The sequence below is a fragment of the Palleronia pelagia genome, assembly GCF_900110115.1.
Classification (GTDB): domain Bacteria; phylum Pseudomonadota; class Alphaproteobacteria; order Rhodobacterales; family Rhodobacteraceae; genus Palleronia; species Palleronia pelagia.
The window spans coordinates 779,208-833,812 of record NZ_FOCM01000001.1; the positions used below are offsets into that span (position 1 = coordinate 779,208).

Annotated in this window: 58 protein-coding genes (2 of these 58 cut by a window edge); 21 read left to right on the forward strand and 37 right to left on the reverse strand. The window is 68.0% G+C overall.

The window, feature by feature from the left end; all coding sequences use genetic code 11:
* The 4 genes from BMX96_RS03755 to rplM all read right to left on the reverse strand — a co-directional run.
* Positions 1-290, reverse strand: partial view of a PQQ-dependent sugar dehydrogenase gene (locus BMX96_RS03755; RefSeq protein ID WP_091844287.1) — the beginning only. Its footprint begins 994 nt before the window's first position; the window shows 290 of its 1,284 coding nt (coding positions 1-290); its start codon is at positions 288-290; the stop codon falls past the left edge of the window.
* Positions 291-356: 66 nt separating this feature from the next.
* Positions 357-575: a tautomerase family protein gene (locus BMX96_RS03760; RefSeq protein WP_091844288.1), complete on the reverse strand. Its 219-nt coding sequence runs from the start codon at positions 573-575 to the stop codon at positions 357-359.
* A 99-nt stretch (positions 576-674) separates the two neighbouring features.
* Positions 675-1,163 carry a 30S ribosomal protein S9 gene (gene rpsI, locus BMX96_RS03765; RefSeq protein WP_073126034.1) on the reverse strand — a complete coding sequence of 163 codons (489 nt, stop codon included), beginning with the start codon at positions 1,161-1,163 and terminating at the stop codon, positions 675-677.
* Positions 1,163-1,627, reverse strand: a complete 465-nt coding sequence (gene rplM / locus BMX96_RS03770; protein ID WP_073126037.1) for a 50S ribosomal protein L13 — start codon at positions 1,625-1,627, stop codon at positions 1,163-1,165. Before rplM ends, rpsI begins: the two co-directional genes overlap by 1 nt.
* A 387-nt stretch (positions 1,628-2,014) precedes the next feature.
* On the opposite strand from rplM, the gene speD reads away from it, so the two are divergent.
* The 3 genes from speD (at position 2,015) to speE (ending at position 3,958) form a co-directional block, all read left to right on the forward strand.
* Positions 2,015-2,503 carry an adenosylmethionine decarboxylase gene (speD, locus tag BMX96_RS03775; protein ID WP_073126039.1) on the forward strand — a complete coding sequence of 163 codons (489 nt, stop codon included), beginning with the start codon at positions 2,015-2,017 and terminating at the stop codon, positions 2,501-2,503.
* Between the two features lie 100 nt (positions 2,504-2,603).
* Positions 2,604-3,110, forward strand: a complete 507-nt coding sequence (locus BMX96_RS03780) for a 2'-5' RNA ligase family protein (RefSeq protein WP_091844289.1) — start codon at positions 2,604-2,606, stop codon at positions 3,108-3,110.
* Complete coding sequence (gene speE, locus BMX96_RS03785) at positions 3,107-3,958, forward strand: polyamine aminopropyltransferase (RefSeq protein ID WP_091844290.1); 852 nt, start codon at positions 3,107-3,109, stop codon at positions 3,956-3,958. The genes BMX96_RS03780 and speE overlap by 4 nt, the downstream gene beginning before the upstream one ends.
* 7 nt (positions 3,959-3,965) lie before the next feature.
* On the opposite strand, the gene BMX96_RS03790 is transcribed toward speE, so the two are convergent.
* On the reverse strand, positions 3,966-4,229 hold the full coding sequence (locus BMX96_RS03790) for an usg protein (protein WP_091844291.1): 264 nt from the start codon (positions 4,227-4,229) through the stop codon (positions 3,966-3,968).
* 197 nt (positions 4,230-4,426) lie between these two features.
* On the opposite strand from BMX96_RS03790, the gene gyrA reads away from it, so the two are divergent.
* The gene (gene gyrA, locus BMX96_RS03795) at positions 4,427-7,204 is read left to right on the forward strand and encodes a DNA gyrase subunit A (protein ID WP_091844292.1); all 2,778 of its coding nucleotides are present in this window, start codon (positions 4,427-4,429) and stop codon (positions 7,202-7,204) included.
* On the opposite strand, the gene BMX96_RS03800 is transcribed toward gyrA, so the two are convergent.
* On the reverse strand, positions 7,144-7,653 hold the full coding sequence (locus BMX96_RS03800) for a BLUF domain-containing protein (RefSeq protein ID WP_175481643.1): 510 nt from the start codon (positions 7,651-7,653) through the stop codon (positions 7,144-7,146). The genes gyrA and BMX96_RS03800 overlap by 61 nt on opposite strands.
* A 197-nt stretch (positions 7,654-7,850) precedes the next feature.
* Here BMX96_RS03800 and BMX96_RS03805 point away from each other — a divergent pair, with 197 nt between their 5' ends.
* From BMX96_RS03805 to gluQRS, 3 genes are read left to right on the forward strand one after another with little or no spacing between them, the layout of a single operon-like run.
* Positions 7,851-8,387, forward strand: a complete 537-nt coding sequence (locus BMX96_RS03805) for a DoxX family protein (protein ID WP_091844294.1) — start codon at positions 7,851-7,853, stop codon at positions 8,385-8,387.
* A 47-nt stretch (positions 8,388-8,434) separates the two neighbouring features.
* A complete protein-coding gene (gene trmFO, locus BMX96_RS03810; protein ID WP_091844295.1) occupies positions 8,435-9,793 on the forward strand; it encodes a methylenetetrahydrofolate--tRNA-(uracil(54)-C(5))-methyltransferase (FADH(2)-oxidizing) TrmFO in 1,359 nt (452 codons plus the stop codon).
* On the forward strand, positions 9,759-10,646 hold the full coding sequence (gluQRS, locus tag BMX96_RS03815; RefSeq protein ID WP_236736944.1) for a tRNA glutamyl-Q(34) synthetase GluQRS: 888 nt from the start codon (positions 9,759-9,761) through the stop codon (positions 10,644-10,646). The genes trmFO and gluQRS overlap by 35 nt, the downstream gene beginning before the upstream one ends.
* Here gluQRS and hisI read toward each other — a convergent pair.
* The gene (hisI, locus tag BMX96_RS03820; RefSeq protein WP_091844296.1) at positions 10,627-10,986 is read right to left on the reverse strand and encodes a phosphoribosyl-AMP cyclohydrolase; all 360 of its coding nucleotides are present in this window, start codon (positions 10,984-10,986) and stop codon (positions 10,627-10,629) included. The two genes, gluQRS and hisI, sit on opposite strands and share 20 nt — an antisense overlap.
* Before the next feature lie 67 nt (positions 10,987-11,053).
* Between hisI and BMX96_RS03825 the strand changes: the two genes are divergently transcribed.
* Entirely contained in the window at positions 11,054-11,503 is a 450-nt protein-coding gene (locus BMX96_RS03825; protein ID WP_091844297.1) for an iron-sulfur cluster assembly scaffold protein, read from the forward strand.
* A 610-nt stretch (positions 11,504-12,113) separates the two neighbouring features.
* On the opposite strand, the gene recG is transcribed toward BMX96_RS03825, so the two are convergent.
* The 4 genes from recG to sciP form a co-directional block, all read right to left on the reverse strand.
* Positions 12,114-14,198, reverse strand: a complete 2,085-nt coding sequence (gene recG, locus BMX96_RS03830) for an ATP-dependent DNA helicase RecG (protein WP_091844298.1) — start codon at positions 14,196-14,198, stop codon at positions 12,114-12,116.
* Positions 14,195-16,501 carry an NAD-dependent DNA ligase LigA gene (gene ligA, locus BMX96_RS03835; RefSeq protein WP_091844299.1) on the reverse strand — a complete coding sequence of 769 codons (2,307 nt, stop codon included), beginning with the start codon at positions 16,499-16,501 and terminating at the stop codon, positions 14,195-14,197. Before ligA ends, recG begins: the two co-directional genes overlap by 4 nt.
* A gap of 82 nt (positions 16,502-16,583) precedes the next feature.
* On the reverse strand, positions 16,584-17,297 hold the full coding sequence (gene ctrA / locus BMX96_RS03840; protein ID WP_073126064.1) for a response regulator transcription factor CtrA: 714 nt from the start codon (positions 17,295-17,297) through the stop codon (positions 16,584-16,586).
* Between the two features lie 100 nt (positions 17,298-17,397).
* Complete coding sequence (gene sciP, locus BMX96_RS03845; protein ID WP_073126067.1) at positions 17,398-17,676, reverse strand: CtrA inhibitor SciP; 279 nt, start codon at positions 17,674-17,676, stop codon at positions 17,398-17,400.
* A 135-nt stretch (positions 17,677-17,811) separates the two neighbouring features.
* On the opposite strand from sciP, the gene mnmA reads away from it, so the two are divergent.
* Entirely contained in the window at positions 17,812-18,948 is a 1,137-nt protein-coding gene (mnmA, locus tag BMX96_RS03850; protein ID WP_091844300.1) for a tRNA 2-thiouridine(34) synthase MnmA, read from the forward strand.
* Positions 18,949-19,071: 123 nt separating this feature from the next.
* On the opposite strand, the gene lpxB is transcribed toward mnmA, so the two are convergent.
* The 12 genes from lpxB to pyrH form a co-directional block, all read right to left on the reverse strand.
* Positions 19,072-20,196, reverse strand: coding sequence for a lipid-A-disaccharide synthase (gene lpxB, locus BMX96_RS03855; protein WP_091844301.1), 1,125 nt, complete (start codon positions 20,194-20,196; stop codon positions 19,072-19,074).
* Positions 20,193-21,020 (reverse strand): LpxI family protein, encoded by an 828-nt coding sequence (locus tag BMX96_RS03860; protein ID WP_091844302.1) that lies wholly within the window; start codon positions 21,018-21,020, stop codon positions 20,193-20,195. The genes lpxB and BMX96_RS03860 overlap by 4 nt, the downstream gene beginning before the upstream one ends.
* A complete protein-coding gene (gene lpxA, locus BMX96_RS03865; RefSeq protein ID WP_091844303.1) occupies positions 21,017-21,814 on the reverse strand; it encodes an acyl-ACP--UDP-N-acetylglucosamine O-acyltransferase in 798 nt (265 codons plus the stop codon). The genes BMX96_RS03860 and lpxA overlap by 4 nt, the downstream gene beginning before the upstream one ends.
* Positions 21,811-22,257: a 3-hydroxyacyl-ACP dehydratase FabZ gene (gene fabZ, locus BMX96_RS03870; RefSeq protein ID WP_091844304.1), complete on the reverse strand. Its 447-nt coding sequence runs from the start codon at positions 22,255-22,257 to the stop codon at positions 21,811-21,813. The genes lpxA and fabZ overlap by 4 nt, the downstream gene beginning before the upstream one ends.
* A 77-nt stretch (positions 22,258-22,334) precedes the next feature.
* The gene (locus BMX96_RS03875) at positions 22,335-23,024 is read right to left on the reverse strand and encodes an OmpH/Skp family outer membrane protein (RefSeq protein WP_091844305.1); all 690 of its coding nucleotides are present in this window, start codon (positions 23,022-23,024) and stop codon (positions 22,335-22,337) included.
* Complete coding sequence (bamA, locus tag BMX96_RS03880) at positions 22,978-25,302, reverse strand: outer membrane protein assembly factor BamA (RefSeq protein ID WP_091844306.1); 2,325 nt, start codon at positions 25,300-25,302, stop codon at positions 22,978-22,980. The genes BMX96_RS03875 and bamA overlap by 47 nt, the downstream gene beginning before the upstream one ends.
* Positions 25,303-25,658: 356 nt before the next feature.
* The gene (rseP, locus tag BMX96_RS03885) at positions 25,659-27,011 is read right to left on the reverse strand and encodes an RIP metalloprotease RseP (RefSeq protein WP_091844307.1); all 1,353 of its coding nucleotides are present in this window, start codon (positions 27,009-27,011) and stop codon (positions 25,659-25,661) included.
* Positions 27,012-27,045: 34 nt separating this feature from the next.
* Positions 27,046-28,209: a 1-deoxy-D-xylulose-5-phosphate reductoisomerase gene (gene dxr, locus BMX96_RS03890; RefSeq protein WP_091844308.1), complete on the reverse strand. Its 1,164-nt coding sequence runs from the start codon at positions 28,207-28,209 to the stop codon at positions 27,046-27,048.
* Positions 28,209-29,003 (reverse strand): phosphatidate cytidylyltransferase, encoded by a 795-nt coding sequence (locus BMX96_RS03895; RefSeq protein ID WP_073126083.1) that lies wholly within the window; start codon positions 29,001-29,003, stop codon positions 28,209-28,211. Before BMX96_RS03895 ends, dxr begins: the two co-directional genes overlap by 1 nt.
* Entirely contained in the window at positions 29,000-29,734 is a 735-nt protein-coding gene (gene uppS / locus BMX96_RS03900) for a polyprenyl diphosphate synthase (protein ID WP_091844309.1), read from the reverse strand. The genes BMX96_RS03895 and uppS overlap by 4 nt, the downstream gene beginning before the upstream one ends.
* 30 nt (positions 29,735-29,764) lie before the next feature.
* On the reverse strand, positions 29,765-30,328 hold the full coding sequence (gene frr, locus BMX96_RS03905) for a ribosome recycling factor (protein ID WP_091844310.1): 564 nt from the start codon (positions 30,326-30,328) through the stop codon (positions 29,765-29,767).
* A gap of 95 nt (positions 30,329-30,423) precedes the next feature.
* Entirely contained in the window at positions 30,424-31,152 is a 729-nt protein-coding gene (pyrH, locus tag BMX96_RS03910) for a UMP kinase (protein WP_073126090.1), read from the reverse strand.
* A 78-nt stretch (positions 31,153-31,230) separates the two neighbouring features.
* On the opposite strand from pyrH, the gene miaA reads away from it, so the two are divergent.
* The 4 genes from miaA to BMX96_RS03930 all read left to right on the forward strand — a co-directional run bounded on the left by miaA (position 31,231) and on the right by BMX96_RS03930 (position 35,689).
* Positions 31,231-32,118 carry a tRNA (adenosine(37)-N6)-dimethylallyltransferase MiaA gene (gene miaA, locus BMX96_RS03915; RefSeq protein WP_091844311.1) on the forward strand — a complete coding sequence of 296 codons (888 nt, stop codon included), beginning with the start codon at positions 31,231-31,233 and terminating at the stop codon, positions 32,116-32,118.
* 87 nt (positions 32,119-32,205) lie between these two features.
* On the forward strand, positions 32,206-33,009 hold the full coding sequence (locus BMX96_RS03920) for a helix-turn-helix transcriptional regulator (RefSeq protein WP_091844312.1): 804 nt from the start codon (positions 32,206-32,208) through the stop codon (positions 33,007-33,009).
* A 115-nt stretch (positions 33,010-33,124) separates the two neighbouring features.
* Complete coding sequence (locus tag BMX96_RS03925; RefSeq protein WP_091844313.1) at positions 33,125-34,789, forward strand: ABC transporter substrate-binding protein; 1,665 nt, start codon at positions 33,125-33,127, stop codon at positions 34,787-34,789.
* Between the two features lie 60 nt (positions 34,790-34,849).
* Positions 34,850-35,689 (forward strand): DUF1206 domain-containing protein, encoded by an 840-nt coding sequence (locus BMX96_RS03930; RefSeq protein ID WP_091844314.1) that lies wholly within the window; start codon positions 34,850-34,852, stop codon positions 35,687-35,689.
* Here the strand turns inward: BMX96_RS03930 and BMX96_RS03935 are convergent.
* Positions 35,686-36,285 (reverse strand): lytic transglycosylase domain-containing protein, encoded by a 600-nt coding sequence (locus BMX96_RS03935; RefSeq protein WP_091844315.1) that lies wholly within the window; start codon positions 36,283-36,285, stop codon positions 35,686-35,688. The two genes, BMX96_RS03930 and BMX96_RS03935, sit on opposite strands and share 4 nt — an antisense overlap.
* Positions 36,286-36,443: 158 nt before the next feature.
* On the opposite strand from BMX96_RS03935, the gene ssb reads away from it, so the two are divergent.
* Both ssb and BMX96_RS03945 read left to right on the forward strand, forming a co-directional pair.
* Complete coding sequence (gene ssb / locus BMX96_RS03940) at positions 36,444-36,962, forward strand: single-stranded DNA-binding protein (RefSeq protein WP_091844316.1); 519 nt, start codon at positions 36,444-36,446, stop codon at positions 36,960-36,962.
* A 79-nt stretch (positions 36,963-37,041) separates the two neighbouring features.
* Positions 37,042-37,638, forward strand: coding sequence for a LysE family translocator (locus tag BMX96_RS03945; RefSeq protein WP_091844317.1), 597 nt, complete (start codon positions 37,042-37,044; stop codon positions 37,636-37,638).
* Here BMX96_RS03945 and aroB read toward each other — a convergent pair.
* The 3 genes from aroB to BMX96_RS19570 are packed head-to-tail and all read right to left on the reverse strand — an operon-like array spanning position 37,635 to position 39,537.
* A complete protein-coding gene (gene aroB, locus BMX96_RS03950) occupies positions 37,635-38,726 on the reverse strand; it encodes a 3-dehydroquinate synthase (protein WP_091844398.1) in 1,092 nt (363 codons plus the stop codon). The genes BMX96_RS03945 and aroB overlap by 4 nt on opposite strands.
* Positions 38,727-38,743: 17 nt before the next feature.
* Complete coding sequence (locus BMX96_RS03955) at positions 38,744-39,298, reverse strand: shikimate kinase (protein WP_175481644.1); 555 nt, start codon at positions 39,296-39,298, stop codon at positions 38,744-38,746.
* Positions 39,295-39,537, reverse strand: coding sequence for a hypothetical protein (locus BMX96_RS19570; RefSeq protein WP_175481645.1), 243 nt, complete (start codon positions 39,535-39,537; stop codon positions 39,295-39,297). Before BMX96_RS19570 ends, BMX96_RS03955 begins: the two co-directional genes overlap by 4 nt.
* A gap of 19 nt (positions 39,538-39,556) precedes the next feature.
* Between BMX96_RS19570 and BMX96_RS03965 the strand changes: the two genes are divergently transcribed.
* The 4 genes from BMX96_RS03965 to BMX96_RS03980 all read left to right on the forward strand — a co-directional run bounded on the left by BMX96_RS03965 (position 39,557) and on the right by BMX96_RS03980 (position 44,111).
* Positions 39,557-41,065: a hypothetical protein gene (locus tag BMX96_RS03965; RefSeq protein WP_139209941.1), complete on the forward strand. Its 1,509-nt coding sequence runs from the start codon at positions 39,557-39,559 to the stop codon at positions 41,063-41,065.
* Positions 41,062-41,988, forward strand: a complete 927-nt coding sequence (locus BMX96_RS03970) for a site-specific tyrosine recombinase XerD (RefSeq protein WP_091844320.1) — start codon at positions 41,062-41,064, stop codon at positions 41,986-41,988. The genes BMX96_RS03965 and BMX96_RS03970 overlap by 4 nt, the downstream gene beginning before the upstream one ends.
* Positions 41,989-42,060: 72 nt before the next feature.
* Complete coding sequence (locus tag BMX96_RS03975) at positions 42,061-43,353, forward strand: HlyC/CorC family transporter (protein WP_073126113.1); 1,293 nt, start codon at positions 42,061-42,063, stop codon at positions 43,351-43,353.
* Positions 43,350-44,111: a glycerophosphodiester phosphodiesterase family protein gene (locus BMX96_RS03980; RefSeq protein ID WP_091844321.1), complete on the forward strand. Its 762-nt coding sequence runs from the start codon at positions 43,350-43,352 to the stop codon at positions 44,109-44,111. Before BMX96_RS03975 ends, BMX96_RS03980 begins: the two co-directional genes overlap by 4 nt.
* Here the strand turns inward: BMX96_RS03980 and BMX96_RS03985 are convergent.
* From BMX96_RS03985 to BMX96_RS03995, 3 genes are read right to left on the reverse strand one after another with little or no spacing between them, the layout of a single operon-like run.
* A complete protein-coding gene (locus tag BMX96_RS03985; protein WP_091844322.1) occupies positions 44,099-45,568 on the reverse strand; it encodes a carboxypeptidase M32 in 1,470 nt (489 codons plus the stop codon). The two genes, BMX96_RS03980 and BMX96_RS03985, sit on opposite strands and share 13 nt — an antisense overlap.
* Positions 45,565-46,713 carry a heme A synthase gene (gene ctaA, locus BMX96_RS03990; RefSeq protein WP_091844323.1) on the reverse strand — a complete coding sequence of 383 codons (1,149 nt, stop codon included), beginning with the start codon at positions 46,711-46,713 and terminating at the stop codon, positions 45,565-45,567. Before ctaA ends, BMX96_RS03985 begins: the two co-directional genes overlap by 4 nt.
* A 56-nt stretch (positions 46,714-46,769) precedes the next feature.
* Positions 46,770-47,516, reverse strand: a complete 747-nt coding sequence (locus tag BMX96_RS03995; protein ID WP_091844400.1) for an RNA methyltransferase — start codon at positions 47,514-47,516, stop codon at positions 46,770-46,772.
* Between the two features lie 99 nt (positions 47,517-47,615).
* Between BMX96_RS03995 and BMX96_RS04000 the strand changes: the two genes are divergently transcribed.
* Positions 47,616-48,230, forward strand: coding sequence for a thiamine phosphate synthase (locus BMX96_RS04000; protein ID WP_091844324.1), 615 nt, complete (start codon positions 47,616-47,618; stop codon positions 48,228-48,230).
* Here BMX96_RS04000 and BMX96_RS04005 read toward each other — a convergent pair.
* From BMX96_RS04005 to BMX96_RS04015, 3 genes are all read right to left on the reverse strand, one after another.
* Entirely contained in the window at positions 48,222-49,040 is an 819-nt protein-coding gene (locus BMX96_RS04005) for a lyso-ornithine lipid O-acyltransferase (RefSeq protein WP_091844325.1), read from the reverse strand. The genes BMX96_RS04000 and BMX96_RS04005 overlap by 9 nt on opposite strands.
* Entirely contained in the window at positions 49,037-49,801 is a 765-nt protein-coding gene (locus BMX96_RS04010; protein ID WP_236736945.1) for an L-ornithine N(alpha)-acyltransferase, read from the reverse strand. The genes BMX96_RS04005 and BMX96_RS04010 overlap by 4 nt, the downstream gene beginning before the upstream one ends.
* A gap of 156 nt (positions 49,802-49,957) precedes the next feature.
* Positions 49,958-50,131 (reverse strand): DUF3553 domain-containing protein, encoded by a 174-nt coding sequence (locus BMX96_RS04015; RefSeq protein WP_373280044.1) that lies wholly within the window; start codon positions 50,129-50,131, stop codon positions 49,958-49,960.
* A 45-nt stretch (positions 50,132-50,176) separates the two neighbouring features.
* Here BMX96_RS04015 and BMX96_RS04020 point away from each other — a divergent pair, with 45 nt between their 5' ends.
* The gene (locus tag BMX96_RS04020; protein ID WP_091844326.1) at positions 50,177-50,773 is read left to right on the forward strand and encodes a histidine phosphotransferase family protein; all 597 of its coding nucleotides are present in this window, start codon (positions 50,177-50,179) and stop codon (positions 50,771-50,773) included.
* Between the two features lie 252 nt (positions 50,774-51,025).
* Here the strand turns inward: BMX96_RS04020 and BMX96_RS04025 are convergent, their stop codons facing one another.
* The 4 genes in view from BMX96_RS04025 to BMX96_RS04040 are tightly spaced (at most 13 nt apart) and all read right to left on the reverse strand, a layout consistent with a single transcriptional unit that may run on beyond the window.
* The gene (locus BMX96_RS04025) at positions 51,026-52,291 is read right to left on the reverse strand and encodes a glutamate-5-semialdehyde dehydrogenase (RefSeq protein WP_091844327.1); all 1,266 of its coding nucleotides are present in this window, start codon (positions 52,289-52,291) and stop codon (positions 51,026-51,028) included.
* Between the two features lie 13 nt (positions 52,292-52,304).
* Entirely contained in the window at positions 52,305-53,423 is a 1,119-nt protein-coding gene (gene proB / locus BMX96_RS04030) for a glutamate 5-kinase (protein ID WP_073126137.1), read from the reverse strand.
* Positions 53,411-54,448 carry a GTPase ObgE gene (gene obgE / locus BMX96_RS04035; RefSeq protein ID WP_091844328.1) on the reverse strand — a complete coding sequence of 346 codons (1,038 nt, stop codon included), beginning with the start codon at positions 54,446-54,448 and terminating at the stop codon, positions 53,411-53,413. Before obgE ends, proB begins: the two co-directional genes overlap by 13 nt.
* Positions 54,445-54,605: the end of a GNAT family N-acetyltransferase gene (locus BMX96_RS04040; RefSeq protein WP_175481646.1), read on the reverse strand. The gene runs 886 nt beyond the window's last position; only the last 161 of its 1,047 coding nucleotides appear in the window; its start codon lies off the right edge, out of view; it ends in the stop codon at positions 54,445-54,447. Before BMX96_RS04040 ends, obgE begins: the two co-directional genes overlap by 4 nt.

The window sequence follows — 54,605 nt, forward strand, 5'->3', positions numbered from 1 at the left end:
TTGTTCGTCTCGGCCACCAGCACGTCACCATTAGGCAGAACATGCATCCAGCGCGGGTGGTCGAGGCCGGTGTAAAAGGCGTTAACCTTCAGGCCCGCCGCGGCAACCGGGGTCTCGCCCGCGGGCCACCCCCGGGCGGGTGCGATGTTGACGGTCGGCAAAAGGCCCTGCCGCGGCGCGGGCAATTGCGGGTCCGGTCCCGTGACCGTGGACATCGGCGCGGGCGGGGGCGTACCGCAGCCCGCGAGGGCCAGCAAAAGGCCGGCGGCAAGAAAACGGGGCGCTGGCATCGGCAGACCTCCTTCGCGGTCAGAGCTTGACCGGAAGGGTGGTGCGCGACGCCGCGATGGCCAGTCTCAGCCCTCGGCCTTCAAGGCCAGCGCGCGCTCGGTCGTCCAGACGCCCTTGGTGCCGCCCCAGGCGCCGCTGCCCACCTCGTGGATGCGCACGGATGTGGCATCGGCCATGGCGGCGCCGGCAACGCGGCCGAAACCGGCCACCACCTCGGCGATCATGGCTTCCTTCTCGGCGGCGTCGAACACGCCTTCCATCACCTGAATATCGATCAGCGGCATGGGAGCCCTCCAGTCATGACACGAGGGCGACAGTATCAGAGCAGCACGCAAAAAGGGACCGCCGAGGCGGTCCCTTTCGTGTGTCCGGTTGGACGCGACTTAGCGCTTCGAGAACTGGAAGCTCCGGCGGGCTTTCGCGCGGCCGTACTTCTTGCGCTCGACCACGCGGCTGTCGCGGGTCAGGAAGCCGGCGGCCTTCAGCGCGCCGCGCAGGCTGGGATCATAAAGCTGAAGCGCCTTCGACACGCCGTGCTTGACCGCGCCGGCCTGGCCCGACAGGCCGCCGCCCTTGACGGTGGCCATGACGTCGAACTGGCCTTCGGTGTTCGACACGGTGAAGGGCTGCTTCAGGATCATCTGCAGCACGGGACGCGCGAAGTAGGCGTTCACGTCCTTGCCGTTCACGGTGACCTTCCCCGAGCCGGGCTTGATCCAGACGCGGGCGACCGCGTCCTTCCGCTTGCCAGTGGCGTAGGACCGGCCCAGCTCGTCGCGGACGGGCTCACGCGGGGCTTCGGACTCGACTTCGGCCGAGCTGCCCGAGACGGCCTGGTTCAGCTCTTCGAGCGAGGTGACTTCTTCAGCCATTACTTGACCTCCCGGGTGTTCTTGGAGTTCATCGCTTTCACGTCGATGATCTCGGGCTTCTGGGCCTCGTGGCCGTGCTCGGTGCCTGCATAGACGCGCAGGTTGGTCATCTGCTGACGGCTCAGCGGGCCGCCGGGCAGCATGCGCTTGACGGCTTGCATGACCACGCGCTCGGGGTGGGCGCCTTCCAGGATCTGGCCGGTGGTGCGGGACTTGATGCCGCCCGGGTAGCCGGTGTGCCAGTAGTTGGGCTTGTCACGCTTGCGACCGGTCAGCTGGACCTTGTCGGCGTTGATGACGATGATGTTGTCGCCCATGTCCATGCTGGGCGTGAACGACGGCTTGTGCTTGCCGCGCAGACGCATGGCGATGATCGAGGCAAGGCGGCCCAGAACGACGCCCTCGGCGTCGATCACGTACCACTTCTTCTCGATATCCGCCGGAGTAGCGGTAAAGGTTTTCATTGTCGGTCCTGTTCTCGGATGTCCGGGCGACGGGGCGCGAAGGCTCTGCCGCCTGTGGCGTTCGATGGCGGGGTTCTAAGACCGGGGACCACCCGCGTCAATGCGCACCTTTCTGTTTTAAATAAGCGCAAACAATGCCTTACAATTAAGGTATCATTTTACCCCATGTATTTGCACCAATAATCCGGCTCTTCGAGGGTGCGCCCGCCGCAACGGACCGCCAGCCGCGAGATTTTTCGGAAATTTTCTCTTGCGCGGTGGGGGCACCATCGTTAGGTGCGCCTCACGAGCGGGGACGATCCCAACTTCGGGCGACGTTATACGATACGACCTGGGGGGGCGCTAAGGACCCACGGATTCAATCTACTGGCTGAAAGGGGAGTTCCTATGGACGGAGCCAACCTCTTCCAACTGGGGATCGGTCTGGAGACAGGCGCCCAAGCGGAAGACATCACCGCACGCGATCTTTTTGACGAAGAGCGCGACGATCACTTCATTCGTGACGACGAAGGCCGCGTTTTCGCGGGCCGTCACCTGATTATCGAGGTCGTGAACGGCCACGGTCTGGATGACGAGGCCCGCATCCAGCAGGCGTTCCGCGACTGCGTGGATACCTGCGGCGCGACTCTGCTGCACATCCACACCCACAAGTTCAGCCCCCAGGGCGTGAGCGGCGTGGCCGTGCTGGCCGAAAGCCACATCAGCGTGCACACCTGGCCCGAGATCGGCTATGGCGCGTTCGACGTGTTCATGTGCGGCGACGCCAAGCCCTGGCTGGCGGTCGACGTGCTGAAGAAGGCCTTCGCCACGCCCGACGTACGGGTGAAGGAACTGCTGCGGGGCGATGGCCTGGTGACCGAAACCGTCGCCGCCTGAGCACCGCCTGACAGCGTTTTCCAGCGGGGGGCCAACGGCCCCCCGTTTTCGTTCCGGCCCCTCGATTGCCGGACGATGGTCCCGGAATACATCGCGCGCCATGGCCATGATCCTGACATTTGGCTTCGACGCCGCCAGCTTCGCCCGGCTCGAACCACTCCGGCAGCGCCATTTCCCGGCGGCGCGCAATTTCATCCCGGTTCACGTAACCCTGTTCCAGCAGTTGCCGCCCGATCACCTGCCGCGCATCCTGGTCGATCTCGCTGCCGAGGGGCGCGGGCCCGCCCTGCCCTTCACCGCCACAGGCATCCTCGATTTCGGCGGCGGCGCCGCGATCGACCTGGAATGTCCGCCCGCCAAGGCGCTCCAGCAGCGGTTGCGCAAAAGCTGGCAGGAGATCCTGAGCGACAGCGACGACCGGGGCCGCAAGCTGCACGTGACGGTGCAGAACAAGGTGGACCGGGACACCGCGCGGGCGGCCCAAGCCACGCTGCGGGCGGGTTTTTCACCGTGGCAGGGTCTTTTGGACCGGCTGCACCTGTGGCACTACCGCGGCGGACCGTGGGAACACATCGCAACCGTACCGCTGCAGGGGGACCGAGAATGACCGACATGACCGGATGGAGCGTCGAGCGCCTTCACGACGATCACAGCCAGGCCCTGCGCGTGTCCGAGGTGCTTTACGACAACAAGACCGACCACCAGCGCCTGCGCGTGATCGCGAACCCGACCTTCGGGCGGGTGCTGACGCTGGACGGCGTGGTGCAGGTGACCGAGGCAGACAATTTCATCTACCACGAGATGCTGACCCACGTGCCGATTTTCGCCCATGGCGCGGCGAAACGGGTGCTGATCGTCGGCGGCGGCGATGGCGGCATGGCGCGCGAGGCTCTGCGCCATCCCGTCGACAGCGTCACCATGGTCGAGATCGACGGCGGCGTGGTGGATTTCTCGAAGGAATACCTGCCGTCGATCAGCGCCGGCGCCTTCGACGACCCGCGGCTCGATTTGCAGATCGCCGACGGGGCCGAGTTCATGAAGACCACCGATGGCGGCTTCGACGTCATCATCATCGATTCGACCGACCCCGTGGGCCCGGGTGAAGTGCTGTTCACCGACCATTTCTACGGCCACGCCAAGCGCGCGCTGGCACCCGGTGGCATCCTTGTGACCCAGAACGGTGTGCCCTTCATGCAGGGCGGCGAGCTGACGGGCACGCTGCGCGCCTTCGGATCGCTGTTCGCCGACGCCTATTGCTACCTCGCGACCGTGCCGACCTATGCCGGGGGGCCCATGGCCTTCGGCTGGGGCACCGACAGCGACGCGCGGCATGTCCCGCTCGAGCTTCTCACGGACCGGGTCGCGCAAAGCGGGCTCGACTTCGGCTACTACAGCGCCGAAGTCCACAAGGCCGCCTTCGCCCTGCCCGGCTACGTGAAGAAATTGTTCCCCTGATGCGCGGCTAGTGCAGGTTGAATTCCCCCGTCACGTTCCGCCATTCGCCGGGCGCGATCATCTTGCGATGGGTGAAGCGCACGGAATGCAGCGGCCCCTCGATCTCGCGCTGCCAGTAATCGACGAATTCGAACAACCGGGGGTGGTCGGGCGCCAGATCGTAGTCCTGCCAGACGAAGCTGTTGAGAACGTTACGATAATCCGGCATGCGGTAGTAGAATTCAGCGGTCGTCAGCCCATAGCCCTTCAGCATCAGTTCGGTTTCGGTCATCACGGGATCCCCTTACAGAATGCCCCCCTTGCCCCTCGATGCTGCCACGGCGCGATGAAAGGTCAATGAAAACAGTTTGTTATCACTCTCCAGACTTGGCTGCCATGGCCGAAAAGACGCAGTCATTGCACCCCATATCCATGTGCTGATATAGAAATTTCAACAAGATATTGAGCGAGCGATAAGGAAGATCCAGCGTGAGCGACCGGCCCGATCCCCCCGAGGATATTGACGAAAACGGCCCCGAAGGCCCCGGCCCGCAAGGCCCCTCGATCGACATCGTGGACGAGATGCAGGCGTCGTTCCTCGACTACGCCATGTCGGTCATCGTGTCGCGGGCGATCCCCGACCTGCGCGATGGCCTGAAACCCGTGCACCGGCGGATCCTTTACGCCATGCACGAGACCGGCAACACCTTCGACAAGCCCTACCGCAAGTCCGCGCGCCCCGTGGGCGACGTCATGGGCCAGTACCACCCGCACGGCGACAGCGCGATCTACGAGGCGCTGGTGCGGATGGCGCAGGACTTCTCCATGTCGCTACCGCTCCTGGACGGCCAGGGCAATTTCGGCTCCATGGACGGGGATAGCGCGGCGGCCATGCGCTATACCGAGGTGCGGATGGACAAGCCCGCCCGCGCCCTGCTGGCCGATATCGAGAAGGAAACGGTCGATTTCCAGGACAACTACGACGGCAAACAGCTTGAGCCGACGGTCCTGCCCGCACGCTTTCCCAATATGCTGGTCAACGGCGCGGGCGGCATCGCCGTGGGCATGGCGACGAACATCCCGCCCCATAACCTGGGCGAGGTCGTCGATGCCACGCTGGCGCTGATCGAGGATCCGGATCTGAGCTCGGAACGGATCATGGAGATCATTCCCGGCCCCGACTTCCCGACCGGCGGCATCATGCTGGGCCGCTCGGGCGCGCGGAAGGCCTATCTCGAGGGGCGCGGCAGCGTCATCCTGCGGGCCAAGACGCGCGTCGAGGAGATCCGCAAGGACCGCTTCGCCATCGTGCTGGACGAAATTCCGTACCAGGTGAACAAGGCCGCGCTGGTCGAGCGGATCGCCGACCTGGTGAAGGAAAAGAAGCTGGAAGGCATCTCGGCCGTCCAGGACGAATCCGATCGCGTCGGCGTGCGCGTGGTGGTCGAACTGAAGAAGGACGCCACCCCGGACGTGGTGCTGAACCAACTCTACCGCTTCACGCCGATGCAGACGAGCTTCGGCTGCAACATGCTGGCGCTTCACGGCGGCCGGCCCGAGCAGCTGACCCTGCGGGATTTCCTCACGCATTTCATCACCTTCCGCGAGGATGTCGTTGCGCGGCGCACGGCCTACGAGCTGCGCAAGGCGCGGGAACGCAGCCACATCCTGTGCGGCTACGCGGTCGCCGTCAGCAACGTGGACGAGGTCGTGGCGACGATCCGCGCCTCGGCCGACGCGCCCGAGGCCCGCATCAAGCTGATGGAGCGGCGCTGGCCCGCCGAGGAGATCGCGCCCTTCATCCGGCTGATCGACGATCCCAGCCACACGATGAACGACGACGGCACCTACAATCTGTCCGAGGCGCAGGCCCGTGCCATCCTGGAGCTGCGGCTGCAACGCCTGACCCAGCTGGGCGTGAAGGAAGTCACCGACGAGCTGGAAGAGCTTGCCGGCAAGATCAAGGATTACCTGGACATCCTGCGCTCGCGCGACCGGATCATGGGCATCATCGCGGACGAACTGCGCGAGGTGCGCGAGGATTTCGCGGTGCCGCGCCGCACGGAAATCGTCGACTGGTCCGGCGACATGGAAGACGAGGACCTGATCGAGCGCGAGGAAATGGTCGTGACGGTCACCCAGTCCGGCTACATCAAGCGCACGGCGCTGGCCGATTTCCGCGCCCAGCGGCGCGGCGGCAAGGGTGTCTCGGGCGGCGCGCTGAAGGACGACGACGTGGTCACCACCCTGTTCGTCGCCAACACCCACACGCCGCTGCTGTTCTTCACCACCGACGGCATGGCCTACAAGCTCAAGACCTGGCGCCTGCCGCTGGGCGGCCGCACCTCGAAGGGCAAGGCGATCGTCAACATCCTGCCGATCCCGCAGGGCGTCAGCATCGCCGCCATCATGCCGGTGGACCGCGACGAGGATCACTGGGACGACCTTCAGATCGTCTTCGCCACCAGCGCGGGCACCGTGCGGCGCAACAAGCTGAGCGATTTCACCAACGTGAACCGCGCGGGCAAGATCGCCATGAAGTTCGAGGGCGAGGATGAAGGCGTGCGCCTTATCAACGCGCGCATCGCATCGCCCGACGACGACGTGATGCTGGTGACGGCGCAGGGCCGCGCCATTCGCTTCCCGTCCACCGACGTGCGGGTCTTCAACTCGCGCAGTTCGCTGGGCGTGCGCGGCATCCGGCTGGCCGACGGCGACGAGGTCGTGTCCATGGCCGTGATCCGCCATTTCGAGGCCACCCCGGACGAACGTGCCACCTACCTGAAAATGCGCCGCGCCATGGCGGGTCTCGGCGACGATGCCGAGGTCGAGCCGGACGAGGACGAGGTGGCCGGCGACGCCGCCGAGTTCAGCCAGGAACGCTATGCCGAGATGTCGGCGGCCGAGGACCTGATCCTGACCATCACCGCGGGCGGCTCGGGCAAGCTGTCATCCTCGCACGACTATCCCGTGCGCGGCCGCGGCGGTCAGGGCGTGATGGCGATGGACAAGGCGATGCGGGGCGGCCCGCTCCTGGCCAGCTTCCCGGTCGAGATGGACGACCAGATCATGCTGGCCACCTCGAAGGGCCAGTCGATCCGGGTGCCGGTGGACGGGATCAGCTTCCGCTCCCGCGCGGCCGGCGGCGTGCGCGTGTTCAATACCGGCGCGGGCGAAGAAGTGGTCAGCGTCGCGTGGATCGCCGATCAGAGCGACGCCGAGGCCGACGCCGAAGGCGGCACCACGGACGAGACCGGCGAAAGCTGAGGTCTGGGCCCGCCCTGTCTTGGACGCGGTGGGTCGGCCAGCCCCAGCTCGATCCGCTGGCAGACCGACAGCAGGAAATAGATCGCTTCGGCCCCGTCGGGGCCGGGGCGGCACTGCGGGTGGTCTACGTCTCTCAGGAATGTGGCAAGCGACAGGACTGTCGGGTCCGACATGCCCATGCGCCAATCTTCGAAACGGCGCCTGGCCAGCGCGCCGCTTGCCAGAAGCAGGATATCGCGGTGCCTTGGATCACGGGCGAGCCGCGCCCATAGGGCCGAGATCGCGGCGTCTGGCCCTTCGATATACTGAAGAAACTCGCCTTCCTCGTAGTGAAGATATCCGGTGATGCCGGTCTCTGCGTTGTTCCGGACCGACGTGTGCAGGATCCCGCCGTAGCGAAAGCTGCCCGGTGATACCAGCGCCGTGCTGCGATAAACCAAATAGTGCATCCGGGCTCCTCCCTCCCGCATAGGGCGATTAGGGGCGACCGCGGCCACGAGATCAAGGAGATTTACCCAACGTCATCGGCTTTTCCACAGGAAACTTGCCAAGACAGGGGCACACGCCGCAGTTCGGCACGGCGCATGTCACAAATTCGCCCTCGGATTCCGCCATCATTCGGGCAGCTACCGAAAGGGGGTCAGGGATGCTGCCATACTCGCCGCTCAAATCTCTGCTGTTGCCCGTGGTGCGCCTCCTGATCGGGTCGTATTTCCTGGCGGGCATCGGGCTGATCGACAGTTTCGCGGGGGTCGACCTGCTGTCCGTCGTCATTCCCGTCGAGCTTGCCGAAACGGTCACCGCCTTCGTGCTCTATGGCACGTCCCTCGCGGTCATGCTGGGCATCTTCGTGCGCCCCGCCGCGCTCATCCTCGCGGTGTTCTTCTTCTGGAGCAGCTACCTGCAATACGCGCCCGACTTCACCCTCGCCAACCTGACAGGGTTCTGGCAGGACATGGCACTGGTCGGCGCGGTCCTGCTGATCGCTGAAACATCGCCCGAGCGACGGCTTCGCATGCGCCGCACGACGCCGCGGCGGCTGAACGTGGTGCGCAATCCCATCGACGGCAGACCCCAGCTGAGACAGGACGCCCGCGCAGATGCGCGCGTGGCGGCCGCGCTGCGCACGCCCCGCCCGACGACCGAGGCGTCCGACAACATCTTCCGCGACCAGCCGATCTGACCCTCGCCGCCCTTCCATAGCGCCGTCCGCTGCCTTACATCGGCGTCATGGCAGAGACACTTCATATCATCGGCGGCGGCATGGCCGGATCCGAGGCCGCGTGGCAGGCCGCGAACGCGGGGCTCGACGTGGTCATCCACGAGATGCGGCCCAAGGTCGGCACCTTCGCGCACCAGACCGGCGACCTGGCCGAGATGGTCTGTTCGAACTCGTTTCGATCGGACGACGATGAACAGAACGCCGTGGGCCTTCTGCACTGGGAAATGCGCGCGGCGGGCGGTTTGCTGATCGCCATGGCCGACCGCCACCGCCTGCCCGCGGGCGGCGCGCTGGCCGTGGACCGCGAGGCCTTCGCCCAAGCCGTCACCGCGACCCTGCGCGACCACCCCCGCGTGCGGGTCGAGGCGGCCGAGATCACCGAGCTGCCACGCGACGGCCACTGGATCATCGCCACCGGCCCGCTGACCTCGACCGCGCTGGGACAGGCCATCGCGGCCGAGACGGGCACCGACGCGCTGGCCTTCTTCGATGCCATCGCGCCCATCGTCCATCACGACAGCATCGACATGTCCAAGGCGTGGATGCAGTCGCGCTATGACAAGGGCGAGACCGAGGAAGAGCGCACCGCCTACCTGAACTGCCCCATGGACAAGGCGCAGTACGACGCATTCATCGACGCGCTGCTGGCCGCCCCCAAGACCGAGTTCCACGAGGGCGAGACCGCGGGCTATTTCGACGGCTGCCTGCCGATCGAGGTCATGGCCGAACGCGGACGCGAAACCCTGCGCCACGGCCCGATGAAGCCCGTGGGCCTGACCAACCCCCACGCGCCCGATGTGAAACCGCATGCCGTTGTCCAGCTGCGCCGCGACAACAAGCTGGGCACGCTCTACAACATCGTGGGCTTCCAGACCAAGATGAAGTACGGCGCGCAAACCGATGTTTTCCGGACGATTCCGGGGCTTGAGAACGCGCGCTTCGCCCGGCTGGGCGGCATCCACCGCAACACGTTTTTGAATTCGCCCACGCTGCTCGACGACCAGATGCGCCTGCGCAGCGCGCCGCATATCCGCTTCGCCGGGCAGATCACCGGGGTCGAGGGCTACGTCGAATCCGCCGCCATGGGCCTGCTGGCGGGCCGGCTGGCCGTGGCCGAGCTGACCGGGCGCAGCCTGCCGCCGGTGCCCGATACCACCGCCACCGGCGCGCTGGTCACGCACATCACCGGCGGCGCCGAGGCCAAGACGTTCCAGCCCATGAACGTCAATTTCGGACTGTTCCCGCCCGTGGACCTGAAGGGCGGGCGGCGCAACCGGCCGGCGCGTTACAAGGCCTATACCGACCGCGCCAAGGCCGACTGGCAGGGCTGGCTTGCCGCGGGCGACGCGCAGCTCGCCGCCGAATGACGGCGTGATCGTCACCCGCTTCGCGCCGTCGCCCACGGGCCCGCTTCACCTGGGCCACGCCTATTCGGCGCTGACGATCCAGGCGCTGGCCGGAGACGCCGGACGCGTGTTGCTGCGCCTTGAGGATACCGACAGCACCCGGTCACGGCCGGAATTCGCGGCGCAGATCGTCGACGATCTGAACTGGCTCGGGTTTCACTGGCAGGGCGAGGTCCGTACGCAGTCCACCCACCGTGCGGCCTATGACGCGGCACTGGACGACCTTGGCGCGCGGGGGCTGATCTACCCCTGCTCCTGCACCCGGGCCGACATTTCCCGCGCGGGGGCCAAGCTGGGGCTGCAGGGTCTCGTTTATCCCGGCACCTGCCGGCACCGCCCCATGTCCGAAGCGCAGGACGGCGATGCGCTGCGCCTGAACGTGGCCCGGGCCCTGGAACACGCGGGCGCCCTGCCCGCCTTTACCGAAACCGGCCCGCTGCACGCGGGCACGCACCAGCCCGATGCGGATACCTTGATCAACTGTATCGGCGACCCGGTCCTGCGCCGCCGCAGCACCGGCGATATCGCCTACGACCTCGCCTGTCCGCATGACGACGCGGCGCAGGGCGTGACCCACGTGATCCGCGGGGCCGATCTGTGGGACAGCACGCCGCTTCATGTCCTGATCCAGACAGTCATGGGGTGGCCGGTTCCGATCTATCACCATCACGCCCTGGTAACGGACGAGACCGGTCGCAGGCTGGCCAAAATCGATCGGTCCAAGGCCCTCGCGCGCTATCGCGACGAAGGCGTCAGCCGTGCCGAGCTGATCGCGATGCTGCCGCCCCTGCCGATCACGCCCCTGGCGCCATGATCTCGACCTCGTCACCGTCTCGGATCGCGGTGTAGAAACAGCTGCGCCGTCCGGTGTGACAGGCGGGCCCCGCCTGCCGGACGAGCACCAGAAGGCAGTCACGGTCGCAATCCACCCGCATCTCGACCAGCTGCTGCACATGGCCGCTGGTTTCGCCCTTGATCCAGAAGGACTGCCGCGAGCGGCTCCAATAGGTGACGCGGCCCGAGGACAGCGTTTTGGCGACAGCCTCGGCGTTCATCCAGGCCAGCATGAGGACCTCGCCGCTCTCCGCGTCCTGCGCGATGGCGGGCAGCAATCCGTTGGCGTCGAAAGTCAGGGTCGCGGGGTCGAAAGCCATGCAAAGGTCCCGTTGGCGTTTGGCGATGAAGGCCCTATCTAGGGGTCAAGCCGCGAAAGGGGAAGCCATGGCCGACAGCGACATGATCAAGCTCTATTCCGGGCGCATCCTGGAACTGACGGCGGACATTCCCCATACCGACCGGCTGGAGTCGCCGCAGGCCACCGTGCGCAAGCGCTCGCCGCTTTGCGGCTCGACCGTGACGGTGGATCTTTGCGTCGAGGATGGCCGCGTCTCGGCCTTCGCACAGGACGTGAAGGCCTGCGCCCTCGGGCAGGCATCCGCGGCGGTCGTGGGGCACGCCATCATCGGCTGCACCCGTGAACAGGTGGACAAGGCGCGCGACCAGCTGCGCGCGATGCTGAAATCCGACGGCCCCGCGCCCGAAGCGCCCTTCGACGAGCTGCACGTCCTCATGCCCGCGAAGGATTACAAGAACCGCCACGCGTCGATCATGCTGACCCTCGACGCGGCGTCCGAAGCCTTCGCCGAGATCGAACAGAGCGCCTGCGCCTGAGCGCCGAGCCTTCCGGCAAGCGTCTTACCCGGGATCGCCGGCCGCGCGCTTGGAGCGCTGTCTGTGCGGGTCGTCTTCGGTTGAGTGACGATCCAGACCGATAGCCGTGAGTCCTTCCGGTGCAGGCCCCTCCCACGCCTCCGACCACCCAGAACGCTCGATCCGACTCCGGGCGGCATCGGTGCCGCAAGACGGCTGCCCTCTCGATGCCGCACCACCCTCCAAAAAAAAATCCGCCGCGCATCCGTGTGTGCGGATGGCGGCGGGCAAGGGACGCAGGTCGGATCGGCCGGAACGGGGCTGAGGCACCCCGGAGGCTTTGGGACAGAAATGGCACCGTCGGGATTGGGAAACCGACGGTGCGCGTGGCCGATCAGGACAAGCGCGGGGCAGAAAACAGGGTCAGGACAGGACGGGGAAATGCAGCGCGGCGATCAGCATCGCCACCAGCGCCGACAGGCCGATCACATCCTCGACCAGCGTGTCGCAGCGGCGGACGGTCTTGGTGATTTGTTCGATCATGTCGGCATCTCCTCGTCGTGTTTTTCTTTTGTTCTCACATCACGCCGATTCTGGCAAGAACTTTTGCAGAACAAACGTGAACAAAATCCTAACCGACTGAAATCAAACGGATCGCCTTGTCCTGTTCCATCAGCCACAGGAGGGTCCGCATGGCCTGCCCGCGCGGCCCCGTCAGGTCGGGGTCGGCGGCAAGGCAGGCGCGTGCGTCGTCCTGCGCCATCGCCATCAGCCCGGCCTGCGACTCGAGATCGGCAATGCGGAATCGCGGCAGGCCCGATTGCGCGTGCCCGATCAGGTCGCCCGCGCCACGCAGGGCCAGATCTTCCTCGGCGATGCGGAAGCCGTCCTCGCTTTCGCGCAGGATTTCCAGCCGCCGACGTGCCGTTTCGCCCAGCGGCGCCTGATAGAGCAGCAGGCAGGTCGACGCGGCCGATCCACGCCCGACACGCCCCCGCAACTGGTGCAATTGCGCGAGGCCGAAGCTCTCGGCCCGCTCGATCACCATGATCGACGCGTTGGGCACGTTCACGCCCACCTCGATCACCGTGGTCGCCACGAGGACCGGCGTCACGCCCGTTACGAACCGGGCCATGGCAGCGTCCTTGTCGGCGGGCGGCATCTGGCCGTGGACCAGCCCCACCTGCCCTTCGCCCAATGCCGCGCGCAGGGCCTTGAACCGATCCTCGGCCGCGGTCAGGTCGCTGACCTCGGACGCGTCCACCAGCGGGCAGACCCAGTAGACCTGCCGTCCCTCGGCGATGGCACCGCGCAGCCGCGCGATCACGTCGTCCAGCCGCGCCATGTTCACCAGCGCGGTCTGCACCGGTTTGCGGCCTGGCGGTTTCTCGTCCAGCACCGACACGTCCATGTCGCCGTATTGCGCCAGGCTGAGCGACCGGGGGATCGGCGTCGCGGTCATCACCAGGACATCGGCCCGGTCGCCCTTGGCGCCCAGTTGCAGCCGTTGGCGCACGCCGAAGCGGTGCTGCTCGTCTACGATGGCGAGGCGCAGATCCGAAAAGGCGACATCGTCCTGGAACACCGCATGGGTGCCCACGAGGATCTGGATGTCGCCCGTCGCCAATGCCTTCAGCTTGGCCGTCCGCTCGGCCCCCTTGTCGCGGCCCGTGAGGATCTCCAGCACCACGCCCACGCTTTCCGCCAGCGGTTGCAACGCCTCGAGATGCTGGCGGGCGAGGATCTCGGTGGGGGCCATCAACACGCCCTGCCCGCCCGCCTCGACCGCGACCAGCAGAGCGGCGAAGGCCACCAGCGTCTTGCCGGACCCCACGTCGCCCTGCAGCAGCCGGTTCATGCGCGTGGTCGCGGCCATGTCGGCGGCGATATCCTTCATCGCGCGGGCCTGCGCCCCGGTGGGGCGGTAGGGCAGCGCGGCCAGCGCGCGATTCCGAAGCCGGCCGTCCCCCCGCGTCGTGCGCCCCGGCCGCGCGCGCCGCTGCGCCCGGGCCAGCGCCAGGGTCATCTGGTGGGCGAGCAGTTCGTCATAGGCCAGCCGCGTGCGCGCGGCGGTCGCGGGCGACAGGTCCTTCGGCGTCTCGGGGGCGTGCGACGCAGTCAGCGCCTCGCGCCAGGCAGGCCAGCCCTCGCGCGTGACCAGGTTCGGATCGATCCATTCGTCAAGACGCGGCGCCCGGTCCAGGGCCGTGGCGACGGCCCGCGCCATCACCCGCTGCGTGACGCCGGCGGTCAGGGGGTAGACCGGCTCGAACGCCGGGATGGCATCGGCTTCCTCGGGGCGCAGGATATGGTCGGGATGCGCCATCTGCGCCACGCCGTCGAACAGCTCGACCCGGCCCGACACCACGCGGCGCTGGCCAGTTGGCAGCTGCTTGGACAGCCAATCGCCCTTGGCGTGAAAGAAGACGATGTAGAACGACGTCTCGCCATCCTGCACCTCGATCCGGGTGGGTCCCTTGCCGGCGGCCGGGATGTGGCGGCCCACAAGCACCTCGACCGTGACCGTCGCGGGCGGCACCACGTCGCGGATCGAATTGCGCCGCGTGCGATCGGTGCCGGACTGGGGCAGCATGAACAGCAGGTCGCGCGGCTTTTCCACGTGCATCTGCGCGAAATGCTGGGCGGTCTTTGGGCCGACGCCGTCCAGCTTGGTCAGGTCCGCGAACAGCGGGAACAGGGATTCCGGGCGGCTCATGCGCCGCCGATCAGGTCGTGCCAGCCCTGCTCGTCCACGGTCCGGACCCCCAGCTTCGCCGCCTTGTCGGCCTTCGACCCCGCGCCGGGACCGGCCACCAGCAGGTCCGTCTTGGACGACACCGAGCCCGAGACCTTGGCCCCCAGCGCCTCGGCCCGGGCCTTGGCCTCGGCCCGGGTCATGGTTTCGAGCGACCCGGTGAAGACCACGGTCATGCCGGCCACGGGGCTGTCGGTGGCGCGCTCGTCCCGCACCTCCTGCACGTTCAGCTGCGCTGCCAGCCGGTCGATCGAGGCGCGCTCACGCTCCTGCGCGAAGCTGGTCACGAGGCTTGCGGCCAGAACCGCGCCGATGCCGTCGATGCCGGTCATGTCGTCCCAGGCGGCCTTGGCGTCGTCGATCGGCGGATCCTCGGCCCAGATCGCGTCCTTCACAGGCTTGATGCTGGCGCGGCGCCCTTCGGCGGCGGCGGCAGCGCGTTCGGCCGCTTCGGCCTCTTCCGCGCGTTCATAGCGCCAGGCGGCGGGGGCGGCCGCGTCGCAGGCGGCAACGAAGGCCGACCACGATTCGTAGTGGCGCGCCAGGTCCTTGGCCGCGACCTCGCCCACGTGGCGCAGACCCAGCCCGAAGATCAGGCGGTTGAGCGGGATCTTCCGCCGGTCCTCGATGGCCTGGAACAGATTCTCGGCCGATTTCTCGCCCCAGCCCTCGCGGTTCTTCAGCTGGGTCATCTGCCCGGGACCGTAGCGGTCCTTCAGGGTGAAGATGTCCGCGGGTTCGGTAATCCAGCCGTCACGATAGAGCTCTTCCACCAGTTTCGAGCCCAGCCCCTCGATGTCGAAGGCGGCGCGGCTGACCAGGTGCTTCAGCTTTTCGATGGCCTGCGCGGGGCAGATCAGCCCGCCCGAACAGCGGCGCACCGAATCGCCGGGCTCGCGGATCGCGGCCGAGGCGCATTCGGGACACTTCTTGGGGAAATCGTAGGGCAAGGCATCCCCGGGGCGCTTCGACAGGTCCACGTCCGCGATCTTCGGGATCACGTCGCCGGCGCGGTAGACCTGCACCAGGTCGCGCTCGCGGATGTCGCGGCCGTCGCGGATGGGCTGGCCCTGGTTGTCGCGCCCGGCGATGTAGTCCTCGTTGTGCAGCGTGGCGTTGGAGACGACCACGCCACCCACCGTGACGGGTTCGAGCCGGGCAACGGGGCTCAGCGCGCCGGTGCGCCCCACCTGGATCTCGATCGCGTTGAGCCGCGTCCAGGCAAGCTCCGCCGGGAACTTGTGCGCGATGGCCCAGCGGGGGGTGGTCGAACGCATGCCCAGCCGCCGCTGGTAGATAAGATCGTTCACCTTGTACACGACGCCGTCGATGTCATAGCCAAGATCGGCGCGATCCGCCTCGATCCCGCGATAGTGGTCGATGAGCGCCCGGGTGTCGTGGCAGAGGACCGTGCGGTCGTTCACGTCGAACCCCATGGCGCGCAGCCGCTCCAGCGCCTTCATCTGGGTGTCGGCCAGGGGCGCGCTCACCTCGCCCCAGGCGTAGGCGAAGAAAGCCAGCGGACGCGCGGCGGTGATGGCCGAATCCAACTGGCGCAGCGATCCGGCGGCGGCGTTGCGGGGGTTGGCGAAGGTTTTCTGCCCCGCCGCGCGCTGCCGGTCGTTCAGCGCGGCGAAATCGGCGTGCCGCATGTAGACCTCGCCGCGCACCTCCAACACATCTGGCGCGCCCTCGATCCGCTGGGGGATTGTGTCCACCGTGCGGGCATTGGCGGTGACGTTTTCGCCCACCTCGCCATCGCCGCGGGTGGCGGCCTGAACCAGTTCGCCGTTCTCATAGCGAAGCGACAGCGACAGCCCGTCGATCTTCGGCTCGGCCGTGAAGGCCAGCGGGGCATCGGCCCCAAGCCCGAGGTAGCTGCGGACCGAGCGCACGAAATCGGCCACGTCGTCTTCGTCGAACGCATTGCCCAGCGACAGCATCCGCTGCGCGTGGCGCACTTTTGAAAACCCGTCAGACGGCGCCGCGCCCACCTGTTCGCTGGGCGAGTCGGCGCGTTTGAGGTCGGGGAATCGGTCCTCGATTGCAGCGTTGCGACGCTTCAACGTGTCGTAGTCGGCATCGCTGAGCGACGGGGCATCGTCCCGATAATAGGCCGCGTTTGCCTGGGCCAACTGCCCGGCCAGCGCATCCAGCGCGGCGTTGGCATCTTCGCGGGTGAACCCGCCCACGTCGAAATCGGCCGAAGGGTCGGTCGCCCTGTCGCGCGTCTCGCGCCCTGCCTCGCCGCCTGTTTCGGCCATCTACGCCCTCCGGACCTGATCCGGTCTGGTTCTAGGACGGGCGCGCGGCCCCGTCCAGAAGGCGACGGCGCCGCGTGGCGCGTCAGCCGGTAGCGGCGATGGGATTCGCGTCCGCGGCAGGCTCGGGGTCGCGCAGGACATAGCCGCGGCCCCAAACGGTTTCGATGTAATTGTCGCCGCCCGTCGCCTCGCTGAGCTTCTTGCGCAGCTTGCAGATGAAGACGTCGATGATCTTGAGTTCGGGTTCGTCCATGCCCCCGTAAAGATGGTTCAGAAACATCTCTTTCGTCAGCGTCGTCCCCTTCCGCAGGCTCAGAAGCTCGAGCATCTGGTATTCCTTGCCGGTGAGGTGGATCGACCGGCCCTCGGTTTCGACGGATTTGGCGTCCAGGTTCACCACGATCTTGCCCGTGGCGATCACCGACTGGGAATGGCCCTTGGATCGGCGGATGATGGCGTGGATCCGCGCCACCAGTTCTTCGCGGTGGAAGGGCTTCGTCAGGTAGTCGTCCGCCCCGAAGCCGAAGCCCTTGATCTTGGTCTCCGTGTCGTCGGACCCGGTCAGGATCAGGATCGGCGTATTGATGCGCGCCAGCCGCAGCTGGCGCAGTACGTCGTGGCCGTGCATGTCCGGCAGGTTCAGGTCCAGAAGGATCAGGTCGTAGTCATAGAGCTTGGCCAGATCCACGCCCTCCTCGCCCATGTCGGTGGCATAGACGTTCAGGTTGGCGTGGGTCAGCATCAGCTCGATGCTGCGCGACGTGGTGGGATCGTCCTCGACAAGCAAAACCCGCATCGTGGTCTCCGCGTAATTCCGATGCCAGCAAATTGGCCCGGAAAGGTTAACGGCTCGTTACTGGCGCGGCTTCATAGGCGGTCAAAGCACAAGCAACAACTTAAAGTTGTCGATATTTTTGCAACCTGGTGGCCTTCAGCGCCGCCTCGCCGTGGCGCTGCACGGCAGAAGCCCAGCTGTCCAGTTCCTCGGGCGACAGGACGTAGAGGCGGCAGGCCTCGTCCCGGTCGATCAGCCCGGCCTCGATGGCCCTGAGGACGGCGGCCTTGCGGCTCGCCACCCATCGTTTCGTCTTCGGATCCGGCAGGTCCGCACGGGTCATGACCTTCCCCCCCGGAAGCGTCACGGCGCGCGGGCCGTCGATTTTTTTCAGGTACATGTCTCACCCCATGTGTTTCAGCCCGGTGGTGATAGCGATCGCAGCCTTAAGGCCCGGTGAAACCCGGCCCTTGTGTGTATGGGGCATTTTCCTATATTCCGTGCGACCTACCCCATTGACCAAAGGCCCCTTGCCATGGCGCTCGATGCTTCCGTGAATTCGCTCGGTTTTGCCAAGCCCCCCGCGCAGACCCGCGTGGTGGTCGCGATGTCCGGCGGCGTCGACAGCTCGGTCGTGGCGGCCGAGCTCGCGGCCGAGGGCTATGACGTGGTGGGCGTGACCCTGCAGCTTTACGATCACGGCGCGGCGCTGGCCAAGAAGGGGGCGTGCTGCGCCGGGCGCGACATCCACGACGCGCGCCGCGTGGCCGAGGCGATGGGCTTTCCCCATTACGTGCTGGATTACGAGAACACGTTCCGCGAAGCGGTGATCGACGAGTTCGCCGACAGCTACCTGGCCGGCGCGACGCCCGTGCCCTGCATCCGCTGCAACGAGCGGGTGAAGTTCAAGGACTTGCTGGAGACCGCGAAGGACCTGGACGCCGATTGCATGGCGACCGGCCACTACATCCAGCGCAAGTCCGGCGCGCACGGCCCCGAGCTGCATTCGGCCGCCGACGCCAACCGCGACCAGAGCTATTTCCTGTTCTCGACCACCCCGGAACAGCTGGATTACCTGCGCTTCCCGCTGGGCCACCTGGCGACCAAGGACGAGACCCGCGCGCTGGCGGCCAAGCACGGGCTGTCGGTGGCGATGAAGCCCGACAGCCAGGACATCTGCTTCGTGCCGAACGGCGACTATGCCAGCGTGATCGAGAAACTGCGACCCGGCGCCGCCGATCCGGGCGAGATCGTCCATGCCGACGGCCGGGTGCTGGGTGAGCATCGCGGCGTCATCCATTACACCGTCGGCCAGCGCCGCGGTCTCGGCATCGGCGGCCTGACCGAGCCGCTTTACGTGGTGAAGCTGGACGTCGAGAACCGCCGTGTTGTGGTCGGCCCGAAAGAGCTGCTGGCCACGCGCCGCGTCCCGGTGCGCGAGATCAACTGGCTGGGCGACACGCCTTTCACCTCGCAAGAGGAATGGCACCTGGGCGTGAAGGTCCGCTCGACCCGCCCGCCGCGCGAGGCCGTCATTCGCCCGCTGAGCGAGACCGAAGCCGAGGTCGAGCTGGTTGTGGCCGAGGAAGGCGTGTCGCCGGGCCAGGCCTGCGTGTTCTACGCGCCCGAGGGCAGCCGGATCTTCGGCGGGGGCTGGATCCACCGGGGGTGACCTCCGCTGCCGCCCGGTTGCTTGGCGGCAAGCGGTTCGCCGTGGGTATTTCAAGACCAGTGATGCCGTCAGGATGGACGTGACGCGCGGTGCGCTCGGACCTGGTGCGATTCCAGTCGAATGCTAGGCGTCGAGCCCGTCCAGCACCGCCCGGGCGGCGCGCAGGCCGGGGGTTTCGCCATCCTCTCCGAGGGCCTGCATGGTCCGGGCGAGGGCCGCGTCCTGTCCCTCGGGCGCCGCGATGAGCCGGTCAAGCGCGGCGGCGATCGGCGCGGGCTGGCAGGCGGGGCCAAGGAATTCGGGGACGATCTTCTCGCCCACCACGAGGTTCACCAGTGTCACCGTGTCGATGCGCACCATGCGCCGCATGATCTGCCAGCTGAGCCAGTTCATCCGGTAGCCGATGACCATGGGGGTGCGGGCGCGTGCCAGTTCCAGCGACACCGTGCCCGACGCCGCCAGCGCCACGTCGGCGGCCGCGAAGGCGGCGCGTTTCAGGCCCGTATCCGCGGCGTCGAGGATGGTCAGGCCCTGCCAGCCCGCCGAAAGATCCCGCACCGCGTCGGCCACGTTCGGCGTGGTCGGCAGCAGCAGGCGCATCCCGGGATGCGCTTTTCGCAGGTTGTCCAGCGCCGCGCCGAAGATCGGCATGAGCCGCGTGACCTCGGACCGGCGCGACCCCGGCAGGACCAGCACCAGCGGGCCGGTGCCGTCCCGAAGCCGCGAGACGTCCGCGGGGTCCGGCGACGGTTCGGACACGACGGGATGGCCCACGAAGTCGCAGCGCATGCCGGCGGCTTCCATGAAGGGCGGCTCGAACGGCAGCAGCGCCAGGACCTGGTCCACATGCGGCGCCATCTTCGCGGCGCGGCCCGGCCGCCAGGCCCAGACCGACGGCGCCACGTAATGCACCGTCCGGATGCGGGCGCTGCGGCGGACCCGCTCGGCCACGCGCAGGCAGAAATCGGGGCTGTCGATGGTGATGAGCACGTCCGGCCGGCGGTCCAGCACCGCGTCCGCCGTCTGGATCATGCGACGCCGCAGATGCGGGTATTTTGGCAGCACCTCGGCCAGCCCCATGACGCTGAGCTCGTCCATGGGAAACAGGCTCTCCATCCCCTCGGCCTGCATCAGCGCGCCGCCCACGCCGCTGAAGGTGACATCGGGGCGCAGGGCCTTCAGTCCCGCCATGAGCGCGGCGCCCAACCGGTCGCCCGACGCCTCGCCCGCGATCAGGAAGACCTTCATCGCGGCCTGATCCAGAGATAGAGACCCCGGTCGCGTGCAAGCGCCATGGTCTCGTCCGCGTCCAGCACCATGACGCCCTGCGCCTCGATCACGATGCCCTCGAGCCCAGCCTTGGCCGCGCGCTCAACTGTTCCGGGGCCGATGGTGGGCAGATCGACGCGACGATCCTGCGCGGGCTTCGGTGCCTTGAAAAGCAGCCCACCCGCCGGAAGCTTGCGGTAGAGCGGGTTGGTATCGCCCTCCGTCCGGTCGCTGCGCGCGGCGATGACAGTGTCGAGCATCCAGTCCGTGCCAGGCAGCGCCTCGACGGCAAGCGCCTGGCCGCGCGCGACGACGCAAGCCTGTCCCACGTCCGCGGCGCCCATGGCCGCGAGGATCGCCGACGCGCGGTCGGCATCGTGCTCGGCTCCCTTGGGCAGCGTGCCCACCGCGACGCCAGCGGGCGGCAGAAGCTCCGGCAGCAGCTCGTGCGCGCCGACCGGGATGATGCCGCGATCCTCGAACAGGCCCAGCACCATGCGCAGGGCAGCGTCGTCGCCCTGCCCCAGCACCTTCATCATCCTCGGCACCAGCGGCAGCGTCGCCGTATCCACGCGCTTGGCGTCGAGCTTGGGCCGTCGGATGGACCCCGCGAAGCAGATCCGCGTGACACCCGCGCGGCTCAGGGTCTTGAGGAAACTGCCCAGCGTCTCGACCCGGAAAACGTGATCGACGTCCAGCCCGTCCGGCAGGAAGCCTTCCAGCGCCGCGATCCGGTCCGGGTGCACGCGCTCGGCCAGCAGGTGCGGCAGGCGCCCCTGCCCCGCGACGAGGCACAGGCTCATTTGGGCGTCAGGAAGCCGCGGTCGCTGGGCGACAGGATGAAATCGGTGATCTGGCGGACATAGTCGCTTTCCGTCTCGGCGGCGAGCCGCGAGGCACGGTCCTGAAACGCCCCCTCGCCCTGCTTGAGCATCTGGAACGCCGCCCGCAGCGCGGTGATGTCGCCACGTGCCACGCCCTTGCGCTTCAGTCCCACCAGGTTCAGCCCGTCAAGCTCGCCCCGCGGCGCCTGTACGAGCGCGTGGGGGATGACATCATGGGTAACCATGGTGACGGCGCCGATGATCGCGCCACGGCCGATGCGCACCCATTGGTGGATGCCCGACAGGCCGCCGATGATGACATCATCCTCGATCCGGCAATGGCCCGCCACGGCGGAGTGGTTCACGATGATGACCCGGTCGCCGACGATGGCATCGTGGGCCACGTGGCAGCCGGTCATCAGCAGGCAATCGTCGCCGATCCTGGTCAGGCCACCACCGCCCTCCGTCCCGGTGTTCAGGGTCACGTGCTCGCGGATGCGGCAGCGTGCGCCGATCTCGAGCCTCGTCTCCTCGCCCGCGAACTTCAGGTCCTGCGGGATCTCGCCCACCGACGCGAAGGAGAAGATCGTGGTCTCGGGCCCGATGCTGGTCTGCCCGGTGACGAGCGCGTGGCTTTTCACGGTCACGCCCTCGGCCAGGCTGACTTGCGACCCGATCACCGCGAAGGGTCCGACGGTCACGCCCTCGCCGATGACGGCGCCGTCCTCGACCACCGCCTGGGGATGGATTTCAGCCGTCGCAGCGATGCTCACTTGGGCAGCTCCATCATGGCGGTGAACTCGGCTTCGCAGGCCAGCTCGCCCCCGACCTCGGCGCGGCCGTGGAACTTCCAGACCTTGCCGCCGCCACGCTTGGTGGTGATGTGCATCTCCAGTCGGTCGCCCGGGATGACCTTGCGGCGGAACTTGGCGCTGTCGATGGCCATGAAGTAGACGAGGAAATTCTTGTCGGCGAGGTCCATGTCGACGCCCACCATGACGGCCGCAGTCTGTGCCATGGCCTCGACGATGGTGACGCCGGGCATGATCGGCGCTCCGGGAAAGTGACCCTGAAAATGCGGCTCGTTGAAGGTGACGTTCTTGATGCCGCGGGCGCTGTCGTGGCCCTCGATATCCTCGACCCGGTCCACCAGCAGGAACGGATAGCGGTGGGGGATGATCCTCTGGATCAGGTGGATATCGGCCGATTGGGTCATGGATCATCCTTTGCTGAACGCTCATGCGTGCGTAGCAAGCCCACCCGGGCGGCGCAAGAAACCGGCAGCGGGCGCGATCAGTCCGTCGTGTCCTGCGGCAGGATCGGCCCGGGCGCGGCATCCTCTCCGGCTTCGGAGGGTTGCGCGTCGATCTGGGAGGCCTCGATCGGCAGGTCACCACCGTCGCCGATGACAGCGTCGATGCGGGCGATGGCGATATCGGTGATGTCGGCGGTATCCAGCACGCTCAGAACTGCGCGGCGGTCGAGCAGAACCAGCGCCCCGCGCTCGGCCAGGATATCGCGCAATATCGCACCGACCCTTCCGTAGAAGACCTGCCGTGCGTCGTCGCGCAGCCGTCCCACCGCGCGCAGCTTGGCATCCTGCTCCTGGCGCAGGCTGGTCACCCGATCGTCGAAGTCACGTGCACGGGCGCGGAACGTCTCGGGGTCCAGGGTGGGACGCTCATCGGTCAGGCGACGTTCCTCGGCCACCAGGTCGGCCTCGATGCGCCGGTTCTCGGCCGCGAGCGCGGTCGACGCACGGTCGATCTCGGCCAGGATGCGCTGGCCGAACTGGCTGTCGTTGAACAGACGCTCCTGGTCGACCACCGCGACGGCCAGACGGCCGGGATCGGACGGCACCGCGCCGCTCTGAGACGCTGCGGGCCCCGCCAGAAGAACGGCAAGGCCCAGCAGGCACAGCGCGACGGCGCGCAGATCAGAAAGAGGTCGAAACCGAGATGTTGAAGACCTGCGTACGGTCATAGGGCTCCTTCGACAGGGCCTTGGCAAAGTTGAACCGCAACGGCCCCAGCGGCGTGGTCCAGAAGACCGACACACCCACCGCCGTGCGGAGCGAGAAGCCGTCATCGACCGCGTTGCCGCCGAACCCGGAGGTGTCGTCGAGCGACCAGACCGACCCCGCGTCGAAGAAGACGCCGCCGGAGATGCCATACTCCTCGGGCAGTCCCAGAGGGAAGTCCGCTTCAAGCCGCGCGACCGCGTACATGTTGCCGCCCAGGGCATCCTCGTTCGGCGCGTTGGTGTCGCGCGGGCCCAGGCCCAACCGTTCGAAGCCGCGCATCTGACGGGTGTTCAGGAAGAACCTGTCCGTGATGCGGGTCGTGTCGCCGTTCAGCGCGTTGATCGCCCCACCTTCCAGCGTGGCGCGCAGCGTGACCTCTTCGTTCCAGACGCGGGTCTGGGCCGTGCCGCTCGCAGTGGTCTTGATGTATTCGCTGTCGCCGCCAAGACCCGCAAGTTCCTGACCGAAGCGCAGCAGCACGCCGGAGTTGGGGTCGAGCCCGGTCCGGCGCGTATCGTAGGTGTAGCTGTAGCCAACGGACGAGGTGTAGGCCGCCCCTTCCTCGCGCTGGATGATGGGCGAGCTGTCGGCATCCACGTCCAGAATGCTTTCCTTGGCCAGCCGGTAGGACAGCTGCAGGCGACCGTTTTCGCTGACCGGGAAGGTCAGGGCCGGGCTGAAGCCTACGACGCGGGTGTTGTAGTCGGCCTCATCGAAATCCGACGTGTCGTAGAAGATACTGAACCGAGCGGCCAGATCGCGGCCCAGGAAGTAGGGCTCGACGAAGGTCAGGTTCGACGAGGTCGCATCTGTGCCGGTCGAGATATTGAAGCTCAGCGTCTGACCGCGGCCCAGGAAGTTGCTTTCCTGGTAGCCGACGTTCAGGCCGATGCCGCTGTCGGTACTGTAGGCACCGCCCAATGAAAGCGATCCGGTGGGCTGCTCTTCCACGTCCACGTCGATGATGACCTGGCCCGGTCCGGTGCCGTCACGGGCCTCGACATCGGCGTTCGAGAAATACCCCAGGGCGCGAATGCGTTCGGCCGCTGCACGGATTTCACGCGGGTTGAACGGGTCGCCCTCGACCATGTTGAACTCGCGGCGGATCACCCGATCGAGCGTCGTGGCGTTGCCCTCGATGTCGATACGCTCGACGAAGATGCGCGGGCCGCGTTCCAGCACAAAGTTCACGTTCAGGCGCAGGTTGCGCGGATCACGGGTGATCTGCGGCGTGGCCCGCACGAAGTTCAGGCCGTTCCGGATCGCCAGACGCTCCATCCGGGTGACGGCGTTGTCGATGGCCTGAGGCGAATAGGTGTCGCCGGGATCGATCTGCGACACGGCCAGGTACTCTGCGGCGTCGAGACCCGGAATCTCGCTCGAGGCGGTGACGGCGCCGAAATCGAAGCTCGGGCCTTCCTCGACGTTGAAGGTGATGAAGAACGCACCGCGATCACGGGCCAGTTCGTTTGTCACGCTGAGAATGCGGAAATCGGCATAACCGCGCGACTGGTAGAAATCAGTCAGCAGCTGCCGGTCGAAATTGATCCGGTCGGCCACGAATGTGTCGCGGCCGATGACGGCGCGCAGAAGGCCGGCCTGCTTGGTGGCCAGCACGCGGCGCAGCCGACGGTCCGAGAAATCGCGGTTTCCGACGAAGGACAGGCGCTCGATCTCGGTGACGCTGCCTTCGGCGACTTCGAACACCAGGTCGACCTGGTTGTCACCGCGACGGATGATGCGTGGCGTCACCGTGGCGGCCAGCCGGCCGCTTTGCTGGTAGGCGTCGGCGATCGCGGCCGCGTCGCTCTCGGCCACGTTCGGGGCGTAGACACGGCGCGGCGTGGAGTCGATCAGCGCCGTCAGTTCCTCGTCGTCGAGGCGGCTGTTGCCCTCGATGTTGATACGGCGAATGGTCGGCCATTCGTTGACGCGAACAACCAGTGTGCTGCCCGACGGCGCAATCTCAACCGTCTCGAAGATGCCGGCGTTCTGCAGACGCTGGTAGGCGGCGTTCAATTCACCCGCGCTGACGGTCTGCCCCCGCGGAAGATCCAGAAGCGACACGATCGAATTGGGGTCGACGCGTTCGTTGCCTTCGACACGGATATCGTTGAACCGGAAGGATTGCGCCCGCGCCTCGGGCCCCCAAAGGCCGGTTGTGAGGACGGCCATGAGGCCGATGACCGAGATCCCCGCGCGCAGCTTTCGACCGCTCCCCCGTGTCGCGAAATGCATGCCTTTGCCCCAATCCTGCCCTCGGTGAAATCTGACTAGCCGTATTGCAACACCTTGTCAAAACGCGAAGAGACCTGCGTCAGGTTTTGACGCAGGCCCCCTAATTCTTGCGGAAATGTGGCGTTTTGGTCCCGTCAGAGTGACCCGACGAACCCTCCGAAACACAGCGCGAACCCGATGGTTGCCAGATACAGCAGCTTGTCGGAATTCAACCGGTAAAGGAGCGAGATGCTACGCGATCCGCTTTGGATGTATTCCATGGTGATCCCCTATTCGTTCGGAATCGGTCTAACAGCCGATTGTGACCGAATTGAGGTGTCTGACCGCCACCCTCCGCGACCGTCCGGTGGCCTGTGTCAGGGACAGAAAATGTCGTTGAACAGCGCAAACACCATCATCGTCCCCAGCAGCGCCAGTCCGATCGCCATGAGCACGTTCAGTGCCCAGTCGCCCGGCGGCTTGCCGCGCACGGCCTCGTAGGCGTGGAAGACGAGGTGCCCGCCATCCAGCACGGGGATCGGGAACAGGTTCAGAAGTCCAACCGCCGTGGACAGCACCGCGATGAACCAGATGAAAGACAATCCCCCCTGGCTGGCCGCCGCGCCGCTGGTCTGTGCGATACCGATGGGGCCGCGCAAGTTGCAACTGCTGATCGCGCCCACGGCCATGTTGTATAGCCCCGACAGCGACGCGCGCACGATGAAAACAGTCTGGTCCGCGCCGTAGGCCAGTGCCTGGAACGGACCCGGCGTTTCGGTCCGGGGCGAGAAGTACAGGCCGCCGGTGATCCCGATCAGCCAGCGCGTCTCGAACCCGCCTTCCGACAGCGGCAGGTCCATGCGCTTGGGCGTCAGCGTCAGCTCCAGCGTCTCGCCGCCCTGCTCGTCCGCGTCCGGGCGCCACACAGTCACGTCCAGCGGCCGCCCGTCCGAGTTGCCGACGATGTCGCGCAGCTGCGAGAAGGCGAAGACCTCCTGCCCGTCGATCACGGTGATGACGTCGCCGCGTTCGATCCCGGCCTCGAAGGCCGCCGATTGAGGAGTGACGCCACCCACGAGCGGCGGCTCGGGATAGGCCCCTGCGACGGTCACATCAGATCCGTCCCGCGCCACGGTGTAATCCAGAACCGGCTCCAACGGCAGCTCGTCGATGAAGGCATCCAGCCCGTCCAGTTCGGGAGTCTCGCGCCCCGCGATTTCCAGCAGCCGGTCACCCGGCGCGACGCCTTGCGCGACCGACGGCAGCGGCTGCACCTCGTCCACCACAAGCGGATCGGTGGCGACGCCCCGGAACATGAGCACGGCCGAGAAGATCGCGATGGAAAGGATGAAGTTGAAGATCGGTCCCGCCGCCACGGTCGCCGCGCGTGCCCAGAGCGGCGCGCCATGCATGGTGTGGCGCGGCGCAGTTCCATCGGCGCCCACCGTGTCGGACTGGCTGACGCTGGTGGCATCCGCGTCGCCCGCGAATTTCACATAACCGCCGAAGGGCAAAGCGGCGATCTGCCAGCGCGTGCCGCGCCGGTCGGTGCGGGCAAACAGCACCGGGCCGAACCCGATCGAGAACACGTCCGCCTTGATGCCCGACCAACGCCCCACGATGTAGTGGCCGTATTCGTGGATCGCCACGATGACGCTCAGCGCCACGACGAAGGCCGCGACCGTGTAGAGGGCGGAGCCGAAGCTCGGGATCAGGCCGATCTGGTCCATCAATTTTCCTTCCTGGTGGTGCGAGCGGGCCCTTTCAGAGGCCCGCAATCACCCTGTCTGCCGTGGCGCGCGCCCGCGCGTCGGCGTCGAGAACCATATCAAGGCTCGGAACGGCGATTCCAAGGCCACTTGACGACATGGTGTCGAGCGTTGCCTCGACGACCTCGGCCATCTGCGGAAAACTGACGCGCCCCTCGAGAAACCCGTCGAGCGCCCGTTCCTTGGCGGCGTTGAACACCGCTCCCGACAGCCCGCCTGCCGCCATCACCTCGCGCGCAAGGCGCAGGGCCGGGTACTTGACCTCGTCCGGTGCGCGGAAGGTGAACTGCCCCAGCGCCGCGAAATCCAGCCGCTCCACCGGCAGGTCATGGCGGTCAGGATGGTTCAGCGCGAAGCCGATGGCGTGGCGCATGTCGGGCGGGCCGATATGCGCCATGAGCGCGCCGTCGCGGAACCCCACCATTGCATGGATCATGGATTCGGGATGGACCAGCGCCTCGATCCGCTCGGGCGGAATGCCGAAATATTCATGGGTTTCAATGAGCTCGAGCGCCTTGTTGAACAGTGACGCGCTGTCGATGGTGATGCGTTGCCCCATGTCCCAGTTCGGGTGGCTGGCCGCCTGCGCGGGCGTGGCGCGCGCCATCTCGTCCACCGTCCAGTCGCGAAAGGCGCCGCCGGAGGCGGTGATGATGATCCGTTCGATCGCCGCGACATCCTCGCCGATCAGGGCCTGGAAGACCGCCGAATGTTCGCTGTCGACGGGCAGCACGGTTGCGCCGTGGCGCCGGGCGGTCTCCATCAGCAGCGGACCGGCGCAGACCAGCGACTCCTTGTTGGCCAGCGCCAGGGTCGTGCCCTGCTCCAGCGCGCGCAGTCCCGGGGGCAGGCCCGCGGCGCCGACGATGGCCGACATGATCCAGTCCGCCGGGCGCGCCGCGGCTTCGGTGATGGCCTGCGCCCCGGCCGCCACCTCGATGCCCGAGCCGTCAAGCGCGGCGCGCAGATCGTCCAGGCAGTCCTCGTGGGCGGTCACGGCCAGCTCGGCGCGGTGGCGGCGCGCCAGTTCGGCCAAACGAGCCACGTTGCGCCCGCCCGTAAGCGCCACCACCTGGAACTCGTCCGGCCGCCGACCGATCAGGTCCAGCGTATTGCCCCCGATGGACCCGGTGGCGCCCAGTACCGTGATCCGGCGCATCACTGTGCGGCGGTCAGGCCGGGCGGAAAGTCGATCAGCCGCGCGCTCATCAGCATCAGGACCGATGCGCCCAGCATCCCGTCGAAGCGATCAAAGAGACCGCCGTGCCCCGGCAACAGGGACGAGCTGTCCTTGACCCCTGCCCGCCGCTTGACCGCGGACTCGGCGATGTCGCCGATCTGCGACGCCATCGACAGCGCCACCGCCACACCCAGCAGCTGAGCGTTGGCGCCGGTATAGAGCACGAAGAACAGCGCCACGATCGCCGCGCCGATCCAGCCCGCGATGGTCCCCGACCATGTCTTCTTGGGGCTGACGCGCGGCCACATCTTCGGGCCGCCGATGAAGCGTCCGGCGAAATAGCCCATCACGTCGGTGGCGATGACCACCAGCGCGAGCCACATCATCCACACGGCGCCGTAATTCTCGCGCAGGGAATACATGCCGAAGCCCGCCAGCAGGATCGCGAGCGTGAAGATCGAATACGTCGCGCGCCGCTGGCCCAACTGCCCCACGCCCACGAAGATCGGGGCCAGCACCAGCGGCAGCGCATATCCCGCCGGAAGAAGATCGGCGATCGTCAGGGCCAGGCCAGCCGCGCAGGCCAGCACGACCGCCGGCGCCTCGGGGTCAAGCATGCGCACCAGTTCCCACACCATCACACCGCTGATCAGGACCGTGAGCGCCAGGAAGGGCAGCCCGCCCAGCCAGACGCAGATCAGGCCCACCACGGCGATCAGGGCGCCCACGCCGAAACGCGGCCCCAGGTCCGACCAGCGCCCGGCGTCGCTCATGCAGTCACGGCGCCGAAACGGCGGTCACGGGCGCCGAAACCGCCCAGGACGCGTGCGAATTCGGCCTTCGTGAAATCGGGCCACAGGGTGTCGATGAACTCGTACTCGGCATAGGCCGACTGCCACAGAAGGAAGTTCGAGATCCGGGCCTCGCCGCTGGTGCGGATCACCAGGTCCGGGTCCGGCAGGAAATGGGTGTCGAGAAACCGCGCGAGCGTGGTCTCGTCCACGTCCGCCGGGCTGAGCCGTCCGGCCGCGACCTCGGCGGCCAGGCGCTTCGTCGCGCGGCCCAGTTCGTCGCGACCACCGTAGTTCAGCGCGATCGTGAGATGCACCCGGTCGTTGCGCGAGGTCAGCAGCTCCAGCTCGTCCATCAACCGCACGAGCTTGTCGTCCAGACGCACCCGGTCGCCGATGAACCGCACCCGAACGCCCTCGGCCAGCAGGTCGCGTGCCTCGCGCTGGATATAGCGGCGGAAGAGCTTCATCAGACCTGCGACCTCGGACTGGGTGCGTTTCCAGTTCTCGGTCGAGAAGGCGAAGATCGTCAGGTATTTCACGCCATGATCGGGGCAGGCCCGGACGATTTCCTTGACCCGGCGCGCGCCCATGTGGTGGCCAAACAGCCGCGGCCGCCCGCGCGAGGTGGCCCAGCGGCCATTGCCGTCCATGATGCAAGCCACGTGTCGCGGGCCGGTGCCCGGGGTGACCTTCTGCTCGTCCGTGGCCATTTCAGGCTCTCCTTCACCTCAAGGCAGGCATCACACCTGCATGATCTCGGCCTGCTTGGATTCCAACGCCTCGTCCACTTTCTTGATGTAGGTGTTGGTCATTTCCTGCACCTCGGCTTCCCAGAACTTCTGGTCGTCCTCGGACAGGTTGTCGGACTTGGCCTTCTTGATCTGGTCCATGCCGTCGCGGCGCACGTTGCGGATGGCGACGCGGGCATTCTCGGCGTATTGACCGGCCACCTTCGACAAATCGCGGCGGCGTTCCTCGTTCAGCTCGGGGATCGGCAGCATGATGATCGTGCCGTTCAGCTGCGGGTTGATGCCCAGCCCGCTTTCGCGGATCGCCTTCTCGACCTTGCCCACCAGGCTCTTGTCCCAGACGTTGATGGTGACCATCCGCGGCTCGGGCACGTTCACGGTGCCGACCTGGTTGATCGGCGTGGCCTGGCCGTAGGCCTCGACCATCACCGGCTCAAGCATCGAGGCCGACGCCCGCCCGGTCCGGAGCGAGCCGAACTCGCTGCGCAGGTTGGCCATGGCGCCGTCCATCCGCCGTTGCAGATCGTCGGTATCCAGCATGAAGTCGTCGGACATGGGCAGTCGAATTCCGTCTGTTACTCGGTCACATTCAGGCGGTCTCTAGCGCAAACCGTGCGGAATCGCCACAGCCGAGTTCACGCCCCGCGCGGTCAGCCACGCACAATCGTGTAGGTGCCTTCCCCGGCCAGTATGCCCTTGAAGCCGCCGGGTTCGTCCAGCGAGAAGACGACGATGGGCAGATCGTTGTCGCGCGCCAGCGCGATGGCCGAGGCGTCCATCACGCCAAGGTGCTTCTGCAGCACCTCGTCGTAGGTGATCTTCTCGTAGCGCTTGGCGTCGTCGTGCTTGGTCGGGTCCTTGTCGTAGACGCCGTCCACCTTGGTGCCCTTGAAGATCGCCTGGCAGTCCATCTCGGACGCGCGCAGCGTGGCGGCGGTGTCGGTGGTGAAGTACGGGTTACCGGTGCCGGCCGCGAAGATGCAGACCCGCTTCTTCTCCAGGTGGCGCACCGCGCGGCGGCGGATATAGGGCTCGGCCACCTCGTTCATGGTGATGGCCGAGATCACGCGGGTGTGGATGCCGAGCTCTTCCAGCGCCGACTGCATGGCCAGCGCGTTCATCACCGTGGCGAGCATGCCCATGTAATCGGCCGTGGTCCGCTCCATCCCCTGCGCCGAGCCTTGCAAGCCCCGGAAGATGTTGCCGCCGCCGATGACCATGCAGATCTCGACCCCCAGGTCGTAGACCGACTGCACCTCGCGGGCGATGCGCTGCACGGTGGGCGGATGCAGGCCGTAGCCCTGGTCGCCCATCAATGCCTCGCCCGAGATTTTCAGAAGAACCCGGTCGAATGTGCGTTTCGACAATGTCTCGGACATGCGGCCCCCCGGGCTTTTGCGTTGCGGCGCAAACTGTCGCAAAAGGGCCGCGGTGACAACGGGGCGCGGACGCGAAAAATGCAGATCGACAGGCTGGTGGGCGAAGCGGGCCGGGACGCGCCGGTGCTGATCGCGGGTCCCACGGCCAGCGGGAAGTCGGCGCTCGCGCTCGCCATCGCCGAGGCGACCGGCGGCACGGTGGTCAATGCCGATGCGCTCCAGGTCTATGGCCGCTGGCGTATCCTCACCGCCCGACCCGACGCGGCCGAAACCGCCCGCGTGCCCCACGCGCTTTACGGTCACGTCGCGGCGGACCAGGACTACTCGGTTGGCCACTGGCTGCGCGAGGTCGCGGCGCTGATCGACACCGGTATCCGGCCCATCGTGACCGGTGGCACCGGGCTCTATTTCACCGCGCTGACCGAGGGGCTGGCCGACATCCCCGCCACGCCGCCCGGGATTCGGGCGCGGGCCGACGCGATCCTGGCCGAGGACGGCTTGCCCGCGCTGCTGGACGCGCTGGATCCCACGACCAGGGCACGCATCGACACCCGCAACCCCGCCCGCGTGCAGCGCGCCTGGGAGGTGCTCGAGACAACCGGCCGGGGCCTTGCCGCCTGGCAGGACGCCACGCCCGCCCCCCTGCTGCCGCTGGACCGTTGCGTGGCCTTCCGCGTGGACGCCCCTCCCGCCGTGTTGACCCCCCGGATCGAGCAGCGGTTCGACGCGATGCTGAAGGCAGGCGCGCTGGACGAGATGCGCGCCAATCTGCCCGATTTCGATCCGGCGCGGCCCGCCGACCGGGCCATCGGCGCGCCCGAGCTGGCCGCCCACCTGCGCGACGGGATCCCGCTGGAGCAGGCCCGCGACGCGGCGGTGATCGCCACGCGCCAATACGCCAAGCGCCAAAGGACATGGTTCGCCAAGCGGATGCGCGGCTGGCGCGGCGTGCCATTGTCGACGTGATCGAAACGGCGCGCGGTTTTTCTTTGACCGCGGGCCGGGCTGGGTTACCGTCTCGCCATCCGCTGCCAACCCGGAGACATCGCCGCCATGCTGGAAACTGGGATCGCCACACCCGGCTATCGCATCACGCCCCTGCAACAGATCGCCAAGGGCGGGCGCTGGCGGACCGAGGCCATGCGCAGCTATGCCCAGCCGGTGCTGTACTGGTTCACCCGCGGACAGGGCCGGATCACGATCCAGGGGGCGACCCACGGCTATGGCCCGCACAACGCCGTCCTTCTGCCGCCCGGCACGATGCACGGCTTCGACACGCTGGGACAGGTGGCCGGCAGCGCCATTTTCCTGCGGCCCGACCCCTCGCTCGACGTGCCCGAGACCGCGATCCACTTGCGCCTGCGGGACGCGACGCTCCAGGCCGAGCTGAACCTTCAGGTCGACAATATCCAACGCGAGCTCGATCGCGGGGCGCAGGCGTCCGACCGTGCGCTGCTGCACCACGCGGGCCTGATGCTTCTGTGGCTCGAGCGGCAGGCCGGCCCGGACTGGCAGGAGGGCGCCGAGCCCGGCGGCAGCGCCGGCCGCCTGGCCGCGGCTTTCACCGCCCTGCTCGAACGCGACTTCCGCCGGGGCCGCACCGTGGCGGACTATGCCGCGCAGCTGGGCATCACGCCCACCCATCTGAGCCGCGCCTGCAAGGCGGCGTCGGGACGCCCGGCCTCGGCCCTTCTTCAGGACCGGCTGCATTACGAAGCGCGGCGTCTGCTGCGGGAAACGTCGCTGCCGGTGAAGGACGTGGCACAGGCCCTGGGCTTCCGCTCGGCCGCCTATTTCACCCGCGCCTTCCAGCAGCGCACGGGCCAGACGCCAAGCGCCTTCCGCCGCGGCGGGTAGCCGGCCGCGCCGCCCCGGGGTGGTCCCGGCACCGGCCCGTCGTCGCGTTGCGTGCGGAACCTGATCGGTCCGGCGGCGTCATTCTGTGAAGCCCGCGCAGGAAAGGAACGGCACGATGAACAAGAACCGGCCCCGCCGCCTGCATCCCTTCGCCCGCACGCTTGCGGCCGAGCATCGGCACGGCCTGCTCGGCCGGCGCGAATTCCTGTCGCGCGCCACCGCGCTGGGTCTGTCGGCCCCTGCCGCGCTGGGCCTGATCGGGGCGCCCGGCCCTGCCCGGGCCGCCGGTCATGTCCGGCAAGGCGGCACGCTGCGCATCCAGCAGGAAGTGCGGCCGCTGAAGGACACCCGCACCTACGACTGGTCGCCCATCGCCAACCTGACCCGGGGGACCCTGGAATACCTGATCGAATACAACAATGACGGCAGCTTTCGCGGCATACTGCTGTCGGGATGGGAGGTCTCGGACGACGCCACCCGCATCGTTCTGAACCTGCGGCCCGGCATCATGTGGTCGAACGGCGACCCTTTCACAGCCGCCGACGTGGTCCGCAATATCGAGCGCTGGTGCGACCGCTCGGTCACCGGCAACTCCATGGCCGGGCGCATGGCCACTCTGATCGACGAAGGGACGGGCAAGCTCATCGACGGCGCGGCCGAGGTCACCGATGATCTGACCGTCACCCTGAGCCTGCGGCGTCCCGACATCACCCTGATTCCGGGCATGGCGGATTACCCCGCCGCCATCGTCCACGAAAGCTATGACCCCGAGGAGACGCAGACCGCCATCGGCACCGGTCCATTCCGAATCGCCGAGCATTTTCCGGGTGAACGCGCCGTGCTGGAACGCGACACCTCGCGGCCCTGGTGGGGCACCGAGATCTACGGCGGCCCGTTCCTCGACCGGATCGAGTTCATCGATTACGGCACCGATCCGCTGAACTGGCTGCGCGCCTTCGAGGCGGGCGAGATCGACATGAACTACGAATCGGTCGGCGAATTCATCGGCATCATGGACGATATCGGCCTGCGGAAATCCGAGATCCTGACCGCCGCCACCATCGTCATCCGTCCCAACCAGCTGGCCGAGGTCGACGGCCGCCGCCCCTATGCCGACCGCACCGTGCGCCGGGCGCTGCAGCTGGCCGTCGACAACGATGTCATCCTCGAACTTGGCTACGGCGGGCGCGGCGCGGTGGCCGAGAACCACCACGTGGCCCCGGTGCACCCCGAATACGCCGAGTTACCCCGGCTGGGTCCCGACCCCGCCCGCGCGCGCGAGATGATGGCCGAGGCCGGGCTGGCCGAGTTCGAGCACGAGCTGGTGTCGATCGACGACGACTGGCGCCGCACCACCACCGACGCGGTTGCGGCACAGTTGCGCGATGCGGGTATCCCGGTGAAACGCACGGTGCTGCCCGCCGCCAGCTACCTGCCTAAATGGGACCAGTGGGCGTTTTCCTCGACCAACTGGAACCACCGTCCGCTGGGAGTGCAGGTCTTGGCGCTGGCCTATCGCTCGGGCGAGCCGTGGAACGAGACCGGCTTCTCGAACGCCGCGTTCGACGAGACGCTGAACGACGCGCTGGGCATCGGCGACGCCGACCAGCGCCGCGCCAGCATGCGCACGCTACAGGGCATCCTCCAGGAAGAGGGCGTGATCATCCAGCCCTACTGGCGGTCGCTCTTCCGTCACCACGTCGAGGGCGTGGTCGGCGCCGACATGCACGTGGCTTTCGAGATCCATCCCTACAAGCTGGCCTTCACCGACGACGCCTGATCGCGGAACAGACCGTCGCCTGCGCCGTTGGACCGTCATCTCCGGCGAAAGGACGCGGCAATGGCGCAGAACGATCTCGACTGGTCCATCCCCATCATGCGCGCAGGCTATTCCGGCCGCGCCCTTGTCTATCTCGTGGTCGCGGGCTTCTCGCTCTGGGCCGTCAGTCGCGGGGGGCAGGCCGAAGGCACGATGACCGCGCTGCAATCACTGGAACGGACGGCCTACGGCACACTGATCCTGCTGGCCATCTTCGTGGGCATGCTGTCCTACGCGGTCTGGCGCCTGATCGACGCGGCCTGGGATCTCGAGGATTACGGCAGCGACGGCAAGGGGCTGATCGCCCGGATCGGCATGGTCGTCACCGGCCTTATCCACCTTGGCATCGGCATCGGCGCACTGCTCCTGGTCTTCACCGCCTCGGGCGACGGCGGCGGCTCGACCATCGCGAAAGCGGCGAACACCGTGATGGGCTGGCCCGGCGGGCGCCTGCTGGTGGGCGCGGCGGGCGTCGTGACCGTGGGTGCGGGCCTCTATTACCTGAAAAAGGCCTGGAACCGCGAATACCGCACGCACCTGATCGGCAATCCCGTGACGCGCAACTTCGATCCGGCCCTGCGTGGCGGCGTCGCTTCGCAAGGGTTCGTGGTGACGGTGATCGGCGGCTTCCTGGTCTACGCCGCCATGACGGCCTCGGGCAGCGAGGCCGGCGGGCTCGGCAAGACATTCGACTGGCTGAGCGGACAGCCCTACGGGCGCGTGCTGGTGGGGCTGCTCTGCGTCGGGCTGCTGGGCTTCGCGCTGTTCTGTGCCGTGAACGCGGCGTATCGGATTGTGCCGAAAGCCAGCCATGGCAGCCTCGACACGCTGAAGGCCAAGTTCAAGCAGAAGGCGGCCTAGTCGCCCAAGATGATCTTCACGTAGTTCATCGTCTCGCGGTAGGGCGGCACGCCGCCGTGCTTCTGCACCGCGCCCGGCCCCGCGTTGTAGGCGGCGAGCGCCAGCCGCCACGATTTGAACGTGTCGTATTGCTGACGCAGGTAGCGCGCGCCGCCGTCGAGATTCTGACGTGGCCGGCGCGGATCGACCTTCAATCGTGCCGCGGTGCCCGGCATCAGTTGCGCCAATCCAATCGCGCCCTTGTGCGATACCGCGTTGGGGTTCCAGCCGGATTCCTGCTGGACCAGCCGCAGGAACAGGTCCTCGGGGATGCCGTGCTTGCGCGCGCTGGCACGCGCCACGGGCAGATATTCGCCGCGATACTTGCCGGTAAAGCGCTGTATCGGCGTGTCGCCGGCGCGGGTCACGGGTTTGGCCACCTGCGGGCGGAGCTTGTCCGACCCGCGATACTGGCTCGAGGCCCGGCCATCCAGAACATCCAGCTTGTCGAGAAACAAAGCCCGCCCGGTTTTGGACGACATGCTCAGCGCGTCCGCGGACGCGGCGGTGGTCATCGCGGCGGAAAGCAGCCCCGCCAGCCAGATTGCGCGTCGCATCGCGCCCCTCATCCCTGTCCCTGTTGCCGCCGACTATAACCCGAAGTGCCGATTCGGGAAGTCCCGGGCCATGCGCGGGTTGCTGGCGGGCGGCATTGGCGGATATAGCGGAGCGCAACGCCGACACATCACACGCAAGACAAAAGGGAGGCACCCCAATGGCGGGTTCCGTGAACAAGGTCATCCTGATCGGCAATCTGGGCCGCGACCCCGAGGTCAGGACGTTCAGCAATGGCGGCAAGGTCTGCAACCTGCGCATCGCCACGTCCGAGAACTGGAAGGACCGCAACACCGGCGAACGGCGCGAACGGACCGAGTGGCATTCCGTCGCCATCTTCTCAGAGCCCCTGGCCCGCGTGGCCGAGCAGTACCTGAAGAAGGGCTCGAAGGTGTATATCGAGGGCCAGCTGGAAACCCGCAAATGGCAGGACCAGTCGGGCCAGGACCGCTATTCCACCGAGGTCGTGCTGCGCCCCTACAAGTCCGAACTGACCATGCTCGACGGCCGTGACGGCGGCGGCGGTGGTGGCGGCAACTACGGCGGTGGCGGCGGCGGATACTCCGACGACCGCGACGACGGCTACGGCGGCGGGTCGGGCGGCGGCGGCCGCGGCGGTTCGGGTGGCGGCTATGGCGGCCCGCCTGCCAGCGACATGGACGACGAAATCCCGTTCTGATCGCCATTGCGCAGGATCCGGGTCGCCCCGCGCGGCCCGGTGACCGATCCATGGGCCAGGCTTCTCGAAAGGCTTGGCCATGGTGCAGACCGCATTCGCCCTGATCCTCTTCCTCGCGCCCCTGGCCTACAGCCCGGGGCCCGGGAACCTGTTCTTCGCCGCCAACGGCGCGCGATTCGGCCTTCGGGCCACGCTCCCCGCCAACGCGGGCTATCACCTCGCCACCTGGATCGTGACGGCGGCCATCGGGATGGGATTCCTCGCCGCCATGGCGCGGCACCCGGAGATATTCGCCGCACTGAAAACCGCCGGGGCGGCCTACGTGCTGTGGCTGGCCTGCCGGCTGGCCCGCGCGGGGCGCCACGAGGGCGACCGAGCCGCGCGCCCGGCGGGGTTCGTGGATGGCGCGGTGCTGCTGCTTCTGAACCCCAAGGCCTATGTCATCATCGCGCTGATGTTCACCCAGTTCCTCGGGACCGACGCGACAGGAACCCTGGCCCCGGTCCTGCTGATCGCCACGGTCTTCACCCTCAACAACCTGCTGGCCTTCCTGGCGTGGACATGGGCCGGCGACGCGCTGGCCGCCCGCTTTGCCGATGCGCGTGACGCCGCGCGGCTGAACACCGGCTTCGCGGTGCTGCTCGCCGGCGTGGCGCTGTGGATGCTGCTGGCCTAGGCCGCGCGGGCCGCGTCGAGCGTGGCCAGAACGGCCTCGGCCGGAACGTCGGCGGTGACGAAGGCCTGGCCGATCCCGCGTGCGAGGATGAACCGCGGGACGCCGTCCACCACCTTCTTGTCCTGGCCCATCAGGTCCAGCAACGCCTGCGACGGCGGCAGCGCGCCCGGGATGTCGTCCAGCGACCGCTTCATGCCCATGGCCTCGAGATGCGCGCGCACGCGGCTGGGTTCTTCCTGGCTGCACAGCCCCAGCCGCGCGGACAGGTCGAACGCCAGCGCGCAGCCGATGGCCACGCCCTCGCCATGCAGAAGCCGGTCGGAATAGCCCGTCGCCGCCTCGAGCGCGTGGCAGAAGGTGTGGCCCAGGTTCAGAAGCGCGCGGTCGCCCTGCTCGGTCTCGTCGCGCATGACGATATCGGCTTTCATCTGGACGGACCGCTGCACGGCCTGCGCCCGCAGCGCGCCGTCACCGGCGGCCAGCGCGGGGCCGTTCGCTTCGAGCCACTGGAAGAACTCCGCGTCGCCCAGCAGGCCGTATTTCGCGACCTCACCGTAACCGGCCCGGAAATCGCGCGGTGTAAGCGTTTCCAGCACATCCGTATCGGCCAGCACAAGGCTCGGCTGGTGAAACGCGCCCACCAGGTTCTTGCCGGCGGGCGAGTTGATGCCGGTCTTGCCGCCGACCGAGCTATCGACCTGCGCCAGCAGCGACGTGGGCACCTGAACGAAGCGCACGCCGCGCCGAAGGATCGCGGCGGCGAAGCCCACCAGGTCACCGATGACGCCCCCGCCAAGCGCGATGACCACGTCCCGCCGCTCGACCTTCTGCGCCAGCAGCCATTCCACGACCTCCTGCAGGCGGGCCCAGCTTTTCGTGGACTCTCCCGGCGGCAGCGTCAGAGCCTCGGAGGCGATGCCCGCGTTCATCAGCGCGGCTTGCAGCGGCGCGAGGTGATGCGCCGCGACCGTCTCGTCGGTGACGACCACCACGCGCGGGCGGCTGAGCAGCGGCGCGACCAGCGCACCCGCCTGCCCGATCAGTCCCGGACCGATCCGCACGTCGTAGGACCGCGCGCCAAGGTCCATATGGACGACGCCGCCGCTCACAGCTCGACCTCCGCGCCCAGCACCCCGCCATGCACCGACAGTGCCGCGATGACCTTCTGTGCCATCTGCTCGATGCTCAGCCGCCCGTCGGCATCGACGATGACGCCGGCTTGGGAATAGGCCGGCTCGCGCTTGGCACAGAGCTCGCTCAGCGTGGCCTTCGGGTCGGGCGTGCGCAGCAAGGGGCGGGTGTCCTTATGGCGCACGCGGGACCAAAGGAGTTCAAGATCGGCGCGCAGCCACACGGCGATGCCGCGCGCGGCGATCATCTGGCGATTGCGATCGGCCAGGAAGGCCCCGCCGCCCGTGGACAGGACCGATGGCGTTCCGTCCAGCAGGCGCGACAGGACCTGGCTTTCCTTCTCGCGGAAATAGGGCTCGCCGTAGCGTTCGAATATCTCGGGAATGGAGAGGTTCGCCGCCCGGACGATCTCGGCGTCCGAATCGACAAAAGGAGCATCCAGAAGGCGGGACATGGCCGTGCCGACGGCGGTTTTTCCCGCGCCCATCATGCCCACGAGCGCGACGGTTTTCTGCAAGGTGCGGCTCAAACGGCGTTCCCCCGCTCATATTGTTGCAATCCGGCCTTGAATGGCGTGAAACTGCCGAAAAGACCAGTTATAAAAGCGGCAATCGGCGCCCAGAACGCCGCGGGCCGGGGCAGGATCAGCAAGGGGCACAGCTTTTGTTCAGACTTTTCAAGGCACTGATTTTCCTTCTGATCCTCGGCTTCATCGGGCTTGTGGGTTACGCCTATCTGGGCGACATGTCGCCCGATCAGTCGCAACAATCGGTCCCCGTCACACTGGATGGTCAATAGCCGCGTTCTTCTCATGGCCTGCGCCCTGCCCATGGCCGCCACGGCCCAGGACCGGGCGCCCCTGTCGGCCATCGGGTGGCTGTCGGATTCCGTGGCCCTGCCCGCCGCGCTGCCGCGCCCCGTGGCCCCCGACGCGGCCGAGCCGCCCGTGGCCTCGAACGCGCTGCCCGGCCGGGTGACGGTCCGCCCGCTGGATGGCCCCGACGCGCCGCCAGCGGCCCTTGGCCTGTTCTCGCCCGCCTCGCGTGGCCTTCCGTCCGAGCTTTGGGCACCGGGAGCGGATCCGGAACTCGGCGCCATACGTCCTGCCACTCTCGCATCCAGCCAGCGGCTGCTGCATGATCTTCTGGCCGCCGATCCAGGGCGCAGCGGTGCCGACGACGCGGACGAGGCGCTGTTTCTCGAACGGGTCGATGCGCTGATGGGGTTGGGGCAGCTCGACACCGCGCGATCCATGCTCGATCTCGCAGGGCGCGACCGGCCGCGGTCGTTCCGGCGCTGGTTCGACATCGCGCTGCTGACTGGGCAGGAGAACGCGGGCTGTTCGGCCATGCGGCGGCTGCCGCAGATCACGCCCACCTACCCCGCGCGCATCTTCTGCCTGGCGCGCGGCGGCGATTGGCGCGCGGCGGAACTGACGCTCGAGACGGCGCGCAGCCTCGATGTCATCACCGCCGCCGAGGCCGAGCGGCTGCGCCTGTTCCTGGATGAACTGGCCGATCCGCTGATGCTGCCACCGCCGGTGTCGCCCACACCGCTGGATTTCGCGATCCTGGCCGCGGTGGGCGAGCCACTGCGCACCCCCGCGCTGCCGCTGGCCTTCGCGCACGCCGACCTGCGGCCGATCACCGGCTGGAAGCTGCGGCTCGACGCCGCCGAACGGCTGGCCCGGCGCGGCGCCATCACGGCCGACCGGCTGTGGCAAATCTATCACGAGCGGTCGCCGGCCGCCTCGGGAGCGCTGTGGGACCGGGTGGAATTGGCACAAGAGCTGGACGCAGCCGTTGAGGCTGCGGATCCCGCCCGTGTCAGCGCACTGTTACCGCAGGTCTGGGACGCGATGCAGGCGGCGGGCCTGCCCCATGCGCTCGCGATGCGCTATGCCGATGACCTGGGCCGCCTGCCGCTGACGGGACCGGCCCGCGACATTGCCGCACAGCTGTCCGCCCTGACCGGCGCGCCCGCGACCACGCCGCTGTTGCCGTTCGTTGCCGCGTTGGTCGGGGGCGGCGATGCCCCCCTCCCGGCCCAATCCCCGCTGGAAGCCGCCATCGCCGACGGCCTGCAGGTCACGCCACCGCCCGCCCGGGCGTCGCGCGCGATTGCCGAGGGGCGCCGGGCCTCCGCCGCCATCGACGCCGCCGCGCTGCTGGATGACGGGGCCGAGGGCAACCTGGACGCCATCCGCCAGGGGCTGGCCACCCTCGTGGCAGCAGGCTTCCACGACACGGCCCGCCGCGCGGCCATAGAACTTGCCATACTGGGACCCGATGCATGAGTGACGCCGGCGACATCGCCACCTTTCTCGACGCGCAGGCCGCCGAGCTGGACGCGGCCACAAACACGCAGCTGGCCTATGCGCGCGACCTGCAGCACTTCGCCGACTGGCTGGACGACACGCGGCTGACCCAGGCGCAGCGCGGCCAGATCGAGGATTACCTGGTGCATTGCGACGCCCAGGGCCTGTCGGTGGCCACGCGCGCGCGGCGGCTGTCGGCGATCAAGCAGTTCTTCCGCTTCGCCGTCGAGGAAGGCTGGCGCGACGATCACCCCGCGATCCAGATCAAGGGACCGGGACGCGCGCGCCGCCTGCCGAAGACGCTGGAGGTCGACGAGGTCGAGCGCCTGCTGGATGCCGCGCGCCAGACTGGCCGCTCCACCGCCGACCGGCTGCGCAACACCTGCCTGACCGAACTGCTCTACGCCACGGGGATGCGCGTATCCGAGCTTGTCGGCCTGCCGGTCAGCGCCGCGCGGGGCGATCCGCGCATGTTGCTGATCCGGGGCAAGGGCGGGCGCGAACGGATGGTGCCGCTGTCGGAACCGGCGCGCGCCGCGCTGTCGGCGTGGCTGTCGGTGCGCGATACCGCCGATGCCGACGCGGTCACCAAGGGCGTCAAGGCCTCGATCTTCCTGTTCCCGTCGCGAGGCAAATCGGGCCACCTGACGCGGCACCGGTTCTATGTCCTGATCAAGGAACTGGCGGTCACGGCCGGGGTCGATCCGGCCAAGGTGACGCCGCACACCCTGCGCCACGCCTTCGCCACGCATCTTCTGGCGGGCGGCGCCGACCTGATGGCGATCCAGACGTTGCTGGGCCACGCCGACGTGGCCACGACCGAGATCTACACCCACATTCTCGACGCCCGGTTGCAGGAATTGGTGCTGGATCATCACCCGCTTGCGGCGCCCAAGGGTTGAAGCGGGCGCATCCCCGCCCCATAACCTGAATTCACGCCCCTGACATTGGCCCATCGGTAAAGACCCCGCCCCATGTATGACGCCGCTTTCTGGATCACCTCGCTGTCGATCCTTGGCCTGCTGGTCTGCTCGGGCTTCTTCTCCGGCTCGGAAACCGCGCTCACGGCCGCCTCGCGCGGCAAGCTGCGGTCCCAGGCCGACCGGGGCAGCAAGGGCGCGCAACGCGCGCTCGAGATCACCGAGGACAACGAGCGGCTGATCGGCTCGGTCCTTCTGGGCAACAACCTGGTCAACATCCTCGCCACGTCGCTGGCCACCGCGCTCTTCACGCGGCTGTTCGGCGACAGCGGTGTGGCGCTGGCGACGCTCATCATGACGCTGCTGGTGCTGATTTTCGCCGAGGTGCTGCCCAAGACCTACGCCATCACCAACGCCGAATCCGCCGCCGCGACCGTCTCGGCGCCGATCAAGATCGTGGTCAAGCTGTTCGCGCCGGTGGTCGGCGCGGTGCGCATGCTGGTGCGCGGGATCCTGCGGCTGTTCGGCGTGCAGACCGACCCCGACAGCCACATCCTCGCCATCCGCGAAGAGATCGAGGGCGCCCTGAACCTGGGCCACTCCGAGGGCGCGGTGGAAAAGGAAGAACGCGACCGCATCCTGGGCGCGCTGGACCTGAGCGAGCGGACGGTCGAGGAAATCATGCTCCACCGCTCGAAGATCGAGATGGTGGATGCCGACCGCCCGGCCTCCGAGATCCTGCAGCAATGTCTCGACAGCCCCCACACCCGCCTGCCGATCTACCGCGACAAGCACGAGAACATCCTGGGCGTCGTCCATGCCAAGGACCTGCTGCGCGCGCTTTACGCCCGCCGAATCGCGGCCAACGGCGCCGACAATGCCTTCGACGGGTTCGAGATCACCGAGGTCGCGATGGAGGCGTATTTCACGCCCGAGACCACCACGCTCGAAGACCAGATGCGCCAGTTCCTCCACCTGCACACCCACTTCGCGTTGGTGGTGGACGAGTACGGCACCTTGCAGGGCCTCGTGACGCTCGAGGATATCCTTGAAGAGATCGTGGGCGAGATCACGGACGAGTTCGACCTCGAAGAAGACCAGCCGCTGAAGCGCACCGAGGACGGCGATTACATCATCGACGGCGGCATGACGATCCGCGACCTCAACCGCGCCGCCGACTGGTCGCTGCCCGACGAAGAGGCCAACACCATCGCCGGCCTCGTCATCCACGAGGCGCAGACGATCCCGACGCAAGGCCAGGTGTTCAGCTTCCACGATTTCCGCTTCGAGGTGATCGAGCGGCAGGACAACCGCATCACCAAGCTGAAGATCCGGCCGCTGACGTGAGCCATTACGCCTATCTCGACGCACCCGGTCCCATCGCCTTCGCCCATCGCGGCGCCGCCGAACGCCACGCCGAGAACAGCTTCGAGGCGGTCGAGCGCGCCGTCGGCATGGGCTTCACCCACGTGGAAACGGACATCCAGGCCACGTCCGACGGCGTGCCGGTGCTGTTCCACGACGACACCACCGACCGCCTGCTGGGCCGCAAGGGCCGCATCGCGGACCTGGACTGGCACACGCTGTCGGGGCTGGAGCTTGCGGGCGGCGGCCGTGTCGCCCGGCTGGACGAGGTCTTTCGCGCCTTCCCCCGGCTGCGGCTGAACCTCGACGCCAAGACCGACGATGCCGTGCGCCCCATGGGCGACGCCATCGCCGCGGCGCGGGCGCAGGACCGCGTCTGCGCGGCGTCGTTCGTGCAGGCCCGCACCGACGCGCTGCGCCTGCGCTTCGGCCCCGGGCTCTGCTGGTCGCCGGCCATGGGCGGGGTCGCCAAGGCGTGGTTCGCCGCGCGCCTGCGCCTGCCCGGGCGGTTCGCGCCGGCGCTGCAGGTGCCCACCCACTGGAACGGGATCGCCGTGGTCACGCCCCGGCTGATCCAGGCGGCCCACCGGCGCGGCAGCCAGGTGCATGTCTGGACCATCGACGCGCCCGACCAGATGCACGCCCTGTTCGACATGGGCGTGGACGGCGTGATGACCGATCAGCCCAAGGTGCTGCGCGACGTGATGACCGAGCGCGGCGCCTGGGGTCAGAGCGCGTAGAGCGCCCCGAACTTCGTTTCCAGGTAGTCCAGCAGCGGCGCCTCGCTTGGCGCGGTGCCGCAGGCGCGGGTGATCAGCTCGCGCGGCGCGTAAAGCCCGCCGTGCCGCTGGACGTTCTCGCGCAGCCAGGTTGTCGCGGGCGCCGTGTCGCCTTGCGCCAGGTGATCGTCCAGGTCCGGCACCGCCGCCCGCATGGCAGCGTTCAGGCATCCCGCGTAGACATTGCCCAGCGTGTAGGTGGCGAAGTAGCCGAACAGCCCCACCGACCAGTGTACGTCCTGCAGGAACCCGTTGGACGGCCGGTCGATCGGGTAGCCGAAATCGGCCGCGAACCGGTCGTTCCACGCGCCTTCCAGGTCGCCCACCGCCAGGTCGCCGGCGATCAGCGCACGCTCCAGGTCGAAGCGCAACAGGACGTGCAGATTATACTGCACCTCGTCCGCCTCGGTTCGGATGAAGCCTCGATGCAGCCGGTTCACCGCGCCGTAGAAGGCATCGGCGTCGAGGCCCGGATCCCCGAAAACCTCGGCCATGCGACCGTGCAGCCAACCGGTGAAGGGCCGCGACCGGCCCAGCTGGTTCTCGTAGATCCGGCTCTGGCTTTCGTGCACGCCCATGGACACGCCCCCGCCCAGCGGGGTCATCAGGTAGGCGCGGTCGATATTCTGCTCGTAGGTGGCGTGGCCGACCTCGTGGATGGTGGAATACAGGCAGTTGAACGGATCGGTCTCGACCGTGCGGGTGGTGATCCGCACGTCGTCACCCGAGCCCGAGCTGAACGGATGCACCGCGCGGTCGATGCGCCCGCGGGTGAAGTCGTAACCGAACGCCCCGGCCAGCTCGCGCGACAGGTGGAACTGCGCCTCGGGGTCGAAACGGCCCGTCAGCGCCGCGGGCTGCACGTCGCTGTCCATCGCGGCGTCGCGCAAGGCGACAAGCCGGGGGCGCAGCGCGTCGAACATGGCCGACAGGGTGGCCGCAGTGGCCCCCGGCTCGTAATCGTCCAGCAGCGCGTCGTAGGGGTCGCCCCCCTCGGCCAGGGCCTGCGCCTCGTCCCGTTTCAGGGCCACGACCCGGTCGAGGATGGGCAGGAACGGCTTGGGGTCGTCCGCCGCGCGCGCCTCGGCCCAGACGCCCTGCGCCGTGCTGGTCACGCGCGCGATTTCCGAGGCGAGCTTGCCCGGAACCTTGCGCGCCTTGTCGAAGCCGCGCCGGATCTCGCGCAGCTGCGCCGCCTGCACGTCGTCCGCGGGCTCGGCCGCCGCCAGCCAGTCGCCCACGCGGGGATCGGTCCGGCGGTCGTGCAGCATCGCCGACAACACGCCCATCTCCTCGGCCCGCTGCTCGGCCGCGCCGCGCGGCATCACCGTCTCCTGGTCCCAGCCCAGGCGGCCCGTCACCTCGGCCAGCGCGTGGGTGTCGCGCTGGAACGCCATCAGCTCGTCATAGGCGCTCATGCGGTGGCGCCCCGCACGGACTGGGCGCGCGGATAGGCCGTCTGGTGGCGGGCGCGCAGGACCAGAACCCAAAGGACCACGGCACCGAACTGGTGCAGGATCGCCAGGTGCCAGGGCGCGGCATGCACGACCGTCACGATGCCCAAAAGCATCTGCACGAACATCATCCCCAGCATCGCGCCGAAGGCCCCCCGCGTGGCGGTGAACGGCGACCGGCGGGCGCGCAGGAACACGAAGATGCCGAAGGCCAGCAGGACATAGCCGCTCATCCGGTGCATGAACTGCACCAGACCGTCATTCTCGAAGAAGTTGCGCCAGACCGGCTGGATGTCGAACGGATAGGGCGGGAAGAAGCCGCCCGCCATCAACGGCCAGTCGGTATAGCCCCGGCCCGCGTCGATCCCCGCGACCAGCGCGCCCAGTATGATCTGCAGGAAGGTCAGCCCGACCAGCCAGCCACCGAGCCGCATCAGCCCCGCCTCGCGCGACCGGCGCGCCTGCATCAGCTGCGCGTCGGGCCGGCCGAGGCTGAAAGTCCACCACGCGATGAGGCCGAGGATCACGAAGGCCAGGCCCAGATGCGTCGCCAGCCGGTAGGACGCGACATCCAGCGCGGCCCCGGTCAGGCCGGAACTTACCATCCACCAGCCGATGGCGCCCTGCAGCCCGCCAAGCGCCCCTATGCCGATCAGCCGCCCGGTCCAGCCCGGCGGGATGTTGCGGGTGACGAGAAAGCCCACGAAGCCCAGGGCCCAGACCAGCCCGATCAGGCGGCCCAGCTGCCGGTGGCCCCATTCCCACCAATAGATGAACTGGAACTCCTCAAGGGTCATGCCCTTGTTCTGCAACTGGTATTCGGGGATGGCGCGGTACTTGTCGAACTCTGCCTGCCACGCGGCCTCATTCATCGGCGGGATCGCCCCGGTCACGGGCGCCCACTCGGTGATCGACAATCCGCTGTCGGTCAGGCGGGTAAGGCCGCCCACGGCGATCATCACCACTACCAGTGCGAAAAGGATCATCAGCCAGATCCGCACCGCGCGGCGCGCGCCGCGGGGCCGTGCATCGATCATGCCACCCCTGGGCGCTTCGGCCGGCTTCCCGCCGCTATCGACCTCTTCGAAAATGGACCGCTTGGTGGCCATGTATCCCCCGTCTTTCGCTCGCGCAGACCCTATGCCCGCCGCCCCTGCCCCGCAAGTCAGCCACCCTGGGACCGGCCCCGCACCAATTGCCGCAGCGCGCCATGCAGAAGCTGCACATCGGCCTTCTGCAGCGGCATCCGGCTCCACAGGTTGCGCAGGCTCCGACGCATGTGCGGCGCCTTCTCGGGCGGGAAGAAGAAGCCCGCGTCGTCCAGTCGGTCGTTCAGATGCTCGGCCCACCGCTCGACCTCGAGCGCGGTGGCGGGCGGCTCGGCGGCGCGCTCGGCCGCGGGCGGCGGCAGATCGGCCTGCCGGCGCCACTCGTAGGCCACCAGCAGCACGCATTGCGCCAGGTTCAGCGACGCGAAGGCCGGGTTCACCGGCACCGTGACGATGGCGTTGGCCTGTGCCACGTCGTCATTTTCCAGCCCCGCACGCTCGGGTCCGAAGATGAAGCCGATGCGCTCGCCCGCCGCCATGCGCGCCCGTGCCTCGGCCACGGCCTCTTCCGGCGTGAAGACGGGCTTGGTCAGCTCGCGGCTGCGGGCGGTCGTGGCGAAGGTGAAGCTGCAATCCTCGGCCGCCTCGGGCAGCGTCGGCGCGACCTTCGCCCCTTCGAGCACGGCCACGGCGCCCGAGGCCAACGCCTCGGCCCTGGGGTTGGGCCAGCCGTCGCGCGGCGCGACAAGCCGCATGTCGGTGAACCCGAAATTCAGCATCGCGCGTGCGGCGGCGCCGATATTCTCGCCCATCTGCGGGCGGACGAGGATCATGGCGGGCGGGGTGTCGGCGGGCTGTTCCATGGCGGTGCTGATAGGGTCCCGGGCGGTGACGGGCAAGCGTGGTCAATCCGGTCCGGCCACGCTAGAAGGCCGTCTGAACCGCCCCAAGGAGACCGCGCGATGAGCGACGACGCCCCGCAGCTTTACCTGATTTCGCCGCCGCAGATCACGCCCGAGACGTTCCCCGAGGACCTCGCCCGCCTGCTCGACGCCGCGCCGGTGGCCTGCTTGCGGCTGGACCTGACGTCGCGCGATGCCGACACGCTGCTGCGCGCCTGCGACGCCGCCCGCGCGGTGACGGAGCCGCGCGACGTGGCGCTGGTCCTGCGTGACGCGACCGAGATCGCGCAGCGCGCCGGCGTCGACGGCGTGCACCTGTCGGGCGGTGCGCGTCACGTTCGGGCCGCGCGCAAGACGCTGGGCGCGGACGCCATAGTCGGCGCCTTCTGCGGCGCCTCGCGCCATGACGGGATGAACGCGGGCGAATCGGGCGCCGATTACGTCAGTTTCGGCCCGGTGGGCGGCGCGGCACCGGCCGAGGGCACGCTGGCCGACGACGAGCTGTTCGCCTGGTGGTCCGAGATGATCGAGCTGCCCGTCGTGGCCGAGGGCGGGTTGTCCGAGGATCGTATCGCGGCGCTGAGCCCGGTGAGCGATTTCATCGCGCTCGGCGAAGAAGTCTGGTCGGCCGACGATCCCGCCGCCCGGCTCGCCCAGCTTCACGCCCTATTCTGAGGGACGGTCCCCGCGCACCGCGACCTCGGCCGCACTGGCCAGCGCCTTGCGGTCGGGAAAACCCGCGACGCTCAGCGGGGCGTGGAATTCGACCCGCACCGCGCCGCGATGGCGGGCCGACAGCACCCGCAGCAGGTGCGGCCCGAACTCCATGTCGCCCCACCATCCGTAGAACTCGGGCGGCTGGCCCTCTGGCGCGGTATAGCGGACGCTGACGGGCTGAATCGCCATCCGTGCCTTCATGTCATCTGTGAAGAACGCGGCGAAAAGCGTTGTCTTGAATGGTAAAACCATGCGCCCGTCGGTCGAGGTGCCTTCGGGGAAGAACAGCAACCTGTGTCCGTCGCGCAGACGGCCCACGAAGGTATCGCGCTGCGCCGCCGCCTCGCGCCGGTCGCGCCGGATGAACACCGTGCCCGTGGCCCGCGCCAGCCAGCCAATGCCGGGCCAGTCGGCCACCTCGGCTTTCGACACGAAGTAGAGCGGCCCGGCGGCGTTCAGCACGAAGATGTCCAGCCAGGACGCGTGGTTTGCCACAAGCGCGCCGGGGTGATCCATCATCCGGCCCTCGGACCGCCAGTCCAGCCCGCAAAGCCACACCGCCCCCCGGCACACCCCTTGCGTGATCCTCGGTGATACCGGCCGCGATGGGCCGGCCAGCGGACGCTCCACCAGCCGCACCGTCAACAGCAGGAGGAGGCCGCCGAACACCAGCAGCGCCAGCGGCAGGATGCGCGCCGCGATGCGCAGCCGGTCGCCCCAGGTGAAGGGCGGATGGTCGGGGTAAGGGGCATCGTCCCAGCCGCTCACGGGCGCGCGCCGGTGTAGCGCGCGGCCTGCGCGGCGTTCATCCGCTCGGTGTCGATGACCAGGCACACATCCGTCGTGTTGAAGTCACGATCGACGAACGCGCCCTGCCCGACGAAGCCGCCCAGCCGCAGGTAGGCCTTGATAAGCGGCGGCACCGCGCGCATGGCGGCCGCGCGATCGACCTGGGCCTCGGGCACGCGATCCATGGCCACCGCGCCGGGCGGGCGGGCCGTTACGCGCAGCTCGGGCGGGGCCAGGTGACGGTGGTGCAGGATCGACAGCGGCGCGGCCAGCGCGTCCGGGTCCGTGCCGTGGAAGCTGGCCACGCCGAACAGGATGTCGATCTCGTGCTGTCGGACGTAATCGGCCAGCCCGGTCCAGAGCTGGAACATCGCCATCCCCCCCCGGTAATCGCGATGGATGCAGGAACGGCCGAGCTCCATCAGCCGGCGCCCCGATTCCAGCAGCGGCGACAAGTCGTATTCGTCGGCGCTGTAGAACCCGCCCGCCGCGCGCGCCGCCTCGCAGCGCAAGACGCGGTAGACGCCCACCACGTCGTCGTCGCCGGGGCGATTGCGGTCGCGCAGGATCAGGTGATCGAAATAGGGGTCGAACCGGTCGGCCTCGCGCCGGGCGACGTGATCGACCAGCGGGCCATCGCCGCCCAACTCCTCGACGAACACGGCATAGCGCAGCCGCTGGGCCTTCGCGAGATCATCCGGGCCGCTGGCCAGGGACAGCTCAAAGAGGGGCTCGGGCATCATCTGCGCCATGTTCGTGGTCGGGGCGCCACGGGTCTAGGCGGACCCCTCGCGCTTGGCAAGGCGAGCCCGCGCGGCCGCGCGGGTTTACACGGCGGATAGCTTGTGTTGACACTTCGTTAATCTCCCCGTGCGCTAATGGCGTGGCGCTCCGCGCTACTCGTCGAAAACGGGGATCAGGTCGATGCGCTTGCCGTCGACCACCACTTTCCCCTCGTGCTGGAACATGACCGTGACGATCCCGCCGATATTCGATTGGACCTGCCCCAAGCCCCAGTCGGGCTGCGTGGGGTGGCGGACGAGCATCCCGGGCTCGAGCAGGGCATTCATTCCGGACACGCGTCACCTTCCTTCCGTCGTTCGCGCGGGGCGTCCATGACCATGAACACCTCCAAGCTCAGCGCCCTCCTGGGGTCGCGCATCTGCCACGACCTGATCTCGCCGCTGGGCGCCATCGGCAATGGTGTCGAGTTGTTGCAGATGTCGGGCGCCGCCGACAGCGCCGAATTGTCGCTGATCAGCGAAAGCGTCGAGAACGCGAATGGCCGCATCCGCCTGTTCCGCGTGGCCTTCGGCGCCGGCAATCCCGATCAGCGGATCAGCGCGGGCGAGATCGCGTCGATCCTGCGGCCCATGGGGCAGGCCCGTCAGCTGACCATCGGCTGGGACCCGATCACCGACATGGCGCGCGACGATGCCCGGCTGATCTTCCTGCTGCTTCTCTGCCTGGAAACCGCGCTGCCCTATGGCGGCGATGTCCAGATCGAACCCTCGGGCGCCCGCATCGTGCTGCGCGCCAGGGCCGAGCGGATGCGCCACGATCCCGCGCTCTGGCTCCAGCTTCACACCGACGGGGCCGAGGTCCCGCAAGCGTCCGAGATCCAGTTCCCCCTGGCGCGGCTTGCCGCCGCCGAAACCGGGCGCAGTATCGACACCGTGGTCGAGGAGGGGCGAATCGACATCGCGGTGTGAGCCGCCCAGTCGCGGCGGCGCTGCCTTGCCACGATGCCGAACCCGCATGGCTGCGCGGGTCCAACTACGCCGCGGCGCCACCCTGCGGCAGGTTTCGAAGCCTCACGGCAGGCCCCGATCATGGGGGGTCAGACGGCGGAGACGGCTCCAAAACGGAAAAATTCGCCTCCGACCGACAAAGCGAACCACCTTGGATTCGTGAAACGCGATCGGAACGGCACCTGAAAACGCCGCCCCGATCTGCCAAAGGCCTCAGCCGCGCGTGTTGCCGGTGCCGCGCACCTTGTACTTGAAGCTGGTCAGTTGCTCGGCGCCCACCGGACCGCGGGCGTGCAGCCGCCCGGTGGCGATCCCGATCTCGGCGCCCATCCCGAACTCGCCCCCGTCGGCGAACTGGGTCGAGGCGTTGTGCATGACGATGGCACTGTCGACCTCGTTCAGAAACCGCGCGGCCGTCTCCGCATCGTCGGTGATGATGCAATCCGTGTGGTCCGAGCCGTAGCGCGAGATATGGGCCATGGCGCCGTCGATATCGTCGACCACGCGGGCGCCGATGATCTTGTCCAGGAATTCGCGCCCCCAGTCATCCTCGCCCGCCGCGACCACGCCGTCGATGGCGGCCACGTCGGCGTCACCGCGCACCTCGACACCGGCATCCAGCAGCGCGCGGACCACGCCCTGCCCCACGGTCTTCAGCACGTCACGGTGGATCAGCAGGCATTCCGCCGCGCCGCAGATGCCGGTGCGCCGGGTCTTGGCATTCAGCACGACCTTCAGCGCGGCCTCGGGGTCTGCATCCTTGTCGATGTAGATGTGCACGATGCCTTCGAGATGGGCGAAGACCGGCACGCGGGCCTCGCGCTGGACAAGGCCCACAAGGCCCTTGCCGCCACGGGGCACGATCACGTCGATATAGTCGGTCATGGCCAGCATCTCGCTGACAGCGGCGCGATCGCGGGTGGGGACCAGCTGAACGGCGTCCTCGGGCAGGCCCGCGTCGGCCAGGCCCTGCACGAGGCAGGCATGGATCGCGCGCGAGGAATGCAGCGACTCGGATCCGCCACGCAAGATCACCGCATTGCCGGATTTCAGGCACAGCGCGCCGGCATCCGCCGTCACGTTGGGGCGCGATTCGTAGATCACGCCGATGACGCCGATGGGCGTGCGCACCCGCTCGATGGCAAGGCCCGAGGGCATGTCCCAGCTGTCCAGCGTCGCGCCCACTGGGTCCTCCTGCGCCGCGATGGCGCGCAGGCTTCCCGCGATCGCCTTGACGCGGTCGCCGTCCAGCATAAGCCGGTCCAGCATTGCGGGGCTCAGGCCCTTCTCGCGGCCGAACTCCATGTCCTGGGCGTTGGCGGCCACGATCTCTGCCTCGGCCGCTTCCAGCCGGTCGGCCGCGGCGTTCAGCGCGCGGGTCTTGGCCTCGGCGGGCGCGATGGCCAGTTGCTTGGCCGCCGCGCGAGCGCGCGATCCCATGTCGGCCATCAGGGCCGCGATATCGTCGGTATCTTTCATCTTTCGTCCTCCTTCAGACGACCATGTCGTCGCGGTGGATAAGCGCCGCGCGGCCGGGATAGCCCAGCAGGTCGGCGATCTTCTCGGACCGGGCGCCCGCGATCGTGCGCGCCTCGTCCGCGTTGTAACGTGTCAGGCCATAGCCCAGGTGGGCGCCCTTGCTGTCGACGATGGTGACGCTGTCGCCGCGCTCGAACGTGCCGGTGACGCGGATAACCCCCGCCGGCAGCAGCGAGTTGCCGGATCTTAGCGCCTTGACCGCGCCGTCGTCGATGGTGATCTCGCCCACCGACTTCATGGCCGAGATCCAGGCCTTGTAAGCCGCCTGCGGCGTGGTTTTCGAGCGGAACCAGGTGCAACGACCGCCATCGGCCAGCTTGCGCAACGCGTGCGACTGGTCGCCTTGCGCGATGGCCATGGCGCAGCCCGCGCCCATGGCCGTGCGCGCGGCGATCAGCTTGGTGCGCATCCCGCCCTTCGACAGGTGCGACGCGGCCTCGCCCGCCATGGCGGCGATCTCGGGGGTGATTTCCTCGACCAGCGGCAGGTGCTCGGCGTTCGGGTCCTTCTGTGGGTTGGCCGTGTAAAGCCCGTCCACGTCCGACAGCAGCACCAGCTGGTCGGCGCCCACGGTCACGGCGATCTGCGCGGCCAGGCGGTCGTTGTCGCCGAAGCGGATCCCGTCGGTGGCGATGGTGTCATTCTCGTTGACGATGGGCATGACGCCCATCTTCAGAAGCGTGCCCATGGTCGCCTGCGCGTTGAGGTAACGGCGGCGGTTCGCGGTGTCCTCCAGCGTCAGCAGCACCTGCGCGGTGGTCACGCCGTGGGGCGACAACGCCTCTTGGTAGGCGCGGGCCAGCCGGATTTGTCCCACGGCCGCGGCCGCCTGCGCTTGCTCCAGCGGCAAGGGCCCGTTGCCAAGCCCCAGCACGCCGCGCCCCAGCGCGACCGAGCCGGACGAGACCAGCAGCACCTCGGTGCCGTTGGCCTTCAGTTCGGCCACGTCCTCGGCCAGGCCCAGAAGCCACGGAAGCCGCAGCGTTCCATCCCCGCGATCGACCAGCAGGGCCGAGCCGATCTTGATCACCAGTCGCTCTGCGTCCCGGAGTGAGGGGGTTAGGGTTGCCATGTGTCGTCCTTGTCGTTTGCGTCGGACCGGCGCAGCTTGTCGTCCGAAATCTCGGCGCGCACGGCGCGCAACACCTCGGTCAGACCTTCGCCGGAGACGCCCGACATAAGCCAAAGCGGACCGTCCGCAACCGCTTCGAGAGATTTCTTCGCGGCAGCACGCTCTTCGTCGTCCAGCGCGTCGATCTTGTTCAGCGCGGTGATACGCGGTTTCTCGGCCAGGACGCCGCCATAGGCCTCGAGCTCGTCGATGATCGTGCGGTAATCCGCGGCCGGATCCTCGGCGGTGGCGTCGACCAGGTGCAAAAGGACCGAGCAGCGCTCGACATGGCCCAGGAAGCGGTCGCCGATGCCCCGCCCCTCGTGCGCGCCGGCGATCAGGCCGGGGATGTCGGCCATCACGAACTCGGCCCCGTCCACGCCCACGACGCCCAGGTTGGGGTGCAGCGTGGTGAAGGGGTAATCGGCGATCTTCGGCCGGGCGTTGCTGGTCGCGGCGAGGAAAGTCGACTTGCCCGCGTTGGGCAGCCCGAGAAGGCCTGCATCGGCGATCAGCTTCAGCCGCAGCCACACCGTGCGCTCGACCCCCGGCTGGCCGGGATTGGCGCGGCGCGGCGCCTGGTTGGTGGAGGACTTGAAATGCAGGTTGCCCCAGCCGCCATTACCGCCGCGCGCCAGCACGAGCCGCTGGCCCACCTCGGTCAGGTCGGCGATGACGGTCTCCTCGTCCTCGTCCAGGATCTCGGTGCCCACGGGCACGCGCAGCACGATGTCGTCGCCATCGGCGCCGGTGCGCTGCTTGCCCATGCCCTGCTGGCCGTTCTTGGCGAAGAAATGCTGCTGGTAGCGGAAGTCGATCAGGGTGTTCAGCCCGTCGACCACCTCGACCACCACGTCACCGCCCCGGCCGCCATCGCCGCCGTCGGGGCCGCCGAACTCGATATACTTCTCGCGCCGGAACGAGATCGCACCGCCCCCGCCGCTGCCCGAGCGGATATGCACCTTGGCCAGATCGAGAAATTTCATGGGGAGACCTTCAGGGTTGCTCGCTCGAGGCGATAGAGGATGACGGGCGCAGGCTCAAGCCGCGCGGAGGAGCGGCCCAGGCCCTGCCCTGTTTGCTGGAACCCCAGCTTGCGCATCACCGCGCCCGAGGCCGGGTTGTCGGCGAAGTGGTCCGCCA

Excerpts from the sequence above, each read along its gene's own strand:
- speE (WP_091844290.1), top strand. The coding sequence starts at position 3,107 with ATGACCGACATGACCGGATGGAGCGTCGAGCGCCTTCACGACGATCAC.
- recG (WP_091844298.1), bottom strand. The coding sequence starts at position 14,198 with ATGAGCCGCCCGGAATCCCTGTTCCCGCTGTTCGCGGACCTGACCAAG.
- sciP (WP_073126067.1), bottom strand. The coding sequence starts at position 17,676 with ATGTACCTGAAAAAAATCGACGGCCCGCGCGCCGTGACGCTTCCGGGG.
- ctrA (WP_073126064.1), bottom strand. The coding sequence starts at position 17,297 with ATGCGGGTTTTGCTTGTCGAGGACGATCCCACCACGTCGCGCAGCATC.
- trmFO (WP_091844295.1), top strand. The coding sequence starts at position 8,435 with ATGGCAGAGACACTTCATATCATCGGCGGCGGCATGGCCGGATCCGAG.
- BMX96_RS03800 (WP_175481643.1), bottom strand. The coding sequence starts at position 7,653 with ATGCACTATTTGGTTTATCGCAGCACGGCGCTGGTATCACCGGGCAGC.
- hisI (WP_091844296.1), bottom strand. The coding sequence starts at position 10,986 with ATGGCTTTCGACCCCGCGACCCTGACTTTCGACGCCAACGGATTGCTG.
- mnmA (WP_091844300.1), top strand. The coding sequence starts at position 17,812 with ATGGCGCTCGATGCTTCCGTGAATTCGCTCGGTTTTGCCAAGCCCCCC.
- frr (WP_091844310.1), bottom strand. The coding sequence starts at position 30,328 with ATGTCCGACGACTTCATGCTGGATACCGACGATCTGCAACGGCGGATG.
- BMX96_RS03825 (WP_091844297.1), top strand. The coding sequence starts at position 11,054 with ATGGCCGACAGCGACATGATCAAGCTCTATTCCGGGCGCATCCTGGAA.
- BMX96_RS03895 (WP_073126083.1), bottom strand. The coding sequence starts at position 29,003 with ATGAGCGACGCCGGGCGCTGGTCGGACCTGGGGCCGCGTTTCGGCGTG.
- BMX96_RS03945 (WP_091844317.1), top strand. The coding sequence starts at position 37,042 with ATGGTGCAGACCGCATTCGCCCTGATCCTCTTCCTCGCGCCCCTGGCC.
- pyrH (WP_073126090.1), bottom strand. The coding sequence starts at position 31,152 with ATGTCCGAGACATTGTCGAAACGCACATTCGACCGGGTTCTTCTGAAA.
- dxr (WP_091844308.1), bottom strand. The coding sequence starts at position 28,209 with ATGCGCCGGATCACGGTACTGGGCGCCACCGGGTCCATCGGGGGCAAT.
- BMX96_RS04000 (WP_091844324.1), top strand. The coding sequence starts at position 47,616 with ATGAGCGACGACGCCCCGCAGCTTTACCTGATTTCGCCGCCGCAGATC.
- ssb (WP_091844316.1), top strand. The coding sequence starts at position 36,444 with ATGGCGGGTTCCGTGAACAAGGTCATCCTGATCGGCAATCTGGGCCGC.
- ctaA (WP_091844323.1), bottom strand. The coding sequence starts at position 46,713 with ATGGCCACCAAGCGGTCCATTTTCGAAGAGGTCGATAGCGGCGGGAAG.
- BMX96_RS03920 (WP_091844312.1), top strand. The coding sequence starts at position 32,206 with ATGCTGGAAACTGGGATCGCCACACCCGGCTATCGCATCACGCCCCTG.
- BMX96_RS03995 (WP_091844400.1), bottom strand. The coding sequence starts at position 47,516 with ATGGAACAGCCCGCCGACACCCCGCCCGCCATGATCCTCGTCCGCCCG.
- aroB (WP_091844398.1), bottom strand. The coding sequence starts at position 38,726 with ATGGACCTTGGCGCGCGGTCCTACGACGTGCGGATCGGTCCGGGACTG.
- rplM (WP_073126037.1), bottom strand. The coding sequence starts at position 1,627 with ATGAAAACCTTTACCGCTACTCCGGCGGATATCGAGAAGAAGTGGTAC.
- BMX96_RS04025 (WP_091844327.1), bottom strand. The coding sequence starts at position 52,291 with ATGAAAGATACCGACGATATCGCGGCCCTGATGGCCGACATGGGATCG.
- BMX96_RS03965 (WP_139209941.1), top strand. The coding sequence starts at position 39,557 with ATGGTCAATAGCCGCGTTCTTCTCATGGCCTGCGCCCTGCCCATGGCC.
- BMX96_RS03780 (WP_091844289.1), top strand. The coding sequence starts at position 2,604 with ATGGCCATGATCCTGACATTTGGCTTCGACGCCGCCAGCTTCGCCCGG.
- BMX96_RS03790 (WP_091844291.1), bottom strand. The coding sequence starts at position 4,229 with ATGACCGAAACCGAACTGATGCTGAAGGGCTATGGGCTGACGACCGCT.
- BMX96_RS04010 (WP_236736945.1), bottom strand. The coding sequence starts at position 49,801 with ATGCCCGAGCCCCTCTTTGAGCTGTCCCTGGCCAGCGGCCCGGATGAT.
- proB (WP_073126137.1), bottom strand. The coding sequence starts at position 53,423 with ATGGCAACCCTAACCCCCTCACTCCGGGACGCAGAGCGACTGGTGATC.
- bamA (WP_091844306.1), bottom strand. The coding sequence starts at position 25,302 with ATGCATTTCGCGACACGGGGGAGCGGTCGAAAGCTGCGCGCGGGGATC.
- BMX96_RS03875 (WP_091844305.1), bottom strand. The coding sequence starts at position 23,024 with ATGACCGTACGCAGGTCTTCAACATCTCGGTTTCGACCTCTTTCTGAT.
- obgE (WP_091844328.1), bottom strand. The coding sequence starts at position 54,448 with ATGAAATTTCTCGATCTGGCCAAGGTGCATATCCGCTCGGGCAGCGGC.
- BMX96_RS03970 (WP_091844320.1), top strand. The coding sequence starts at position 41,062 with ATGAGTGACGCCGGCGACATCGCCACCTTTCTCGACGCGCAGGCCGCC.
- BMX96_RS03930 (WP_091844314.1), top strand. The coding sequence starts at position 34,850 with ATGGCGCAGAACGATCTCGACTGGTCCATCCCCATCATGCGCGCAGGC.
- speD (WP_073126039.1), top strand. The coding sequence starts at position 2,015 with ATGGACGGAGCCAACCTCTTCCAACTGGGGATCGGTCTGGAGACAGGC.
- BMX96_RS03935 (WP_091844315.1), bottom strand. The coding sequence starts at position 36,285 with ATGCGACGCGCAATCTGGCTGGCGGGGCTGCTTTCCGCCGCGATGACC.
- ligA (WP_091844299.1), bottom strand. The coding sequence starts at position 16,501 with ATGGCCGAAACAGGCGGCGAGGCAGGGCGCGAGACGCGCGACAGGGCG.
- BMX96_RS03805 (WP_091844294.1), top strand. The coding sequence starts at position 7,851 with ATGCTGCCATACTCGCCGCTCAAATCTCTGCTGTTGCCCGTGGTGCGC.
- miaA (WP_091844311.1), top strand. The coding sequence starts at position 31,231 with ATGCAGATCGACAGGCTGGTGGGCGAAGCGGGCCGGGACGCGCCGGTG.
- uppS (WP_091844309.1), bottom strand. The coding sequence starts at position 29,734 with ATGGCCACGGACGAGCAGAAGGTCACCCCGGGCACCGGCCCGCGACAC.
- rpsI (WP_073126034.1), bottom strand. The coding sequence starts at position 1,163 with ATGGCTGAAGAAGTCACCTCGCTCGAAGAGCTGAACCAGGCCGTCTCG.
- BMX96_RS03925 (WP_091844313.1), top strand. The coding sequence starts at position 33,125 with ATGAACAAGAACCGGCCCCGCCGCCTGCATCCCTTCGCCCGCACGCTT.
- BMX96_RS04020 (WP_091844326.1), top strand. The coding sequence starts at position 50,177 with ATGACCATGAACACCTCCAAGCTCAGCGCCCTCCTGGGGTCGCGCATC.
- fabZ (WP_091844304.1), bottom strand. The coding sequence starts at position 22,257 with ATGACCCAATCGGCCGATATCCACCTGATCCAGAGGATCATCCCCCAC.
- BMX96_RS03975 (WP_073126113.1), top strand. The coding sequence starts at position 42,061 with ATGTATGACGCCGCTTTCTGGATCACCTCGCTGTCGATCCTTGGCCTG.
- BMX96_RS04015 (WP_373280044.1), bottom strand. The coding sequence starts at position 50,131 with ATGAATGCCCTGCTCGAGCCCGGGATGCTCGTCCGCCACCCCACGCAG.
- rseP (WP_091844307.1), bottom strand. The coding sequence starts at position 27,011 with ATGGACCAGATCGGCCTGATCCCGAGCTTCGGCTCCGCCCTCTACACG.
- lpxB (WP_091844301.1), bottom strand. The coding sequence starts at position 20,196 with ATGAAGGTCTTCCTGATCGCGGGCGAGGCGTCGGGCGACCGGTTGGGC.
- BMX96_RS03860 (WP_091844302.1), bottom strand. The coding sequence starts at position 21,020 with ATGAGCCTGTGCCTCGTCGCGGGGCAGGGGCGCCTGCCGCACCTGCTG.
- BMX96_RS03985 (WP_091844322.1), bottom strand. The coding sequence starts at position 45,568 with ATGAGCGCCTATGACGAGCTGATGGCGTTCCAGCGCGACACCCACGCG.
- BMX96_RS03760 (WP_091844288.1), bottom strand. The coding sequence starts at position 575 with ATGCCGCTGATCGATATTCAGGTGATGGAAGGCGTGTTCGACGCCGCC.